We start from the raw sequence: 57,671 nt of genomic DNA, 5'->3' as shown, positions 1-57,671 counted from the left end.
TGGTATCTTTCCAACACCAAGCCATAATGATACCCATCAACAGTGGAATAATCACAAACTCAGAAAAGACAAGTACACCCACATCCTTGGGCAGCAATGAAGATTGCATACCAATAATTAGAAATGCAAAAATGTTGGCTATTAGAATGCCCTGAACTATTTTAGAACTTCGTACTTTATAAAACGTTTGTTTCAAACTCATCGTATTTGATTGTTAGGCTTCCCGACTCAGGCTGATCTGATTTTAGCAGCATATTCACACACTGCTTAAAGGCGTTTAAGTGAAAAGGCGATATCGGAGCTAATGCTTTTTTAATTGTTAATGACCAGTGGTGTCTCAATATTTATTTCGGTATTTTGTGCCTTTATCCAGGGACCGGCATAATAGTTCCATTCATCATTCGGACGACCATTTATGAATATGCCACCCACTTTTGGCTCGCTATCCGTTATGCTAAAACTTTGTATGGCTAAGATATTAAATAATTCGCTATTTAATAAATTTTGGAATGCTGCTAAATATAATGCTATTCAATTGAAGCTGATCAAAATGTTACAAATACGGAAATGCCTTTGCGTTGGATGTATCCTACTTCTGAATTCGATACAAATCGCGAAAAAGTTGATGAAGCAAGTCTACGACAATGGGGTGGAGTTGATAATGTGGATAAAATTATTTGGTTATTACAGAAATAAGTAAGAAACTCGCTTATAAGATAATGGTAGAAACCGCATTTCGATAAGAACGTTGTGGTAATGCTTGTTCATAGAAATAGACAACTCCAATGAAATTAAGAGAAATTATATTGCTTTTGGTGATAACCCTTTTAGGGCATATGCTCTTCGCTCAGGCAAAAAATGAGGTAAAGGTACTGCAAATCAATATCTGGCAGGAGGGGACTGTCGTGCCGAATGGGTTTCCTGCGATTGCAGACGAAATTATTGCCAAACATGCAGATGTCGTTCTCTTTAGTGAAGTCCGCAATTACAAGGGAACAGATTTTATTCAGCGTATACTAACGGAACTCAAAGCTAAGGGGGCTATATATTTTGGCCAGTCCAGTGACGCAAAACTGGATGTCGGTTTTATTTCCAAATATCCGATTGAATCACAGCATGCGCTTTATGAAAAAGACAGTACTATGGGCGGTGTTTTAAAAAGTAAGATCAAGATTGGAAAGCGTTCTTTTGTATGTTATTCTTTACACTTGGACTACACGAATTATGCCTGCTATTTGCCACGTGGTTATGATGGTGTGACCTGGAAGAAGTTAGATCGTCCTGTTTCAGACGTAAGTACCATTATTGAGGCTAATCGGAAAAGCAAACGTGATGAAGCTATCCAGGATATCCTGAGAGATGTAGAAAAAGAGGATCAATCACAATCGTTTATTATTGCAGGTGATTTTAATGAGCCTTCGCATTTGGATTGGACATTGGCAACAAAAGATCTTTTTGACCATCGTGGGGCAGTGGTTCCCTGGGACTGTTCGGTTTTATTAGAAAAAGCCGGATTTATAGATAGCTTCCGTCAATTATATCCCAATCCGGTCAGTCATCCTGGTTTTACTTACCCTGCTTTTAACAAGGATGTTTCCATTGAGAAATTGGCATGGGCACCCACAGCGGATGATCGGGATCGGATCGATTACGTTTATTACCGCAGTAAAAAGCCGTTGAAGCCAGTAAAAGCTAACATTGTCGGTCCTGTGGAAACCGTAAAGTATGGGCAGAAGCAGGAAAAAGATAGTGAAGATAACTTCCTGCTGCCCGAAGGCGTGTGGCCAACCGATCATAAAGCGATGTTGGTTATGTTTAAATTCTAGTACATTAATAGCCATATGAAATATACCGAAAAGACCGTAAGTGCCTACGAATGATAATTTATCTTCAGCGAATTATAATTGGTTCGATTTTTAATAGGTTGTACTGTTAAATTTGTGTTTAAAATGATAAGTTTATCATGAACAAATCAAGCTAATGAAAAAGATTAAAAGGTTCATTTTAGTGGTCGTCGCTCTATGTGTAGTAGCCCTGGTTGTTGTGGTGATAACCAATAGCAATGTAACGGCTAAAACAGATTCGGTGATTTTCACGGAACTTAAAGATGTGCCAAGAACCAAGGTCGCCATCATTTTTGGCGCTGGTATCAATGGTGATCAGCCAAGCAGGTATTTGAAAGATAGACTCGATGCCGGGATTTCGTTGTACAAAAACCACAAAGTGGATAAAATATTGTTGTCGGGAGACAACGGACGAGACGAGTACGATGAGCTTAGCGTAATGAAGTTGTACTGTCAGAAAAATGGCATCGATACCGCAAAAATTTATATTGACTATGCTGGGTTCGATAGCTACTCGACCATGTACCGGGCAAAATATATATTTAATGTTGATACGGCAATCTTGGTATCTCAGAAATATCATCTAAATAGATGTGTTTATCTGGGCGATAAATTGGGTATAAAATCATTCGGCTATAGTGCAGATCGAGGCGCTTACCCGGGGTATAAATATTATGCATTTAGAGAAAAACTATCGGTTGCGAAAGCCGTTTTGGATGTAATGAGAAATAGAAAACCAAAGTATTTAGGTAAGCAGGTTGATGTAAACGGAAAATCGAATTACACGAAAGAATAGGTTATTAGATTTTGTAGACCGATAGACCATTTATTATCGTATAATTGTTTGAAAAACCAGGTATTAATTTAATATTGGACAACAGACAAATGAAAGTTATTCTAAAAATACTTTTAGTTATATGTGGGATTGGGATCGCAATTTTCGTGGGTTTTATCGTTATGATTCAGGCTGCTTTTGGTGGTTTTGACAAAGATTATTCCGTAACGGAACTTAAAGAAAACTTTGAGGAAAAAAGAGCCGAGATTTATGAAGTCAAAAATTATATAAACAAAATAATTCCACCAGATAAATCTGTTGAAATAGAATTTAGCAAAAACAATACTTTAGGTATTTTCCATTTGAAAGTGGGTGGCAGGTTTGACAGTAACTGGGATGTGAAAATTAGTTCGAATACAACAGACTCTTTATTGCAAAAACTTGGTTGGACAAGAGGGACTTTAAAGACTCTCAAAGAGAAGTTAGATAATGCAAATTGTATCGGTATTACAAGCGGACAACCTTGTAACATAAGCTTTCAACGAAGCGGGATGGGGAGGTATTCCTTTAATTTGTTTGATAAACCAATTGCCGATAGCTTAAAAGCGCGTTACAATGACGGCTGCACTTACATTATGGTAAATGACAGGCTTGTGCTGGAATATGGTGGTGGTGCGATTGGAAGTCAATGCTTTTATAATTTAGAATAGGTAGAAAGCTTAGTCGCTAAAAAGAACAGGCCGTATGAAATTGACTATTAAACAATCTTATCATCAACCGAAGAGTTACTCTTTGGTACCTTAACCATTTATAATTCCTTCAATAAACAAAAATCGTCATTCAGAAGTTTAAAATCATTTTAAAACTTCTGAATTCTTTGACTGGTAAGATCGCGGGATAAGAGTGAGCGCTAGAATAAACGAAGTTTAATCTTCTGCAGCGCCAGTATTCTTCTTTCTTTTATTAGTAGCATCCGAGGATAAAATAGCTAAAGCTAATGTCTTCAGGAGTTTGCGGGAATCAAGTTGAATAAGTATTTTCGTATAAATTCCAACTTGATATGAAATTCCTTTTAACCTTTATTTTTTGTTCCTGGTTTTCTTTTTCACTATTTTCTCAGGTTGGGAAAGTAGGCAGGCAGAAAGATCAATTTGAAGCAATTGATTCTGTTCTCGGCCAAGTTTTAAAAGATCATCATGTGGCGGGTTTTGCCGTTGCTGTTGTGAAAGGCGATAAAATAATTTATAATAAGGGATTTGGTTATCGTGATTTCGCGAATAAAAAACCCGTCACACCCAATACGCTTTTTGCAATTGGTTCAAGCTCCAAAGCTTTTACTGCTTCATTGTTAGGTTTGTTGAGAGCAGATGGCAAACTAACATTTGAGGACAGAGCGGTATCTTTACTGCCAACGTTGCGGTTTTACAATGATGAGATGGATAATCAAATCGTTGTTAAAGACCTAATGGCGCATAGGACTGGCTTGTCCCGCTATGATTTATCTTGGTTTCTGTTCAATAGCAAAAATAGAGATAGTCTGATTTCGCGGGTCAGATTTATGAAACCCAGCTCAGGCCTGCGAATGAAATGGTTCTATAATAACTTCATGTACCTTGCTCAAGGAATGATTGTGGAGCGATTGAGTGGTAAGACATGGGAACAAAATATACAAGAAAAGTTTTTTACCCCCCTACAAATGACCCGTTCTAATACCGATCTCTTAGCATTTCAACGGGACAGCGATGCTTCTTTGCCCTATACACTTTCCAAAGATAACACGATAAAACCGATTGATTATTATAATATTAGTGGTATGGGGCCAGCAGGAAGCATAAATAGCAGTGCTAATGACATGTCTAATTGGGTCAAGGTTTGGCTCAACCGAGGTTATTTCAATGGGAAAGAAATACTTCCTGCAAATTATATAAATGAGGCTGCGAGCTCCCAAATGGTGATGGATGCAGCTTTACCAGACAAACATAAAGATGTCTTCCTTTCCAATTATGGTTTAGGCTGGATGATTGGCTCCTATAGAGGACATTATCAAGTAGAACATGGTGGAAATATTAACGGATTTTCTGCGAATGTGGCATTTTTTCCAACAGATACACTCGGAATTGTCGTATTAACCAATCAAAACGTATCTAAAGTTCCTACGGTGGTCAGAAATTCTATAGCGGATATACTTCTTGGTTTGAATCCAATCGACTGGAATGGTGAAAAAAAGGCTGAAATCGACTCACTGCGCCATATTAAAAAAGAAGAAGAAGAAAAGTTGCCCGTTACAGCGACGAAACCTTCCCATTCCTTAAAACAGTATACTGGTTCTTTTGAAAACCCTGCATATGGAATTATTGAGGTAGGGCTTAAGGATAACAAGTTATACAGTGAACTCGGTTATGAGAGGGTTGTTCTTATCCACCGACATTATGATGTTTTTGACCCACGTTCTGTCGATAAAAATGGGGTAGCAGATACTGAACCAAGTAATCTTCTCTTTAACTTCTTTAGCGATGTGGACGGTCAGATTCAAGGTATAGGAATTCTATTGGACGATAGTGAAAAACCGGTTATGTTTGATCGTAAGCCCAGTCCTGTTGCTACATCGCAGTAACCGACCAATCGTATGGACCAATAAGATGAAAAGGAAGGTGCCGATGACACGCTTAAGCCAGTTGCCAGAGAAAGGATGAGGTTTCAAACTGTAATTGAACATACGAAAGCAGAAGATTGGATAGATTTTAGAATTGGCAACTTTAATGAATCTTAAGTATTATAGATTTTGTTATTGTTAATTTATAGACGCATTATGAGATATTCATCTGCAAAAATAATACTAATTGTGGCTGTGCTTTTGATCGGGTGTGATTTCGGTAGGGAAAAACAGTATTTTCTGGAATTCAGAGAAGAACAGAAAATAGCATTTATGCCCAATGATATTTATCTCGGCGATCAAAAAATAGGGACGGTGGATCAGGTATTATTAAAATCAACTGTTCCAACTTTCAAGGTGACTTTATCTGATCCAATACCTATACACTCTACTGTTGAATTAACTGAAATTGACCTGCTTGGTACCCACCGATTATTTTTGAAGAAGAGTAATTCTGAAAAAACATATCATGAGGATGACACTGTTATAGGTCTTTTAAAATATATTAAACAACAAAACATGGATCCAAAACTACGGGATAGTATTTATAAGTCAATTCGCGAGGGGAATGGAATACTTCAATTTGATAGAGACTGAATCTAATATAAACTTAGAGAAGACTAAAGACAGAGATTTTGGATAAACCTCCACAAACTGTAATCCGGAAATTTGAAATAGCTCAAAGACATTAATTGATTACAATTGGCATTTTGAAATAAAATAGCTTTTTTAAAGCATATTAGTTTGAGAATATGAACATCCATTTTAGGTCACAGGATGTGATCTCGTTAACCCAAGTGAAAAAACCGATTTTATTATAAACCGAATGACTTCTTTACCAAAATTCTTATTAATTGTGATATTCTTCTTATGGAGCGGAGCCCTTTATGGGCAGACTACGGAAAATATCGTGCAGGGTAAGGTCGTCAATCCTGATCACGTACCTGTTTTCCTGGCTACAATAAGCTTATATAGTATTGATAGCAAACTGATAGCTAGTTCAATGACAGATAGCACGGGCTGTTTTCGGATTGCGCATAGACTAACGGGCAACTATTATTTGTTGATTAAGCACCTTGGTTATAAAGAGTTGAGGAGCAGTTCGTTTAATCCGTCCAATGGCAACGTTGGGACACTACATCTTCTCCGACAGGAGAATACACTGGAAGCGGCAGAAGTCGAAGGTAAAAAGAAGTTGTTTTCTGTAGATGGAGGTACAGTCGTCTATCATGTAGAGAATAGCATAGGCTCACAGGATATATCAGCTTTCGATGCTTTGAAGAGATCCCCTGGTGTGCAGATAGAAAACGATACAGACATTACACTCAATGGGAAAAGTGGTGTACAGATCCTCCTGGACGGAAAACAAACTTTTCTTTCAGGAAAAGAACTTAGTGATCTATTGAAATCGATGTCATCAAATAACCTCAAATCCATCGAAATTATCAATAATCCAAGTGCCAAATATGATGCCACTGGAGCTGCAGGTATAATCAATATCAAAACCAAAAAAAATCAGACAAAAGGATTAAATGGTAACATTTCCACGGCCTTTGCCTATGGTGTCAGTCCCAAACAATTGGAAAACCTTGCATTTAACTATCGGGTTAATAGGATTAATGTCTATGGAACTTACAATCATACATTGGGGTATTACAATTACCTCTATGGTACGGATCGCCAGCAAAATGGAAAGTCGTATGACAGCCATACGATCGACGTGGACAAACGTCAGAAAATGGCGGCTCAAGTCGGGGTCGACTATTTTATTGACGAAAAGAATACGGTCGGTTTTTTGGCAAATGGCAATTTTATCTTTGGAGGAGGTCTCACCAATACCGCTACAGCCATTACGACACCGCCTTCCACCACGGTTGAGGAAACGCTGGATGCCATTAACGATTATTACGGGCAGAATACGAAACGCTACAATTTTAACCTGAACTACAAATACGAAGATACAATAGGGCATAGTCTAAATATTGATGCCGATTACGGTCTCTTCGGTAAATGGAACAAAAACTTGCAGTCAAATATTTACCGTGACAATCAGTATGTCGTTACTGACGAAAATCTTTACCGTACTCTTAATGATATCGATATTGATCTAAAAGGATTAAAAATAGACTATGCGACGCGGTTATGGGGTGGGAAGTTGGAAACAGGTGCCAAATACTCCGCAGTAGGCTCAAAAAATAACGCAAACTTTTATCATGTTAAACAATCGGAAGATAGCCTAGACAATAGACGTTCAAATGATTTTCACTTCGATGAGCATATCAGCAGTGCGTATGTTGACTACAAACGGTCCATTGGTGCCTGGTCCCTACAGGGCGGGCTGCGACTAGAATATGCTAGCTCCAAAGGTACCCTACTTTATCAGGAGTATGGGGCAGATCTCAACGAACATATCAATAGAAAGTTTACTAACTTTTTCCCCTTTTTTTCTATTGCCACACAATTGACTGCTAAACAGACACTGTCTTTGTCTTATGCCAAACGTATAGAAAGACCAGCATATCAGGATCTCAATCCTTTTGTATATATGCTTGACGAGCTTTCATTCTGGAAAGGGAACCCCTTCCTGGTACCTTCATTGACCCAAAGATTTTCGTTACTTTATTCCGTGAAAAATTCGACAATAATAGGCATAAACTATGCCTATACAGACCAATTGAATGCAAAAGTAACAGATACACTGGAACAGGATAAAATCATGATGATCAGTAAAAATGTGGGGACACAGCAACATTGGTCCCTGTCCCTGACGCAGACTTATTCGCCTAGGTCCTGGTGGGACATGACTTTCAATGGCCTGTTGTATTATATCCATAATGACGTTTCCTTTGACCAGTACCAAAATCTCAACTTGAGGCAGACTGCGGGACGAGCCAGTCTCCTTCAGACCTTCAAACTCCCCTTTCAGATGAGGGCAGAAGTTTCGGTGGTCTACAATTCAAAACGACTCGGAGGGGCCAATACCATCAGTAGACCGGTTAGTCAAGCGGACATCGCGTTCCAAAAATCTGTATTAAAAGACAAAGCAACAATACGACTGGCTATCACCGACATCTATAAAGGTAACCAAGTTAAATACACGCAAAATTTACCAGGACTGCTTTCATCAAGTTATGGCTACTACGAATCAAGACAGGTACGTCTGAGTTTCAACTATAGGTTCAGCAGTGGAGCGACTAAGGATCAACGTAATCGCAAATCGGCTCTCGAAAGCGAAAGCGGCCGGATACAATAAGATATCGGTACCGTTTGTACATATTTATTTTCTAATATTGGCCCTGCAATACATTGACGAATCTTCTAAATTTGAAATCTATAAATTAATAAAGACACGACATGAAGTTTACTATTTTCTTTTTAACATTAACATTTCTTTGCTTTAACAGCGAAGCCCAAAAGCAACCTGAAGTCTTTAAGGTGATGGCATGGAATATATTGCACGGAGCAAATGATAGTGAGGATGGCAAAGCCCATGCGGTACAGATTATAAGAGAAATAAATCCGGACGTCATATTGATGGTGGAAACTTACGGTTCGGGTAAAGAAATAGCCGATTCCTTAGGATACAATTTTCATTTAATTGCTCCCGAAGGAACAGCCTTAAATGATAAGAGTGTTAATTTGTCCATCATATCTAGGTACCCTTTTGGTGAACGGATTGACACTGAATTTCCATTTTATCTAGGTGGAAGAGAAGTTATCATCCACAAGCAGAAAATCAGATTATTCTCGAATTGGTTTCATTATTTGCCATGGGAAAACGAGCCCGAAAAGTTGGGTAAAACAGCTGCCGAACTTCTTATTTGGGAAAGATCGGGAGCTAAATATGAAATGATACAAAAGGTATTGCCCTATCTAAAAAAATATGCTGCACAAGCGGATTCAATTCCAATGATTCTTGGTGGAGACCTCAATACGCCGTCTCATTTGGATTGGGGCAAGGATACAAAGAAAATACATAATAATCTGGTGGTTCCCTGGTATTCAACAAAAGTATTGGCCGATATCGGACTGGTGGATACTTATAGAACCTTGAACCCCAATCCCATCACACATCCAGGTATTACATGGCATACGAAAGGGGAAAATGATGACCATCGGATAGATTATATATTTTACAAAAGCCGGAAGTTAAAAGCGTTAAAATCTGAGTCTTATAAGGTATTCTTTAATGAGCCAATCAAACTGAACGGTAAAGAAATTTTATACCCTTCTGATCACGGTTTTGTAGTGACAACATTTAAAATAAGGTAAAACGATCTTAAATACATCGTACAAGTATTGCTGCGCTTATTTATTTTCATCATTTTTATATCGATTCCTAAATAATGTGATAGAAATATTTTCTTAACTGCTATAAATTTAAAATGTAAAAGGTTGAAAAAAACAGATTACGAACAGTTTGCTGGCAAAAAATGTCAGGAACTTATACAGATTCAGGAAAGATTTAGAACGCAGTTTGAGCTAGGCAACTATCAGCAATGGTATTATGACGCTGAACTTGCGCTTCTGAGGTTATACAATAACGATGAAGATCAGATTTATCTAAAATATATTCCGATAGGTACTTTTTCGTTTACATCAGAAACATGGATGTGGAGCTGGTTCAATGAGCATAGTGTCGAACCCAACAAGGGGAGTATACTTGCTGTTAAAGAATTTGGAATCAAAAACAATTATACCAAATTGACAGAAGGAACTTTCCCGGCAGATGAATTCGATTGTTGGGAGTTTGCGGCGATTTCTTTGGATATGTTGAACGGCATGGGGCTTTATAGGGTAAGCACAGAAAAGCTCCAAAGTTATTTCCTGATCACTGCTGTTCTGGATGAAAATTCTCGGGAAGTTGTCCATTTCAACCAGGCAAAAGTAACATGCAAAATCCATGGCTTGTCGAGACCAGCATTTATATGCCAGCATCTTGATCTGAAAAATCCTAAAGGTTTTGAAGAAAGTTTCGATACCTATAAAGGGATGGAACTTGATGAAGAAGATGATTTTGCGGCCTGGTGCGATGAATGTGAAAGGGTCAGAATGAAATATAATGGTTGGAACGAAGACTCAGAAGAATTTGCGAAGATCAAACTTGTTTGTGAAGATTGTTACTTTGAGCTGAAAGACTTTAATAAGGCCGAGTAATTATATCTCCAATTACAATAATCAACGGATAAAACTAAATTTAAATGGAATGAGCTCGACAGAATATCGAGCTCATTATTACAAATCTAATTAACTAAATTTGTCCAATCTTTTGGGGGCAGTCCAAATTTAGATAGCCCCTTGTATATTCAGCTTTTCGTTTGCTATCGCGCTAAATCGATTGAATTTGTCTGACCATTTGGTTGGTAAATCCCCATTCATTGTCATACCAAGCCATCACTTTCACCAAGTCGCCATCGACAACTCGAGTCATTTCTAGATCTACTGTTGCTGCAAATGGACTTTTGATAATATCGGTAGATACCAAGGGCTCGTCGGTTACCGTTAGCACCTTTTTATAGCTATCAGTTTTTGATTCTTCGATCAAGATTTGGTTGATCTCTTCGATTGTGGTGGACCTTTCTGCAATAAACGTAATATCGGAGATGGATCCTACTGGAACAGGAACTCTCACAGCTATACCGTCAAACTTTCCGGCGTATTGTGGAAGTGCTTTTGTCGTCGCTATTGCAGCACCCGTGGCCGCGGGGGCAAGGTTAATACCTGCAGCCCTTCCCATACGCGGCTCTTTTTTTGATGGAGCATCGACCAATGCCTGCGAAGCTGTATAACCGTGTGTGGTATTTAGTATTGCTTTTTTTATTCCCAGTCTCCTGCCCAATATTTCGATTACTGGACTTATATTGTTTGTCGTACAGCTTGCGCACGAAAAGACAGAAACCCTTCCATCTTCGGTATTTACCCCATGGACCACTGTCGGCGTATCTTTGGTAGGACCCGAGATGACGACAAATTTTGCTCCGGAGGTTAAATGTTTTTCAGCGTCCGCTTTGTTCGTGAAAATACCCGTACTCTCTATAACGATATCCGCTTGGATATCTTTCCAAGGTAACTTTTCAATCTCCCTGATACTTGTATATTTAACCACCTTTCCATCGACCACAATTGTATCTCCCTCGATACGCACATCTTTTTCATATTTCCCATAGTTACTATCGTATTTAAGCAGATATGCGGCGTTTTCAATACTCATTAGATCATTAATTCCAACGACCTCAAGATCGGCAGTTTCTGATATTATTTTTAAGGCAGCACGTCCGATGCGACCAAATCCATTAATTGCTATCTTTTTCATCCTATTCCTTTTAAATCTGTTTATATTATTTCTTTTTATATATAAACTAAAGTTCTTTTATTTTTCGGAAAAAAAGATTGACATGGATCAAGAATTTCGCTAAGCTAAAGTCACCCAATTAGTTTTCAAGGATTAGAAGTCGACTGTAGGTAACCATGAGCCTACCGATATCGAGCTATGGCGGAGTTCTGACAATAAAGCGCTGTTCAAAACAAGTACAGGCTTTATTATTTATTGGCCAAACTGAATTCTTCTTCTGTTACGGGATTTAGCCAAGTAACCTGAACATTTTCTTTAAAATTAGTGATGGCAACATGTACCATTTTCGTAGTAGCAGTTGCGCCGTGCCAGTGTTCTATATTCTCAGGAATATTGACAACATCACCTTTTTTGATTGCTTGTGCCGGTTTTCCTTTTTCCTGATAGAGTCCATTTCCTTCGATTACCAGTAAAACCTGACCTTTAGGATGTGTATGCCAGTTTGTTCTCGCACCAGGTGCAAAAGTTACGCTACCTGCCGAGAAATCATTGTTTTTATCCTTTGCTACCAAAGGGGTTAAAAATGCATCTCCAGTAAACCATTCCTTAGGCAATGGTTCCCCTTTGGGAAATATTTCTGCTGTGTTCATTGTATGATCTGTTTTAGTGTTGCAGGCGAATAAACTTATCGCCATAATTGGGATAACGAATAACCCGTTCATATAGTTTGCAATTTGGTCTTTATAAAGATGATCCGAATTCTTTATTATATGTTTTTAATAATTTTTGCCGGAATTCCACCAACAACTGTATTATCCGGTACGTCCTTGCTGACTACGGAACCAGCTGCTACCACCGCATTTTCTCCAATCGTAACGCCGGGCAGGATTGTTGCATTTGCCCCAATCCAAGCATTCTTTTTGATATGGATCGGAGCCACATTTAACGATTGTCTGTTTTCAGCCTCAATTGGATGGCCTTCTGTTAATAAACTCACTTTGGGAGCTATTAATACATCATCTTCTATAATTATACCACCTAAATCCAAAAAAATACAGTCGAAGTTGATGAAGACATTTTTTCCTATCGTTGTATTCTTGCCATAGTTGATATATAATGGTGTAAATACAGTTGTACTTTCATCTATAGCTGAACCGGTAATCTGACTTAATAGATTTCTTATCTCTTTGGGATCAGCTGAATTGTTCATAGGCACCAATAATGCTTTTGTAGCAAAAGAAGCTTGCTGTAAACGGTATCCCTGGGGATCATCGGAAGAAATATTTTTATTCTTTTTCAATCGTTCAAAAATATCTTCCTGATAAGTATTATCTGATGTTTTCATGGAATAGCTAGTTAAATTTTATATGTAATTTAATGGAATAAGTACGTTATTTTAAATTAGCAATAAAGAATGCTGTCAGTTTATCGAATGGAATTTTGTCGAATTGATCATATAAGTCAACATGAACTGCATTGGGGATAATCATTAGCTCCTTTGGTTCGGTAGCAGCTTTATAAGCGTCTTCACTGAAATATCTTGAATGAGCATTTTCACCTGCAATGATTAGCATGGGGCGAGGTGCAATTTCCTTGATATAAGAGAGAATCGGCATATTCATAAACGACAGGGGGGAAGTTCCCGTCCATGAAGCATTTGAATTGATAGAACGAGGATGAAATCCACGAGCTGTTTTATAATAATCAAAATATTCCCTGACAAACTGAGGCTCACTGCCAGTCAATTTTTCCGGTAAATTGTTTGTTGAAGATGCGTAAGATCTACTTTCGGCATCTTTCCAGCGCTGCAGGCCTAATTGTTCCAATGTTTGTGTACGTTGCGCAGCAGTTATCACATCGTTATAGCCTTTTGACATGACGCGCGTCATATCGTACATACTGGTCGTTGCTACTGCTTTTATACGTTTGTCTACTGCCGTTGCATTTAATGCAAAGCCAGCAAATCCACAGATGCCAATGATTCCGATTTTGCTCCTGTCAATATTTTTCTGCAACCCTAGAAAGTCTACAGCTGCGCTGAAATCTTCGGTGTTGATATCTGGCGATGCTACGTTACGAGGTGAACCGCTGCTTTCACCAGTGTAGGAAGGGTCGAACGCCAAGGCAATAAATCCTCTTTCCGCCATTTGGTTGGCATACAATCCAGAAGATTGCTCTTTCACTGCACCAAAAGGGCCACTGATGGCAAGTGCAGATAACACTTTGTTGTCTGTGTTTTTAGGGATGTATAAATCGCCAGAAAGTGTGATGCCATAACGGTTTTTAAAACTTACTTTTTTGCGGGTTACCTTATCGCTTAATTGAAAAGTATAATGATCTGACGAACTATTCATCGGTTTTAAATTTTGGTTTGATTGTACATGCTGCGCGGAAGTCCTATCAGAAAACAGGAAAGACAAGACCAATAATGTTACTGCTATTTTCATATCTGTATTACATTAATTATTACAGATACAAAGGTAGATCAGTATAAAGGGGAGGTGTTAACGATTATCAAACCAAAACTTAAGAATTTCAAATCTCAGATTCCCGGAGCGATTTCGGGTTTGTTCCTGTCAGTTTTTTAAAGAAGTTATTGAAATAAGTAGGATATTCAAATCCCAGTGCGCTGGCTACCTCTGAAATATTCCAGTCTGTATGTTGCAGTAGGGCTTTTGCTTCTGTCAAGATTCTTTCTGAAATCAGCGTCGTTGTAGATTTGCCCGTAATTTCTTTTACAGCACGATTCAGATAGTTGACATGGATGTTGAGGTTTTGCGCATAATCTTGCGCTGTTCTCATTTTGAGCGGACTTGTAGGTGTTTCGATTGGAAATTGACGTTCTAATAGTTCCAAAAACACCGATGCGATACGTGCTGTACCATTCTTGGTAGGGGTATACACTTCTGACGGTTGAAGTTTAAGGGCTTCGTGAATGATTAGGTTGATATAATTGCGTATGAGTTCATCTTTAAACGTATAATCACTTTTTTGCTCTTCGATCATCTTCTCGAAAAGTGTGTTAAGGAACAAGCGTTGATCCTCAGTGATTTTTAAGACCGGCGTACCTCCGATTTTAAAGAACGGCGATTGCTGCAAGCTTTCCGCGCGGTCGGCCTGTTTTAAAAAGTCTTCCGAAAACAAGCATGTATAACCAGCATAGGTCGTAGAAATGGTTTCCCAGGAATAGGGGATATGCGGGTTCCCAAAAAATAGTATCGTGCCTTCTTGTTCAAAGCTTTTATCTGCGTAATGAATCTTACTTTTACCAGTTGTAAGGCATATTTTAAAGAAATCTTTACGACTATAAACACGTGTAGCATTACTGTCATCCTCAATCTGAAATGCTTTAAAACCCTGCAATCTCAGTTCACTATTGAATTCAGAGACACTTCGGACTATTTTTGTTTCCATAGAACAAAGTTAAGAAATTCAAATATAACGTTGTATTTAGTGCAAAAACAACCTAAATAAACGGCTGTATTATCTCAACGGCTGTATTATCACAGTGCTAAACTCGACCTTTTTTTATTTTTATCAAACCAATCACTTCAAGCATTTGTCTATTTATTGACGATCGATTCAATTTAGGAAGTTTAGTTTCGGTTGATTTAATTTTATGGTCAGGTTTAATGCCTGGCCATTTTTAAGCTTAGGTTTAGGGACTGGGCTTTTAGAAAGTATACTCCGGTCCATAAAGGATTCGTTTATAATTTAGTTAAGGGGCTAGTCGAAAGATTAGTCCTTTTTTTAAAAATTAAGGAACAATTCTCACTGGATAACGTTCATTGAAGAGCTTCGAATGTTCTGATGTAAAGGAGAAAAATAGGCTTTCTATTCACGCTAGCTTGACGAAAAAGTAAATTTGACGAATTCAGAATAAATGCTTATCATGGCCTCTATGATAGTTTATCATCTAAAAGATATACAATATAAAGCTGAAAGGGCGATCACCCCTTTTCATATTTTTGATTTGGACAGGGAAGCTCTCGCAGCTTATAGAGAACCTCATACAAAAGACCATTTTTGCCTTTTGTTTGTTAAAAAAGGTCGGCTCAATCTGCAGGTGGAAGACCGCCGTTATACCGTCAATGCACCTCATATATGTGTCATCTTTCCCGGTCAGCTCTCCTCCAAAGAGTTGCTAAGCGACGACTTTGAAGGCAAATTGATCCTGTTTGACGAAGTACTATTCTGTTCGGATATCCTGAAAAATGAATTGAGTATTTACAACTACAATATCTCCGTAAAACTCAACCATATTGAATTGCCCGAGGCAGAAACCTCAGAAATAGAGATGCTGCTGGAGCAGGTCGAAAAATCATATCAGGATTTAACATCGATCAAGAAGGAGCAAGCGCGTTTCTACATCAAAATCATCTTACTCAAATTGGTGGAATTTGTCCATACCAAATGGGGAAACAGCCAGCTCAGTAATGAAAACGCAAAGATCTATGGTAAATTTCTGGAATTGTTGGAAAGGCATTATAAAACGGAGCGTACCGTGGGCTGGTATGCAGAAAAATTACAGCTGTCTCCAAAAAAGTTAAATGAAATTACCCGCAAGATTGCAGGACTGACCTCTATAGAAACCATTCATGCGCGGATTATGAATGAAATCAAACAACTGCTGCTGTTATCCAACTACTCACATAAGGAGATTGCCTTTGAACTCGGATTCAATTCACCTGCGGCACTGAACAAGTTTGTGCGCGCCAAACTGGATGAAACGCCAACCAATCTGCAGCAGCAATTGGCGCAAATGTATAAGACTTAAGTCTATTATGTGATTTGATATGGTTTTATCCTGTGGTTGTGTTGGATCAAATGTATATCATATCGTAAGTAAAGTATAACATTTGCCTTCCCGGACACAGTAACTTTGCATCAGAAATTTAATGTAAAATATATGAGCAAGTTATTTGTTGCCAGCGAAGTATTCCACGGGGCTGGTACATTGTCGGAATTGAAAAATCTAACTGGAAAAAAAGCCATCATCGTAACTGGTGGTCAATCCATGAAAAAAAGCGGAACTTTGGACCGTGCCATAAGTTATTTGACCGAAGCAGGATTGGAAACTGCTGTTTTTGACGGTGTCGAAGAAGATCCATCATCGGCGACAAGCCTTCGAGGTGCTGCAGTGATAACTGATTTTCAGCCTGATTGGATCATTGGTCTAGGAGGTTGCTCTGCAATTGATGCGGCAAAGATGATGTGGGTGTTTTATGAATATCCCGATGCAAATTTTGAAGCGATGACCCAACCTTTTAACGTGCCAACATTGCGTCAAAAGGCTAAATTCATTGCCATTCCATCAACAAGCGGTACAGGTACGGAAACCACAGGATTGGCTGTGATCACCGATCGGGAAAAAGGGGTGAAGTATCCAATCGTGTCGTATGAATTGACGCCGGATATCGCTATTGTCGATGGTGAAATTTGTGCCACGATGCCTGCACATATTACCTCCAATACTGGTCTAGATGCTCTTACACACTGTGTGGAAGCCTATGTGTCCAACATCGAAAATAACTATGCCGATGCCTTGGCTAAAGGGGGACTGGAAATTGTTTTCGAAAATCTGGAAGAGGCGGTCAATAACCCGACAAACATTAAAGCACGCCAAAATATGCACGATGCATCTTTTATGGGCGGACTGGCTTTCAACAATGCCTGGTTGGGTATTGTCCACTCTCTCTCGCATCAGGTAGGTGCACTCTACGGCGTCCCTCACGGAGCTTCCAATGCGATATTCTTGCCTAATGTGATCCGTTTTAATCAGACAGCTACAACAAGATATCCTGATTTGGCTAAACTTGTCGGTAGAGATTCGGCCGAAGGATTGGCACAGGAAATTGAAAAACTAAGAACTGCGGTCAACAATATTGGCTCCCTCAAGGCATTTGGTATTTCCAAGGAAGACTGGGAAAAAAATCTGGATTATATGGCTCAAAATGCTTTACAAGATCCATGTACTGGCTTTAACCCGCGTAAGCCTAGCCTACAGGACTTAAAAGATCTTTATAACGCTTGCTACGAAGGTGTGATTTACGAGAATTAATCGAACAGGCCACAGAAAGCGGTTGTAGCGAAGGTGCGCAATCGCTTTCTTCTGAATAAAAAGCACTGTTCCAGCTGCAACCGCAACTAATGTCTTATAAACCAAACTAAGTTTCATTCGTTTAAAATAAAAGATGCTTTATCGATAAAGATGCTATGGATTGAAGCTGATCGGTAAATTTCTGTCGTTTGCAACGTTAATTCAATTCATGAAGATTAGCTTCATTCTTTATAGCATGCAGCGGTAAATTCTATAGAGCTATACTAATAAGTTATTGTATTTTGAACCTTTTTACCGTGCTATTGTGTTATAGCGGAAAATGGGGTAAACTTAATTTAGTATTTTGGCAGATAATGAGATTATTGCACCAAGAGTAAGGGCGCGCGGAAAACGGTATTAAATAAAAAGTATAGCAGATAGATCAAATAACTTAAAAACTAATGATGCTTTTTGACAGATTCATCTATAAGTTTCATTAGCTGATTGACAGTTTTAGCTACTTCTTCTTTCCGCACAACTAATGTCTTTTTTTCTAGATCTGGAGGAAGGGAAATCTTGCCATTAAATTCAGGAAGAAACATATTGATCATTTCCTGATTCATTTTATTGAAATTAAAAAAAGTCCATTTTTTGGTTTCGTCTTCTTTTAGCGCTAATAAGTTAGCTGAAGTGATCGCCATTTTGTCTTTTTCGGGCATGGACATGACCAGTACTTGGGGAATAAAGCAATACGCTATTCCATCAATCTTCGAGATATCCATATCGACATAGTTAATCATGGAATCAATTTTAACCCCGTATTTTATAAGAGAAGAATAAAGTTCTTTGGTCACCTTTGTTGCTTGCTCAATGCCGCCCATGCTTTCAATTATACGTGGCGATGTTTGACTTAGAATACCTTCGATATCTCCGGAAATAGACGCTTTTGTCATGGTTGAAAGCGCTTCCCTAAGCTGCGGATCTCTTTGCGCAGAGCTTATATGGTGAAAAATAGTTAATAGTGTAATTAGCAAAAAAAATCTTTTTCGCTGGATGTTTTTAAACTTGTTGAACCAATTGTTGCTTTGCATAATGGAAAGAGGCTATTTCGTTTTAAATTCCGTAGGTCTCATATTGGTGAGCAGATAAAAGTTATTGCTAAAAGCCGCGATATTTGAATAGCCAATCTCGTAGGCAATCTCAGTCATATTGAAATCTGTATCGTTGATTAATTCCATTGCCTTAATAATTCGTAGCATTTTTAAGTACTGAACAAATGTAATGTGCAATTTATGCTGGAATAATCTGGTGAGACTGCGAACACTCATTCCAGATTGCTGAGCAATCATCGCTAAACTTAGATTTTCATTTAACCGATTTCTAAAACTGTCGATTATGGTATTGAGCCTTTGATCGTCTGTTGTAGGAAGTTGTATGGAGAATTTTTTGAGATTTTCTTTTGATAATACGCCTTTCAGCGTATTTAAAAATTCATACTCCCACGAACCTTTGTAATAATCACCTTGCCACTTCTCACTAAATGAGAGCATTTCTGCCAGGAGCTTACTCACTGGATAAATACCCAATTCCTCATAAAAATTACCAGCACTTTCTTCCGGAAAATAGATATTGATAATAAACAGGTCCTGCGTATTGAACATCAGGTTGTGCCGATAATTTTTTGGTATCCAAATATAATGATTTGAGGGAATATAGAAGTCCTTTTCGTCAGTCTGCAAGTAAGCAATCCCGCCATAAACTAATAACAACTGAGCTTTATTGTGCTGGTGAGCAGGCAAACGCTGCTCCGTTTGCTGTCGCATCACGAGGATTGAATCAGGGTTTTGATCAACAATATGTATTATTTGACTAAGAATTTCCATGTGGCCAAATTTAATAAATATTAGGCTAATTATATGAAATCATACTTCACCATGCTAGATAATTTTGCAGTGTAAATAATAGTAAAGTCATTATGAAACATAAAATCATAACATCTCACAAAGATTTTAAACTTGAAACACAAGCTCAAAAGTCTGATAATAAATCACATCATTCAGATGAAGAAATCGACAGTGCAAATATCTTCTGGTTTGCTTATGGGTATAACTATGCTTTTATGCCAATGGTAGATTTAACTTTTGCCTTCGATGAATTGAAAGAGATCGTAAAACCATGGCTAGTAAAAGGAAAGAAATATATAAAGAAAACCGATGAAACAATATAGAACAGTCCGGATTTTGGGCATATTGTTAGCCCTATTTGTACAATCACTCTATGCCCAGCATATTGAAAATGCGCGGGTATTAAGTTTGGAAGAAATTTGGAAAGTAGCCGAAACAAATAACCGTCAACTGAAACTATCCGACCTACATCTCCAGGAGAGCAATTTAGAAATATTGGAAGCGAAAGACCGTTTGTTGCCGGAGCTTTCGGTTGGTGGAGATGCAAAACTCAATTCCAAATTCCTGATCTATGACAATGGATTATTTTCTTCTCCACAGGATGTGCCTGTAAAAGGTTATGGTTACGGCGTGGGTTACAACCTGAACGTCAATCTTTACAATGGTGGTAAAGACAAAAGAAACATTGCCATGAAAAAGGAAGAAGCGGTACGCATACAATATGAAGTTGATCTGCAAAAGCACAGTGTAAAATACAATGTTGCAGCTGCTTACTTTTATCTATACAAGTTTCTGCATTTCCATGATTTTCTTGATGCAGAAATTGATGCAGAAAAAAAACAACTGGCACTCGTAGAAAGCCTGCATAAAAACGGCACTGTGCTAAAGAGCGATGTACTGAGAACCTCCGTAAAATTAGCGCAACTGGAGCTCAGCCTTTCTGATGTTACGAAGAAGATTGAAATCGCTAAACAACGGCTCAATATTCTGATGGGGCGTGAAAATGATGCTGAGCTGGCAATAAAATACCAAGATACAATCGAGTTAAGCGCTATCACTGAAGGTGACTATGAGGATTATGTAGACATCGCTTTTAACAAATCGCCGGAATACAAGATAGCCTATAGCGCTGTCAAATTGAGCGAAATGAACATCAAGCAGGTAAAAGCGATGCTGTTACCTAAAGTCTCCTTGTATTCGACTTACAATTACACCTATCCGCAGATTTCATTCTATCCGTATTCCAATGATTTATGGGGATTTGGTCAGACAGGGGTTAAAGTCCAGTTTTCTATCGATAATCTATACAAAAGCAAGCATTCCATCGCTCATGCCCAAGTGGTCAGTAATGAGGCAAGAGAAAAAGCGAACATTAAAAAAGATGAAATCTATCTTCAGGTAAAAGAAGCTTATTTGCAGCGGCAACAGGCTTTGGAGAGTATGGAAACAGCGGAGCAAAATATCATTAAAACCGCCGAAACTGTTCGTGTTATCAGAAGTAGCTACATAAACCAGGAATCACTTCTTACCGATCTTCTAGAAGCCGAAAATGCTTTACTGGAAGCTAAGTTTAATCTGACAACGGCACAAACAAACGTCAAACTTGCGCATATCAGGCTATTGGCAATTATCGGAATTCTTTAATACAAATATCATGAACAAAAATAAAACAGATAAAATTGTTGTAAGCTTAACCAAATGGTTTGGTATCACATTATTCGTAGGAATCATTATTTGGGTAGCAGCTTATTTTTTCGAGGGATATCGCTATGAACAGACCAACGACGCTCAGATTGATGCCTATCTTTCCCCGATAAACGCAAAAGTAGGGGGCTATATCCGTAAAATATATTATAAGGACAATCAGCAGATTAAAAAGGGCGATACACTTGTGGTGATTGAATTGGATGAGTACGGGCTGAAAAGAGATGCTGCGTCCGCAGAACTCATGAGCTCACAGGCAAAATTACCGATCTTGGCGGCAAGCGAAGGAACGCAGGTTAAAAGTATTGCAGTCATCAAAGCCCAATTGGGAGGTGCTAAAGCGCGATTGAATCAGCAGCAAAAAGAATTTGACCGGTATAAAAATCTACTGGCGGACGAATCGACCACACAACAAAAATTCGACAACATCAGTGCTACTTTATCCATCACCCAATCAGATTATGACCAGACAAAAGCTTCTTTACAGGTCGCCGAATCTAAACTAAACGATTTCAGGGTACAGCGCAATGCCATAGAGGCAGAGATAAAGATAAAAGAAGCACTTCTCGAAAGACAAGAATTGGACATTAGATATACCGTTATCACAGCACCTTTTGATGGACAAATTGGGAAGAAGACCATTCAGGCAGGACAACTGATACAGCCCGGACAGACTTTGGCATTCTTGGTGAACAGAGCCGAGGAAAAGTGGGTAATGGCAAATTTTAAGGAAACACAGATTGGGAAATTCAAAATCGGTCAAGCGGTATCTGTTGAAGTCGATGCTTTTCCAAATGAAAAATTCACCGGTACAATCGAATCCCTTTCGCCAACCACAGGCTCCCGTTATTCGTTGCTTCCGCCAGATAATGCTACCGGTAATTTTGTTAAAATCATCCAACGTATTCCTGTTCGGATTAAACTGACCGATATGTCCGAAAAATTAACTAAGCTTTCTGCCGGAATGAATGCGAATGTTTACGTTTTAAAAAACTAACGATGCAAGCACATAAAATACCAATTTTTAAATCCTGGGTATCAGAATGGATGGCAAGGTCCGTCATATTTGCTATTCTCATGAGCAGTCTGTTTAGTTTTGCCTTTTACGGAAGTCCGGTTGCTGCGATGGGCTTTTACGGAATACAAGCTACCGATGTACAATATGGTATGGTCGTTATTTATGGTTCTACCGTAGCCTTTCTGGCTCTGGATTTTAGAATCGTAAAATATTTTGCACCAAGGGAATATCTACTGCTGGCACTTGCGGTAAATGCACTATGTGCTGTGGTCTGTTTTTATTTCAGAGATTGGGCATTATTTGTTTTCTGTCAGTTTTTGCAGGGTATTACCTGTGCATTGATGTCGGGAATTGTGTTACAGCTTATTTTTCCACGGTTACAGTCTGTACGTGCCCGTGTGATTGCTTATAGTCTCCTTTATGGCAGTATACAAATAGCTGTACCATTTTACTCCATCTATATCAGTGTCGTCATTCATTTCTTTGATTTCAACTGGATATTCTACGGATTTATTATTGTAGTCATTATGCTGACAGGTGTTGTTTTACTTACCATGAACAGTAAGGCCCGGTTTACTAGAAAAATACCACTGTATCAGGTGGACTGGATAGGCTATTTATTTTATGTGTCTTTTATCTTGATAGTTGGATACATCCTTGTGTACGGACGACAATTGGGATGGTTTGATAGTTCATTAATCAGCACACTTTGTTTAGTTAATTTAATTATTCTTTCTCTTTTTATTAGCAGAGAATTGAAACTTAAGCGACCATTAATCAATTTACAGATCTTTAGAACAAAGAATTTCGTTATTGGGCTTTTGCTTCTTTTTACCTTTTATATCTTTAAAGGAAGTACTGGGCTTGCCTATGGTTATCTTGAAGCGATTTTAGGAAACCATCCACTGAGTACCATTCCGATATGGATTGCCGTAATTGTTGGAACTGTTTTGAGTATGTTTATCATTTCCCGATTTGTCTTGATGGGCTATAACCTGATCCGGATGATTATTGTTGGTTTTGGGTTGATGGCAGTATATTATGCCTATATGATACTATTTGTTTCTGTACAGGGCGAAACAGCAGACTTCCTTCTGCCCATGTTTATTTATGGTGTGGCAACAGGTGTATTGTTTGTCCCGATTGTTTCATTTGCGGCATCGTCAGCGCCTTCCAAAATCGCCGTCAATGCCTCTCTGATTGGTATATTTTCAAGGTTCATAGGCTTTACAGCTAGTCTGGCACTTAATAACGAGCTTCAATTATTTGCAAAATCATCCGTAAGGGAAAAGGTGCGGGAATCGCTCACCGAAACCAGCCCTCAATTGCCTGTTACCTTACTGGATATTCAAAACCAGTACATAAATGCAGGCAGTGATATGTATACGGCAAAAACAGTATCTTCCGGCTATTTTAATCAAATGATCGGTCAGCAAATATTGGCTCGCGCTATCAGGGACTATTATGATCTGATGTTGACAGGTTTGATTTTTGTCCTCATTATTCTGCTGCTCTTGCCTCAAATTCAACATGTTGTTTTGAGATTAAGAAAAGGAAATGTTCCCTATTAAAGATTTTGTTATTTCAGAAATTATCAAAGCAAAGTATTATGCAATTCCAAGGCCGGGATCGAACACTTGGCGCATGAGCCTATGGGCTACAAGATTACGCAACCGATTTCGTTTGAAGGAAATTTTCTGATCCCAAATTTTATAAATAATTTGTCGTAATGACGCTTTTTTAGCAGTTAAACTTGTTAATGCAATTATTATTAATTTTGTATGCTAGATTTTGTATAGGCCCCAAATTTTTTAAGATCGGCAATAGAGGACAAAATAAGATGATATGACGGATGTGCTTGAAAAATATCTATTCTCGATAGGGATGTTGTCTGCTGACGAAATAAATTTTTCTGTTCAGTTCTTCAAATCACTTGGTTTGAAGAAGGGTGATTTTTTTATTCATATGGACGAACCCTGTCGTCATATTGGATTCATATCCCGTGGTGCGGTAAAAGCATATGCTATTGACAAGGAGGGTAAAGAAAATATAACCTGCTTTAAATTTGAAAATGAATTTGTAACCTCATTCCCTGAGTTTGTCGCTCAGGAAAAATCCAGAAGGAGCATCAGGGCGGTGGAAAATAGTATAATCCATAGGATAAGCTATACTGATTATCAATACCTGCTTGGTCAAGTGACTTCTTGGCACAAGGTTATACAAGCTGTGATGGAACGGGAATATAGCCAAAAGGAACAATATCTCCTGAATTACAATAATAAGTCAGCTCTGGATAAATATCGCCATGTTCTTTCGAATGAACCCAAGCTCGTTCAGCGCATAGCGACACAGGACCTGGCATCCTATTTGGGCATTACACAGAGATCTCTTACACGGGCGAAGGGACAAATACACAGCCCCAAAGTATTATAGGACAAATGTCCTTATATATTTCTGTTCAGTGATATAGATTTGCACAAAAAAGCTATGTTACATCAAATTGCCCAAGAAGTGTTCCATGTTCCATTGATGCCACGAAACAGTATCAACTGCTATATCGTAGAGGGTGTATTGGTTGATTGTGGGATACGAAGTTCATACAATGTGCTGAAGGATGCCCTTCAGAAAATACCTGTCCACCAACATGTACTTACGCATGCGCATGCAGACCATCAGGGCTGTAGTGATCAGCTCTGTGATGAGTTTGGAATACCTTTACTTTGCCATGGAAATGAAGTGGCTAGGACAGAAACAGGTATGGTAACCAATGATTATCCAAATCCCAAACATTGGATTGCAAAACTTCAACAAAAATATTGGGCAGGACAGGGCCACAAAGTCGACGGTACACTCGTTGAAAATGATAGCATCGGAAACTTTCGGGTCATAGAAACTCCAGGCCATTCAAGCGGTCATATTTCTTTATTTCGTGAGCGAGATGGTGTATTGATAATCGGGGATGCCGCTACAAATATGAATCTGCTCACAACAGTGACTGGCCTAGGGCTCCCTCCAAAAATATTCACGTCGGATCAACAGCACAATATTAGATCGCTTCAGAAGTTGGCAGGACTGAATCCCTCCATCATATGTTTCGGTCATGGCCCGGTGATGCGAAATACGGACCGAAAGTTTGAGCAATTTGTAGCGGAATGCGTATCGTTGTTCAATTCGCGAACCACGGCCCCTGTATGAAAGTAAAAAACAAAATAAGAAGTTCCTTATTTCTTGCGATGCTCTAGTGAATTTTTCAAATTCAGGACTTTTATGAAAACTGGGAACATCTTATTGCCTAAGAAGTTTTAAGTAAGTTAATATTATTCCGCTGTGCTCGGCTTCGTGAAAGTTAGCCGCTTGAAGTGCTTGGATGTGATCATTAATCGAGAAGCCAATTGGTAAGCTGAATGGTTGGTATTCAACAAATATACCCGATGCTAAATCTTTACTAAGTTGGTTTACTGTATAAAGCAATAGATGTTTTATTTCATCAAGGTCTGGCGTATTTTTCCAAGTATGCGGTGCAGTTCCAATTTTGAACGTTTCCATAAAATCCTGTGATATATGCATTGGAAGTCCACTACGCATATACATATGTCGCTGTTGGGAAGTGATACAGTGACCAATTTGCCAAACGATATTATTGTTAAAGCTTTCTGGAATCTTAAATAATATGTTATTATCAACTGTTTCTATTAATTGTAATAATCTGGTTCTGCTGGCTTTTAAAATTTCGAATTCAAATAATTCATTCGTCATAGTATTGGTTAATATTTTAAATTAATTTAATAAACTCATTGTGAATTTCGTCCAATATACATATATTAACAAGTAAATATTCAAAGTCCAGTTAATAAATATTCTAAACCAAAATCTTGTAATTATGATCCATCTCAAGCTAAATATACACTATAAGATTTTGGTATTTATATTTTTTCTTTCTAGTTGTACACCTGTAAATAGACCAATTGCGAAATTAAATAAGTTTACTCAAGGGGGAATGAATCAATTGACAAATGATTCATTAGGACTAAAGATTGATTTCTATGGGAACGCAAACCTCGGATCTAAGTATATAGATTTAAAAGATGTCAGATCTGTTTTTCGAAAGAGAAAAATAAAGTTTCCATCAAAGAATATTGTTTTGTGGGGTACATATGATGTGACAAGAAACCCGATGTATTTTGTGGGTAGTTTGGAAACTTTTTTAGATGTCTCAAAGTTCACTGCAGATACTTCTATGTATCATTGTATTTATTATCGAAGTATTCAGAAAAATAGAGATAATATAATAAGTAGTGTAGCGATCCCATATAAAAAAGATTCATTTCTTTTGATTAGCGAGGTTAGGACGGAAATCACCGATATGCAAGAAAGTGCTAAGGATGTTTTAAACAGCATAAAAACTTCATACAATTCTTTGGCTTACGGAGCAAAATTTGTCGAGCAAAAACCAGATGAAGAACCCGATTATTTTAGTATAGCTGAATCAGCTTTTAAAGATAGGGGATATGTTAACTATGTATATCCAAGAGATACCTTAGAAAAGCTTGTTCTGCAAAACGAAAACAGCCAATTTGCGAACGAATTATTTAAATCATATAGTTCGTTTCTTGGTGAAAGTGTTCAATATGATAGCGCGACTAAACAAGAACAACAAGCAGTCGAAAAAACGGCTGTTACAATCGACGAGATAGTCGAAAAAATTAAGGCACATCGAGTGCTTATGTTTAACGAGAATCATTTACAACCACGCTGCCGTTTGTTAATCAATCTTTTGCTACCAAAACTTTCCAAAGAAGGTTTTAATGTCCTGGCTTTAGAAAGTCTATCCGAAGATGAAGACCGGATTAATAGATTGGGATTCCCAAATGTTGAGAGTGGATTTTACACTAGGGACCCTAATATGGCGAATCTCATTAGAACGGCAAGAATTTATGGCTTAAAAGTGATTGGCTATGAAGATTTTGGCAATGCAAGTCAAAGAGATCTCCAACAAGCTAAGAATCTTATTCAAAAAAGTGAAATCGCTACAAAAAATCAAGTTAAAGTTATTGTATTAGCCGGAGGAGGACATATTGAAGAGGGGGATACTGGAGAAAATAAAAGTATGGCTCAGTATTTTAAGAAACTGACTAAAATTGATCCCTATACGATTAATCAAGTTAAATTTTTAGCTATGCAAGAAATTAACGATTCAATATACGTTATGGATAACAAGGTGTTGAATGGTAATGACTTGTATTTATCAAATAATCTGAATAGCGATAAAATAGTGATTGGATCCAATGATTTAAATCGAAGATATCTTCTATTAAGTACTGATTCGACCAAATCAGGCAAATCTGCCATTTACATCTATCATGAAAAGGAATATCAATTGGATAAAACAGCGATCCCAGTTTACTTGTCACTTTCCCAAAAGGATTCGGTACAGATAGAGCTTCCAAAGGGAATATATAGATATCTCAAGAGAGATTACTATGGGGCTATAATTCATCAAGAAATTATTGAAGTGGAATGATAAACTGATATGAGTTTTGGTCAGAAGAACTGGAAGTGCTACGCAATCTATCTGCGTACTTTTATATTCCTATGTAAGGCTCGATTTTTTTTAAGAAAACTATCTGACTGATATAGAGTGATCTCCTGTTGTTTTTATGCTCTTTTTTTAATGCGCAAAAAGGCTTCAGTATCGCAATCGATCTTTGTGTTAATGAAAAATTAAAAAACACGAAGAAATGAAAGCACATATCATTAAAAAGCTAATGGAAATAGAAGCGAGTGAAGGGATACGTATACTTTTCGCCTGTGAATCAGGAAGTCGGGGTTGGGGTTTCCCATCAATCGACAGTGATTACGACGTACGTTTTTTTTATGTGCGAAAAGCGGAGGACTACTCCCGCTTGTTTCCGCTGGCGACCGAAATGCGATTTCCAATAATCGATGACCTCGATATGGTAGGTTGGGACCTCTTTAAAGTACTCACATTATTGTATAAGAGTAATGTGAGTCCATTTGAATGGATACAGTCGCCAGTCGTCTATTACGAGTTTAACGGATTCAAAACAAGTTTTAGGACAATGGTCGAAAATTATTTTGACGCACGTAGGCACGCCCATCATTATTTAGGGATTGTCCGTAGCAAAATTGAAGATCTCCAACGAGAAACGATGAAGCTCAAGAGCTTATTTTATATCCTAAGATCTTTACTTGCAGCAGACTGGAATATCACCTATTGCAGTTATGCGCCTATGACATTAGCAGAACTATCCGTATTATTGCCTGATGTTGTAAAAATCGAAGTGTTGGAATTGCAGCTGTTGAAGAGTCAAGAAGATGAGGGGTTTATATACAACTGTTCAGCGTCCATAAGGAATTATATTGAAACAAGGTTAATAGATTTAGAGCATCAAGTAAAACAGGTTCCCGTATCCGTATCGGATAAGGAAGGACTGGAGAATTACTTTAAAACCGTATTAAGATGACTATAGACGAACTTCGAGATAGCGGGCTGATCCTGTTTGAGGCCGTTGTCGGTAGCCGGGCATATGGATTGGCGACAGCATCTTCCGATACCGATATCAGGGGGGTGTTTTATCTGCCCCTGGAATATTACTTGGGCGGTCAATATATTGCGCAGGTTGCAAATGCAAGCAATGATGAAGTTTACTATGAGCTTGGGCGCTTTGTGGAGCTTCTTTCAAAGAGTAATCCTACTTTATTGGAGCTTTTGGCTAGTCCTACCGATTGCATACTATACAAAGATCCTCTGTTTGATCAATTTAAAATGCAGGATTTTATCACCCGAGAGGCCGCAATGACCTTTGCGCAATACGCCATGGTACAGGTGCGGAAGGCAAAAGGATTGAACAAGAAAATCAACAATCCGATGGATCGAGAACGTAAAAGTTTACTGGATTTCTGCTTTATCATAGCTGGTAATGGTAGTTTATCGTTAAGAGCCTGGTTAAGCAAGCAGTTGTGGAAACAGGAAAACTGTGGTTTAGCGAAGATCGAACATGCAAAGGGGATGTATGCCCTGTATTATGATGAGACGCAGACTTTGGGTTACAAAGGCATCGTTGCTACACCAGAGAGCACTGAGGTTTCCTGCAGTTCTATTCGTAAGGAAGAAACACTTTGTGCGTACCTCTTTGTTAATCACGAAGCTTACTCTTTGTATTGTAAGTCCTATAATGAATATTTTAGTTGGGTTTCAGAACGCAATGAAGCGCGCTTTCGAGGGACAATGAATCACGGGCAGGGCTATGATGCCAAAAATATGATGCATACCATACGTCTATTGCAACAGGCAAAAGAGATTTTGTATAAAAGTGAACTACAGGTACAACGTTTCAATAGGGAAGAGCTCCTGCGCATCAAAAATGGTGCTTATAGCTATGATGAACTTTTTGTCTGGTCGCAAAAGCTCTTTCAGGAAGTGCAGGAACTCTGCTTGCACAGTTTACTTTCGGTAGCGCCAGATCAGGATAAGCTAAGGCAGCAATTGGTTGACATGCGTAAGTACCTTTATCAGATCAAGCTTTAATTCCTAATGCAAGGATCTAATCTGTTATTCCAAATGATCTTACGAACTTTAAATTAGATCGAAGACCAAAACAGGTTAACTTTTAATTGGACATATTCAAGCGTAAAGCGGACATTTGTATCTTAACGATCTTCTAGCCAACTGAGGAACTGGGCGGTCTTTTCTTTGCCTATAAGCAGCTTATCGTCTGTGGGGACAGTCAATTTGACATATAATTTCCTGGCAAAATAATGTTCAACCTCTTTAACGGCCGAAAAACTGATTAAATACTGTCTGTTCAGCCGAAAAAAATCTTTGCCAGATAATTGGGAGGCCAGCTGATCCAGGGATTGACTGAGATCAAAATGCTCACCCTTAAAAGTCACCATGGTCGGAGAGGTGTAGTTAATATAGATAAAAGCAATATCTTCTGTCTTCACCGTCATGTACTTATTGTTTTTGAACACGAGAAAGCTCTTCTTTTTATTGTCTTCGCCACTGATCTTCTGGATCAGTTCAACAAGATTATTTTCGGTGGTTTTCTGAAAGAAATTCTTGAAATTATCTACCTTTTCAAAAGCGTTTTTTAGGTCTGTTTCTGAAAAGGGTTTAAGCAGATAATCAATTCCGTTCTCTTTTATAGCCTCCATTGCGTATTCACCAAATGCTGTGCAAAAGATAACAGGACATACAACCTTTACCGACTTAAATATATCAAAACTGATCCCGTCAGAAAGTTGTATATCCATAAAGATAAGATCCGGCGTGGCACTGTCAGAGAGGTAATCTATGGCTCCTTCAACGCTCTGGATCTTTGCCATAATCTTAGACTCTGGACGAAGTTTCGATATCAGGTTCTCGAGGGAACGGGCAGCTTTAATCTCGTCCTCAATTATTAGTATGTTCATATATAATGGGAAGTTTTATAGTAAATGTTTCAGTATCCATTAGGATACTGATCTCCTTTTCGGATAGATGAAGATAACGCTGGTTGATATTTTCAAGTCCTAAACCGGTAGAAGGTTCCGATATTTTCCTGGGCTGCATATTATTGCTGACAATAAGGTAATCACCTTCCTGCCCAATGGATATATGTAGGGGTTTCTCAAGTGAAACTATATTATGTTTAATGCAGTTCTCTACCAAGAGCTGCAATGTAAAAGGAGGAATAAAACTTCCATAAATTTCACGTCCTAGATTCATTGAAATAACTAAACCTTCCTCAAAACGTGCTTTTAATAGGTAAATATAGGAGTCCATGATCTGTAGCTCCTCTCCGAGTGGAAGTAGGTTCAGTTTGAGGCTGCCCAAAGTAAACCTGTAAAAATCAGCAAGCTTGATGATAAATTCCGCTGACTGAGTGTCATTGCTTTCCACCATGTATTTTAACGTGTTGAGACTGTTGAACAGAAAATGCGGATTTACCTGCTGTTTTAAAAGCTCATACTGTGCTGCGAGGTTTGCGGACATCGAACGCTCAAGTTCCCGTACCACCTGCTGGTTGAGATAAGTCTGGTATAGGAGATGTATAAACATATAGAAAGTCAGGTTGATGAGTACACCTCTGACCTCATACATCAGCATTTTAGGTCCAAAATTGAGATGTGAAAGGATGTAATACTGTATTGAGGAAAGTACGAACATCAATACCAAACCAACTCCTAAACCTCTGAAAAGTTGAGGTGATATCACATTTTTGCTGCCCGTTTTCTTTGTATAGGCTGGTATCGAATGGATATTGTAGTACCAGATCAAAAGGGCAAAACCCGTGGTTACACCAAAGTCGGCAATACCCTCAGAAAGAATAAAATTATGGTCCACAATCTTTGGGATAGATGTTAGTATACCCAATGATATTGAACTGATCCAGATTAGTTTATGGGATATATAAAAAGGTGTCTTCATACTTTGCTCACCGTTGTTAAGCTGATAATGTTTTATATAATTTGCTGGTATTTCTGGCTGTTTGAAATGCCAGCAAATTAGCGAAAAATGTTTTATATCTAAATACCTGATACTTGTAATTTAAGTATTTAGATCTTTTGCTGTATAAATAACATGATTTATCCTATTAAATGAAAAATAGGTCACTGAAAGTATAGTAATGGCAACGCATGTATCGATTACGGAAGAAGGTTCAAGAACAGCAATTTTTGAGAAGAACGCAAAAATAATATCAAAATACATACCTACGAAAACCCATTCCTTAAGCCTTTTAAATCTATTCGGGATCAGTAATATAGTAACACCTAAAATTTTGAATACGCCGAGAATGTATATAAAATGCGCTGGATAGCCTAATTTTTGTGTGATGTCCCATACTGCAGGGTTATGTGTCAGTTCAAAAAAGCCGCTGAGCCCAAACCATATTGATATCAGGATACTTCCGGTAAAATAAATCTTTTTGTATGTTGAATTTTTCATAATATTTTTTGTGATTAATTTCTTTATTATTTAGAGAGCGAGTCGGCCTCAATAATGGCATCTGCAAATTCTTTGGGTGCTTCCTGTGGCAGGTTGTGTCCGATCCCACCCGTCAGGTTATGGTGTTTGTACTTTCCTTTATATTTGGAAGCATAGTTTTCAGGGAGTGGAAACGCCGCACCGTTGGCATCACCTTCCAGGGTCACGGTCGGTACGGTGATATCCAGTGATTTGGCGAGCTTTGCTTCAAGTTCGTCGTACTGTTTCTCTCCGGGAGCAAGCCCCAGCCGCCAGCGGTAATTATGGATCACGATAGCAACATGGTCAGGATTTTCAAACGATCTGGCCGAGCGCTGATAGGTTTCTTCATCAAAAGACCATTTCGGGGAGGCTGTTTTCCAAATCAGTTTGTTAAAAGCCGCTGTATGTGCTTTGTAACCTTTGTAACCCCGCTCCGTTGAGAAATAGTACTGGTACCACCACAAGAATTCAGCAGCCGGTGGAAGTGGGATCTCATTTGTTTTGGGGCTCCCGATCAGATACCCGCTTACAGCCACCAGCGCAGAAACACGTTCCGGCCAGAGGGCAGCCATGATATCGGCAGTCCTGGCGCCCCAGTCAAAGCCCCCAACAACAGCTTTATCTATTTTCAGGGCATCCATGAAGGCGATGATATCGAGCGCCACAGCTGACTGCTGTCCGTTACGTACAGTCTTTGGCGAAATAAAGGTTGTTGTTCCGTAACCCCGGAGATAGGGCACAAGTACTCGGTATCCTTTTGCTGCAAGCAATTCAGCGGATTTTTCAAAACTATGAATATCGTATGGCCATCCATGGAGCAGGATAACGGGCTTCGCGGTTTTTGGACCGACCTCTGCGTAGCCTATATCAAGCAGTCCTGCCCTTATTTTTTTTGTATGCTGGAATGCGGAGTCTACGGTGTTGTCAGCCTGTACATGTTTATCCTGAGAAAGCTGTTGGGCGTGGACTAATGATACACCTGCTGTGGCAAGCAGGGATAACGAGAGGGTGAAAATCACCTTTTTGCCAAAATTTGCTATTGTATTCATTGGATCTGTTTTTTGTCGATTTTAAATTATTGAGTTGAAGCTATCATTGTGGAAAATTTACGGGATCAGTATCCATTATGTCGGCAATACGCTGCTCTCTGGATTCTCCGGAGGGTATTTCACCATATTCTGTGGTATAGTCCAGTTTGCCATCGCCGCCGGCTTTTACCGTCTCTACACGCAAGAGTTCACCGTTTACTTTACTCCCAAAATATTGCGGATCTTCCAGCATTTTATAGGTAACAAGCTTGAGTGAAACGCGGTCGTGACTATGTCGGGCTCCTTCCAGGAGGGACAGGGCTTCCTTATTCCCGTATAATGCCGACATCGTCTGCCTGTCCGTATTAAAAGATGATGAGATAAATTTCAGTTCGCCGGGTTCAAACATGAACCGTATTTTTCCATTCTCTTTATCTGATATGTTCTTGCTGCATGAGCCGAAGATTAAACTACTTAGAAATAGTACGGATAGGATCTTTTTCATTTTTGGACAGTTTTTAGATATTGCTGGATCATTCTTTTGGAGTTCACTTTCGGCGGAACATTGAACAGGTAACCCGTCGATTCTGCGAGCTGCCTATGACAGCTGATACAGGACTGTTGGGCAAACAGTGCGGTCTGTCCGGTGGGTTTTAAATCTTGACCATTGAATTTCGCAAAACCCCAGCCTTCGGTTTCCTTATATGTTTTTCCGTCTTTTACCATGTACTGCATGTTTACGAAATCTCCGGGCACGATATCTCCATTGGCTTTTCGGGTCTGTTTAAAAACCGCCTTGGCCACTGCACTGCCATTGGGCCAGGGGTGGAAGTTTTCCTCTTCGATAGCGCGGACTGCGATGTCATTTCCGTAAATCACGCGTAGTGTATTGTCGATAAGCGTGCTCATCCCGATCACTTTCCAGTTCTTAAAATCGGCATTGTACGGGATTCCGTTCGGTGATACCGGGGCAAGGGCAGCTGTTGTTTCTAGTACGTTCGCAATACCCTGATGTGCAGGTAGCAAACCATCTTTTGCGGATAGCGAAAGGGTATACTGTTTTATGGTCGCTACTTCAACAGCAGATAGTTTTGAGTCCGGATGTGTGAGCGCATAGGAAGGCAGGGGCATCTTACCCGCGTTTACCATATTGTAAATGGCATAAAATTTACCTTTCTGTTCCGCATCGGAGAGCTTATCCCACTCGGAAAAATTCATCACTTCCCGTGCACGGTCAATATCCCTGTTCACGATCCACGATACCGGGGCAATTTTATCAAAGAACGATAGTCGCTGCTCATTGGAATGGCAGTTGAAACAGGAACGTTCTAGGATAAGCTGAACCTGTTTGGGCACATTTCTGATATGTCCGGTTACGGCTTTTTGTTTAATGGTTCTATTGAAAAATTGAAGGGCGATAAGACCGACCACAATGCAGATGAATATGGTGGGTATCAGTTGGATTCGCTTTAGGAGTTTCATGATCTTTGCTCTTTTGTTATGTTAAAATTAAGGTAAAGTACTACCCTAGGGAAGCTCAAAACAGTTGGACCGGACATATTGCATGTTGAATTCTTCCTTTGGATCCCCGAAATGGACAACCCATTTCCTAAAGGTTTATGCTTGTGGCAGCTAGTATTTCTCCGGATTTCTTGTTCTGCTCGAAAGCGATGATTTCCCATGCATGACCGGTTTCCGGAAGTTTAAAAGAAAAACTGTCCTGGGCTTTAGTGCCCATGCTCTTCAGCTCGCGTACAACCTGCACATGGGAGAGGGCTTTTCCGGCGTTCTCTCCCGCAGATACCTGAGAGGAAGCGTGTTTCTGGACAAGAGCGACCAGGATGTCCGAGTTTTTGGAGCTAGAGGATGATACATAAGCGATCTGGATATTTTTGCCTTCGGCTTTCAATACTTTTAAAGCAAGAGTTTCAGTATGTTGTTCCAGCATCGCGGACTGGATGCCGCTGATGACTTTGCCTGTTTCCGATCCGACCATTTCCTGTTTGCCGTTGATGACCATTTGGGGGGTATATAAGGTACTTAGATTCATCCATGTGGCGTACTGTTTCTGTCTTTCGGTAAAACTGCTTTTGCTAAAGCGATCTTTCCATCCCTGATGATCCCAGTAATCGACATGAAAGGCCATGATATAAAGTTTTTTATTCAGGTTATCCTTCTCAAGTTTTGCAATAAGCTCATCTGCGGGAGGGCAACTCCAGCAACCTTCTGAAGTAAAGAGCTCGACCACGGCGAAGCTTTTGTCGGAGTTGCTGCTTTTGATCTTTTGCAGGTTTTTATCATCATTGATACCCTTGAAGGCCATGATCAGGGCAATGATCAAAGGCAGGCTCAAAACGTATAGTATTTCTTTTATTGATTTCATGATCTAAATTTTTAAGCTGTTTATAGTTTGTTGTTAGTTGAAGATTTTTAGGGAGAAGCCGAAATCCTGTGGCGGAACACATACCTGATCGCTGCACTGCATAAACTGAATGGTTCCCCGGATTGTTCCATTTTTGCCCTTTAATCTGATCTTCTGACCGAACTCGACCTCATTTTCAAAATAGGTAACTGGCATGCCCAGAAGTTTATCAGACTTCAACAGTGGGCTGGGCTGGCTCACATTTCCCACCAATTGGTAAGATCTGTCAGGCTCGAATTTAAAATTCATCTTGATAGGGCTCAGGGGGCTGTTGCCCAGTGCATACATATGCCATCCGGGGGCGATCCTGGCCTTCATCCGGATTTCTCCTTCTTCGGGGGATTTCCTTTTAAGCGTGCATTCCCATGTCACCTGACCGAATAAGGTCTGTCCTTTTGAATGTGAGCAGAACATCATTAGAACTGTCAGTACTAAAATTGTTAATCTGTTCATTTCTATGTTTTTAATTGTTAAACCTTAAATTCTTTGTACAAATAGACCGGAATTATGCTCCTGCTGCCACTGTAAACTGCTTGAAGTAGACGTTTTAAGCCCTTAAATGGACAGTTTAATGGACAGTTTAATGGACAGTTTGGATCATAAAGGAAAATCATCACAGTTGATCCCGCAGCGTTTTAAAAGCGTTCCTCATTTCCTGGGTGAAGAGCTCCGGCTGTTCCCATGCCGCAAAGTGCCCACCTTTTGGTGCGATATGATAATAGTATAAAGAAGGATAAGCCGCTCTCGACCAGCTTTCTGGTGCTTGATAGATTTCATGCGGAAATACTGAAATAGCTACAGGAATTTTTATGCGCTTTGTTTGCTGATGTTCGGAACTGAAATTGTTGTTATTATTTTCCCAGTAAAAGCGGGACGAGGATGCTCCGGTATTGGTTAGCCAATACAAAGTTATATCGTCAAGGATCGCATCGCGGCTAATTACCTTTTCTGGCTGGAGGTTACTTTCTGACCACTCAGCGATCTTTTCGTATAAAAACGCTGCTAGTGCAGTTGGAGAATCAGAAAGCAAATAGCCTGTAGTTTGTGGCCTAGTCACCATCATCCCGCCATACGCTGCGTTTCTGCCAAAGAAAGTGCGCATTGAATTATAAGCCTTTGTTTCTTCTGGAGAAAGGCTTGTCGGAGCGGGATCACCGGCGTTGATTGGTTTTACCAGGTCTGCAGGAATTGTGGCCGGCATGGTCAGGTGGATACCCAATAGCCCCGAAGGAGCCTGTCTGGCAAGCGCGTCGGAGATTACAGATCCATGGTCTCCACCTTGAGAAACATATTTTGTGTAGCCCATACGTTTTACCAAAATATCCCAGGCTTTGGCAACACGGTCAGGGTTCCAGCCAAGTTCTTTAGGGATTTCGGAAAATCCATATCCTGGAATTGCGGGAATGATAACATCAAAGGCATCTTCAGCTTTACCACCGTATTTGACGGGATCTGTAAGTGGGCCTATAGCATCGATAAATTCCAAGGGTGATCCTGGCCATCCATGTGTAAGGATAAGGGGTAAGGCACCTTTTTCCTTTGAACGCACGTGGATAAACTGTATGTCAAGTCCATCAATCTTGGTGACAAACTGTGGCAGCGCGTTCAGTTTGTTTTCAAGCTTACGCCAGTCATAGCCATTTCCCCAATAATTGATCAGTTCTTTTAACTGGGCTAGTTGTATGCCCTGTGATTCATCGTTTACCGTTTCGCTATCTGGAAACCGGGTCTCCGAAATACGTCTTTTCAGTTCATCAAGTTTAGCCTGTGGAATATTGATCTTGTAAGGTCTGATACCAGTTTCTGAGTTTACGCTTTCCGTTTTTGCTATGGTGCGCTGTGCATTTGTAATTGTAGGAATACATAGTGCGCATGTCGCTACCATAAGGATTGTTGTTATTTTTGTTTTCATTTCTTTTTTGTTTTAGATTTTACGATCTGATTTCTTTTGTTGCAACAAATGTATGTGGGGCGGCGTGGGTGTTAAACGGAGAATAGGTTCAAGTGGACATATTCACAGGTGAGCTGGGAGTTTTAAAGCTCGAACAGGAAGTTCCATTTTTATAAATCGGATTGAAAGTAAGATATCGGTAGATAAAAGAACCGGCTATGAAGGATTTTGATAGAAAGCATTGTCCTGTAATCAACGTAGAGGTACTTTTCTATGAACTATATGAGCCGCGGAATTGACTAATTCACTTACAAAATTGTCCGGTTCAACTGTTTTGGGTATGTAGTGCTTTGACGATCGTTTTAAGTTTGCTTCATAATCATTAAAACAATAATAAAATGAAGACAATCAGAAAATTTACTATCGCAGGCGCACTATGTTTAAGCCTTTTTTCCGCAGTATCGATTTCGTGTAGCGACGATAATGATTTACCAATAGGGCAGGAGACAACCATTGTAAATCACAAAAATGCGAAGACCAGCTTTATCAATGTGAAAGGAACAGATTTCGCTTACCGAAGTTGGGGTAAAGATGGAGGAATTCCGCTAGTATTACTACCTGGAACAGGTGGTTCTATGGATGATTGGGATCCTGTCGTGACCGACGGTCTCGCGAAAGAATACAAATTGATCATATTTGATAATAAAGGAGTGGCATCTTCGAAAGGAGCGACCCCCAATACTATTCAGGCAATGGCTAACGATGCCATTGATTTTATCAAAGCAATGAATTTAGGGAAGGTCAATATTATGGGATTTTCAATGGGCGGATTCGTGGCTCAAAGAATTGTTTTGACGGATCCCGAACTAATTAATAAAATAATTTTAGCTGATAGTGGGCCCAAGGGAGCTATTGGTCTTTCCAATCTTCCAAATATAATTGCTGGAAGTGCAGGACTTAGTCCCGAAGATTCCTACTTAAAATTCGGATTTACCGATTCACAGTCAAGTATTGCGTCTGGAAAATCATCTTATGCTAGAGTTCATCAACGGATAATTGATAGAGATCCAGTGCTTAGCGATGCTAGTTCGTCTGCTCAGTTTACAGCTGTACTAACCTGGGCACAGCCAGACCCCGGAGCACTGGATGAAATTAAGGCTATCAAAAAACCTGTTTTAATCGTACATGGTGATCAGGACCTTCCAATTTCCATTCAAAATGCCTACAATATGAAACAAAATTTAGAAAACGCTATGCTTTTAGAGTTTTCAGATTCGGGGCACGCCGCATTTTATCAAAATTATGAGACTTTTTTAACGAAGGCTATTGCATTTCTTGCTCCATAGGTTATCTGAAACAAAAAATGATAAATAGCTAACAGGTTTTTCGTTTGAAACGATTATTAAACAGTAAACTACAATGCTAACAACCAACAATTGCTTGGACTTTCTGCCAATATAATTTTGAACTTCTCACGAATTAATTTCATCGCTAATTAGTCCAATTTTGCTGTATAACTTTTAAATACAGAAAATATGAGCAAGAGAATTTTAATCACAGGAGCTGCAAGTGGATTTGGAAAAATTGCCGCTTTTGATTTAGCAAAAAAAGGACATAAGGTGATTGCAACAGCGCAAGTTTATCCGCAAATGAGCGACTTGATAAGAGAAGCCAAAGAGCAAGGCGTAGAATTGACTGTGGATAAATTGGATGTAACCAATGCTACAGATATCGCTTATATCACTAAAAAATACGATATCGATATTTTGATCAGTAATGCCGGAATTATGGAAGGTGGTCCGATTGCGGAGCAGCCTATAGATCTAATCCGTTCGATGTTTGATGTCAATGTTTTTGGTGGATTGCAACTGGCACAAGGTTTTATCAAAAAATTTATTGACGAAAAAAGACCTGGTAAAATTGTTTTCACAACTTCTATGGGAGAATTATGGACTGTTCCTTATGTGGCCGCTTATTGTGCATCCAAGCACGCAATGGGATCAATCGCTGAAGGGTTGAAAACAGAATTGGCACCATTCAATATCAAGATTGCAACCTGTAATCCGGGTATTTTTGGAACCGGTTTTAATGATCGAGGTGTTGATACAATTTCCCGTTGGTACAATCCCGATAACAATTTTACACCTCCATCTGCATTCGATGGTACTGCCGAAGCTTTGGCCAACCAGTTAGATCCTCAATCGATGGCGGAGTGCATCGTTGATGTGGCTCTGGATGAAAATTCGAACTTTAGAAATGTACATCCAAAAGAAACTGAAGATTTTGTAAAACAATTGCAGGCAGAAGCCTGGACGGCTAAAAGCTAAATAGAAATCCACAAAGCACGGATCATAAAATATTGAAAAATGAACATAACTTATAACGAAGCAACGAAAGCCTTAAATGCTTCCATAGAAAAAACGAAAGCTTTAAACATTCCCGTAAGCATTGCAGTGGTTGATGCTGGGGGACATCTGCTTGCTTTTGCAAGATTAGACAGTGTCTTTGGTGTAATAGAATTTGCCGTAAAAAAAGCCAGAACTGCCGTAATGTTCGGTGTAGATAGTGACATAATGGGCACAATCGTTTCCGGCGCAGATATTCACGGATATGGAATGCTGAATTCAAATGATGGACTATTGACCATAGCTGGAGGTGTTGTGATAAAGGATAAAAACGGGAATATCATTGGGGCTATAGCTTCTTCGGGGGGCTCTCCAGAACAGGATAAAGAAATCGCGGGTGCAGGAGCTGTCGGGTTGAATTAAAATTTAAGATATTTGTGGTATGGAAGCAAAGCGTGAAATTATTTTTGATAAGTTGGTCTATTCCTGTGTATTTGAAAAGCATAGAGGAAATGAAGAGTTTATTCCCGAGCATTTCTTAGGATTTCAATTATCGGGAGAAACACACGCTTTTCATGCTGATGGAAATAGCGTAATTCCTGAAAACGTCGTCGTATTGGTTCGTAAAAATCAATTAATAAGAACGATAAAATATCCTGCAAAATCGGGGAAATACCAATTTGTATCCATTACGTTGGACAAGGAAACATTGCAACAGTATGCTTTTGAAAATAAAATTGTGGTGGACAAAAAATACACCGGCAAACAGAAATTGTTTTTTGAACCGGATGATTTTCTGCAAAATTATTTCGTTTCATTGGCTCCGTATATCAATAAGAAAAAAGAAGCAACGCCACGATTGGCAGATTTAAAAATCAGGGAAGCCATCGAGTTATTATTACAGTGCAACCCTGATTTTAAACAAATTCTGTTCGATTTTTCCGAACCCTACAAAATAGATTTGGAAGAATTTATGAACCAGAATTTTATGTTCAATGTATCAGTAACATCTTTTGCAAAACTGACCGGAAGAAGTCTTTCCGGCTTTAAACGTGATTTTGCTAGAGCATTTGGTACAACGCCAAAAAAATGGTTATTGGCAAAGCGTTTGGACGAAGCCCATTATTTAATCAGGCACAAAAAACAAAAGCCATCCGATTTTTATCTGGATCTAGGGTTTGAGAACTTATCCCATTTTTATGCTTCGTTTAAAGAAAAATTTGGAACAACCACAACTGGGCTCTAATAGAACAATGGAATTTTTACGACAATTGAGCGTATTGCTCAAGCTATATCGCGACAACAACGACTCAGTCGTCCGGCACCGCGATCGAGGGAACGAATTGGACAACAGACCCGTGATCGGGTCGGTGAGTTTTTTATAAAAGATCAAACGAAAAGGAATCAACCATTGTTATAAGAATACTTTTCATAAATTAGGTTAATAACAGGTAGTAAAAACCTTGAGATCCCTCTCCTCAAGGTTTTTTTATTTTTTTAGGAACCGACCATTCCATTATGAGGATCATAACGATATAACGAAGACGACGATAAGGTTTGTTATGCATACTTATTGAAGGAGGAAGAATAGTTGGAGAGGGATCCTGCCAGGCTGGTATAGTATCTTCACTAAAGACGGCCCTTTGGCGCTGAAGATGGCGGATTGTCAGGATTAAACCGTAATTTCATCGATCAAATACATTGAACATGACATTTCTATACCAATATTTTCGTTTTTATGGGGTGCTAGTGGCATTCATATTTTCCTTCAATGTTTCTGCACAAAAGCAATCAGGGGTGGACAGCAATGCGTTGGCAATTCAGTTCATTGACGGGCAACTTCCTGAAGGCAACTATACGGCTGCGGTGTTGGGAATTCCCCGACCGAATGCATCGCAGCTTGCAATTGTTGGGAAGATGAAACAAGCCATGAAAGCCAATGAAGATTGGTTTTTCAAAACCATGAAGGAGTTAAAACCCGGAGAGCCTATACCATATCACAAAAATCTAGGTATTAGCGAAGAGGAGTATGCTGCTTTTATGGAGTTCTCCCAATCTATCAAAATAGACAAAATAGGGGCTATGGAGCTCAAGATCATCCGCAAGGACAATAGTATCCATTTCGAGCCTAAAGACTTCGGCGATTATTTAAAATATCTAGTTATCGATTTAAAAGACCAAAGGGTCAGAGTTGATAGTCTGGGCTTGGAATATAAAGGACAGATCACTTTGGATGCCAAACAGACAACATTGGTCGCAGGACCTTGGACAGGTTACTCTTGGCAACTCGAAGAATTTAAGAAAGATGGAAAATTAATTTCAGATCCGAATAAAGTCGTTCCTGCAGAAATGGGAGAACTGGATATAAAGTCTATAAAAGTGTCAGTAGGCCGACTCGATCATAGCAATCAATGTTTCCTTTATCTCAAGAGTAATATTGTCCATAAAGGCCATGTGCTTGCAAAACAGGATATAGCCCTTTTATTAACGAAAGAATAAGCTGAAATCCAAAAATATACCTAACTTTAAATTAGATCAAAGCCCAAAGCCGATTAACATTTGGCCCAAGCGGACATCTAGCCAAAAAGGCACCCTTATCGGTTAATAAGGGTGCCTTTTATTTGAAAAAAGCAGCATAAATGTTGTGACGGTACTCCGATTGAATTCAAAGAATATATCGAATGTTTAATGAAACGTAGTCTTCGATGGACCTAATTTGTGAATCGATTCATACGAATATGCTGGATAAAACCTCTTTAAAAAATCTCCAATAATTCCATGGTGACATTAAAATGAAAGATAATTTCACCATGGAGTAAGAGTTGTAAACTCTGATTTCCTAATATTAATTAAAGATTTTTGTTAGATCCACTAATTCAAACTTTTTATCAACCTCAAAAAATGTTCTAAATATTGAAGCATGTCCGGTTCCAACCAAAATAAAGATGGTTTTTGTACCGGGCTTAATTTGATTTTGAATATTGGCATACATAATTAAATTTCTTTTATACCAATCAGTAACGAGTCTAGCACCAAAATAATCTTTCCCGATCATAATTTTGTTTGCGAATGAAAAATAAAAGCCAATATTGTTGTCTAGTTTCGATTTTTCATTCATGCATAAAAAGATTTGACTCAAATTCTTTTCTTCCAGACACTTATCCGATATTGACAATTTTATTTCATCAAGTTCTTTTTTTAAGGTAGGGTTGGAATTAACCTCTTTCATCAAAATATCGAATCTCATTTCGATCAGTGTATCAATTGGATATAATTCCTGATGTTTCAATTTTTTTGCCAATCGAAATCCCAGTTGAACCGTTTCACCTTCCTTAAAAAATCTTCTCATCCGTTCGCTTTTTATTGTATCGGTGAACGCGTTATATTGATTCTTTAAATAAAACTTGTAATGTGCATCTAACTGTTTCTTTTCGTTAAAGTTGCTTTCAACAAATATTTGTTCAGGTTTATAATCAGATGAATAGATTTTTTCTACGACATTATCCAGGTCCTTTTGATTTTCTTGGGATAGGATATTTCTATCCTGTACTTTAATCATATCGTTTCCTGGATTATTGAAGTGATAGGTTCCGAGTAAAATAACCTTTATTTTCTCCTGAGCCGATAGCACTGAAAATTGAAAAAGTATCAGGAAAAGGACTGTGAAAATTTTAGTAAAATAAGAATTTTGCATATAATAGTGTTAAAAATAAATAATTCACGAAACTAATAAATAGGGATTACTTATCTGCTACGAATAATAAATGAACAGTCACGAATAATAAATCATTATAGGACCAACTATGGTTGTTTTTACTGTTGCAAGCCTATACTTCTCATTAACTTTTCATCCAACTCTGTGAATACTTTAGGAATAAATGCCTGTGGATCATAATATCGTTTAGTATTTGGCCAATATAACAAGATGAATACCACCTTTGAGTTGCCATCGCAATGCTTTTTATTCTGAATAAATAGATCGGTTGAACCGTTTATGGGGCATTTATTTTTTACATTTGTATTTAACAATAGTTTAAAATCTATGCAAAAACACAGGGCATCCATTCCTGTCAGGAGCTGGGACAGCAATTTTAATGGAATCGCTGTTGTTCGTATAGCATCAGAAATTCCCGGGAGTAAAGAGTTTAATCATGCACATCGACACGACTATCACCTTTTCGTATTGCAGGAAAGTGGTATCTCGTATACCGAAATAGACTTTAAAAAATATTTGATAGATAAGCCAACTATACTATATCAATCGCCAAATCAGGTTCACAGAGCTTTGAAAGTCGAAAATATAAGTGGATTTATTTTAACAATATCCAATGAAAACTTAAATGCGGATTACCTAAAATTATTGCAGCGCAATACGCCTATCGAGCCATTATCGTTATGCTCACGCACAGATTTAGCGATTATCCAAGCGTGTTTTCTTTTATGTAGAAACCTGTATGACAGAAAAGAAGACAAGTTATATCATTTGCAGCTGAAAGACAGTTGCAATACATTGGTCGCCCTATTTATGTCGCAGTTCCTCAAGCAGTCAAAACCAGCAGAAAAATTGTCGCGTTTTGAAATAATTCAGAAGGCATTTTCAGAATTGCTCGAGCAAAATTTTGTGCACATGAAACGCCCCGCGGACTATGCCGCAGCATTAAACATCTCCGTTGCTTATCTAAATGAATGTGTAAAGAACGTAACGGGTTTTTCTGTTTCACATCATATACAACAACGTATTATTTTAGAGGCAAAGCGGCTGCTATATCATTCTGATAAATCGGTAAAAGAGGTTGCAGCCGAATTAGGTTACGATGACTATCCCTATTTTTCACGACTATTTGTAAAAGTTGCAGGAATTACCGCTTTGACATTTCGTAGCAAAAACCACGATTAATCCAATACCTACTCTTTTCCGTTCTATTTTATACGATTGATTCTGCTGTACTTTGCTTTGAACAAAATATAATACTATGCCAAGTGCACCAAAATGGTTATTTGATACCTTAGATTTCTTAACGCCCAAGCTACCTTTGACCGAGGTTGTCGAAGCAGTCTCTTTATCAAAATCTGTCAAGAAGATTTGTTTTAAAGGGGATTTAAAAAATGTACAATTCGCGGTAGGTTTGTTCATCGACTTTAGAATTAATGCTACAGAGGCGCGGAGATATACCGTTTCTTATGCAGATACTGAAAAGGGCTTGTTTGAATTCATCGTTTATTTGAATGGTAAAGGTTGCGGAAGTCATTATATGTCGGATTTAAAAGTGGGCGACAACATCGTGATGTATAAGCCGAGAGGAGAAAGCAGGTATTATGATAAAACGACTCAAAGGTTTGTAATTTTTGGCGATGAAACCTCGTTAGCACTTGCTTGTTCTTTTCTTCCAATGTTAAAGAAAAACAACCATCAGTTTGTGTTCCTTTTTGAATTGGATGAAGAGAACAAAAACGTTCCAAAATTATTGGGTTTGGAAAATTGCCTGATATTTCCCAAAAACTTTTCGTTCAGCATGGAGGAATGGGTCAGCAAGCTACCAATGATCAATACCCCGGATTGGCAAGAAGCTAATTTCGTGTTGACAGGTAACGCAAAATCGGCTCAGCTGCTTAGAAAAATCATTAAAGAAAAAACCAATGGCAATGTTTTTTTACACGGCTACTGGTTAGCGGGTAAAAAAGGATTATAGATCGATGCGGTTAAACTGTGCGTATTTATTTGTATTTTTAGTCCTGTAGATGGCATAGGTGATTGAACGATATTTTGTAATCCGTAATGCCAAGTGTGTAGCTGAATAAGGTAGATACCACCCATAACTGATTGTTAAGGTTTTTATATTCTTACTTTGTTTTTTATGCCATTTGGATTAACATGAATCTTGAATTATTTATCGATCAATTTCAGTTGATGCTGGAATTCACTTAATGAGATTTTCCCAGATGCAAAGTTGACATCTAAAATAAACTTCTTTTCGTTGGGGGACAGTTCACGTCCATAAATCTTCCCTAATAATCCATCTTCATCAGGTAAAGCTTCGGTCACATCTGCTGCATTTAAAAATGCCTGATAGTATCGTAGTCCGAATTTTCTAAGCGACGACGCGTTGAAATGAATTTGGTCTTCGTTTGCAGTTAACCCTTTTGCCGAGACGAAGTTACAATTGTTGTGCGATGCTGCGTATTTTTGTAAGGCGCTATTGACCAAATGGTAATCATTGAAATGCGCCCCAAATAGACCATAAGGCAAAAAATCGCCTATCGCGCCGATAATCAGGGGAACTTCAGGAGCCCCTAATTGCTTCCGTAGCTCATTGACTATACTATCAAACTTTTCACCGTATTTTGCGGCCAGTTCGATGGAAGAATCATTTTCTCCCTGATGCCACAATATTCCTGTCAACTGGCTGCTACGTTGAGCAAGTTTAGCCTGAAAAATAGCGTGGTCAAAGAGTGCGCCACCAACCTGCCAGTCATTTAAGCTGGTACCGCCATCAGCACAAGGGATAAGGCCGATCTCCTCGCCAATGTGATCCGCATGCCAGGAGGCAGCAAATGATGATGCAAGCCCCACACCAGCCATAGGCCTGTCATTGTGTATGGGTTCGGCCATTATCTGCCAGCGTCCATTGCGAAGCATCTTTATTGATTCGTTGATGATAGGCGGCACTGAATCCGGAATTCCGCGGCCGGCCATATTTGATTGCCCTATTAGCAAAAAAGATTGTATCATAGTTGATTATATATTTAAGACTCCACGATTCCTATACTGCGGCTAAATGATAGCCAGGCAAATTTTTTAAGATCATTCGGAGCGACGTCACCAGAATTTAAAGCCTTCACACTTGCTCTTGCCACACTGGCAAAGAGATGTCTGATCCAGGCTGAGGACAAACGATTGTCTATAATGTGTTTCGCCTGCAGCTGGGGAACTATAGCAAACCACTTTTCTTTTGCTTGTTCATAGGCAATAACTTTTTCTTTGTCCATCGCTGCGACATCAACCTGCCTCTCCTCAAGGGCGTGTAGGAAAATATATTTTACACCGCTGTCGATAGCTGCGTATAGCATTGCTTCCAATTGTTTGACCGGATCAGTATCGCTGTTAAATGCAGAAACCATAGCGATATACCAGGTTTCAAGCATATCGACATAGCAGGCAGTTATAAGTGCATCTCTATCCTTAAAATACCGATACAAAGTTCGCTTACTGATTTGTGCAACCTCGGCTACTCGCTCTAAAGGAGCGTGAAAGTCTTCATTTAAAACTTTTACTGCACTATAAATTAGCTTTTCTCTATTCATTTGGCACAAATGTATGACAAATGTCTTATATATGTGTGAGTTTATAGGTGAAATTATAATTAATTGGTCCAATTGTCATTAAGTATCGTTAAAATTCCAAAGGGAACTATCACTTTTTAACAACCCTTTGTCAACTTTTGAACAATATTTCAAAGGAAATGAACAGATGTAATTCCAGCTAATCTTACGACCTTTCGCTTAGATCGAAGCCAAAGCCGGTTAACATTTAGCTCAAGCGGACATCTAGCTAAAATTGTCTCCCTTATTGATTAATAATAGAAGATTTTTATTAGTAGCATAAATCATTTTTTCTCCCTTAAATCGAGCTTTAAAAACTAGGACATAGATAATCAAAACAATGATCCAATATCTAATTTTTAAGCATTATCAATGCACAAGCATAAGCCTTTCGCAGCAGGTATGGCCCTCTTTGAGACCGAGAGTCGCAAGCCTATTCTTCCGCCTTTGGAAGTCAAAGGTCCTAGAATACGGTTGCTCTTCCATTGAGGTGATTCGCTGTGGCAAGATGCCGCTAAAACCCGATCCGAGGAGTGGGTAGGATGGGAATGATCTTCTTCATCGGGAACCTTGTTTTAATTCATATACAGAATAGTATTATAATGCTAAAAATATTAGTATTATAATATTTATTTACATATATTTGCATTGTTAACCAATTTAAAAACAATGTATTATGAGTGAGTTGAAACAATCGAAATATATCGATATTACAACAGATTATGGTTTTAAAAAAGCTTTCGGATCAGATACCAATAAAGATCTTCTGATCGCTTTCTTAAACGAACTCTTTAGAGGGCGCAAGGTTATTGCTGACCTGTATTATAACAAAAATGAGCATGTCGGGGATACAGAGGATATCGGTACCGTTATTTTTGATCTGACCTGTACGGCAGACAATGGCGAACGTTTTATTATTGAAGTGCAGCGCACGGCGCAGGATAATTTGAAAAAGCGCATGCTTTATTACAGCAGTAAATTGATAGCGGATCAGGCACCCAAAGGCAACCGAAGGGCTTGGAATTATGCAATTAGTGAAGTTTATATCATTGTACTGATGGATGGATTTGCAATGCCTGATGCGGGGGATGAGCAGTATTTTCTGCACGATATTTGTTTATGTTATCGAGATCATGGTAAAATATTTTATGACGATCTAGGCTTTATATATGTGGAATTGGTTAACTTTGTAAAAGCTGATGCAGAGTTAGTTAATGATTTAGATCGTTGGCTTTATGTACTCAAAAATATGTCTTCGCTAAATGGACTTTCCACTTATTTGCGTAAGCCTATTTTTGAGAAGTTATTTCAGTTAGCAGAGTATAGCAAACTAAAACCGGAGGAACGAGAGATGTACAACGTAAGTTTAAGGAATAAATGGGATGCCGAGAGTATCCGAAGTAGTCAGGAGGAGCTATTGAAACGAGCGCGCGAAAAAGCAATGGCTGAGGGAAGAGCCGAAGGAGAGGCTAAAGGAAAAGCAGAAGGAAAAGCAGAGGGAGAAGTTATAGGAAAAGCCGAAGGAAAGGCGGAAGTAATAAAAAATCTTTTGTCTTCGAATAAGTTTTCGATATCGGAGATAGCCGAATTAGCGGACGTCACTGTAGAGTTTGTAAAGCAGATCGAGGAAGAGAAAGCTAAAGGAAAATAGAGTATATAACCATATAAGGTTTTACGGCCACTTGGATACTGTCTAAGCGGCCTTTTTCTTTTTATAGGTTAAGTTGGTTTCTTAACCAATACCATTTTGAATAAGCTCTCATTTAAATAGAAATAAATACAAGGCCGAAGAGACGAACTCAACCTTTTTATAAAAAGATCAAACGAAAGCGAACTAACCATTGTTATACCAATACTTTCATAAATTAGGTTAATAACAGGTAGTAAAAACCTTGAGATCCCCCTCCTCAAGGTTTTTTTATTTTTTGAAACCGACTATCTCTTTATTGGGATCATAACTATATATCAGGGCTGGATTATTCCGGCCTTTTTTGTGCCGACACGATCAGCATCATAGGCCTTCTGAGTTCGTCTGCCATTCCGGCGACACTGTTAATCATTTCCATGTTTGGCTGTGGTTCAGTAACTAAATCGATGGCAAAGTTATTGGCAAGCAGGATTGTAAGATAAGTGGTAAGTGTCCTATGGTATTTTATTACATTGTTTTGTAAGAAATGTGTTTCCCTCTTTCCTTCTTCAAAGTAATGGTCCACGGGCCAGTATAACTTGTTTCCGGATGCATCGTAAACCCAGTCTTGGTCGGGTCTTGCAGTGAATATCGGATGCTCAACAGAAAACACAAAACTGCCGCCCGGTTTTAGCCAACGGTTTATATGCATGCAGAGCGGATCAAAGTCTTTGATGTAATGGAATGTAAGGGAACTGATGACGCAGTCGAACTCCTGCTCCTCAAACGTGATATCCTCCAATGCGCTTCTGATATAAGTGATGCCAGGCAGGTCATTGATTTCTTTCGCCTTATTGAGCATCCTTTCGGAAAGGTCGACACCTGTTACTGTTTTGGCCCCGTTTTCAATAGCATAACGACAATGCCAGCCAAAACCGCAGCCCAGGTCCAATACATTTTTGCCATCAAAGCTCGGAAGGATATTTTTTAACGCATGCCATTCTCCGGCACCTTCAAGACCTTTAATAGATCTGTCCATATTTTTATATTGATCGAAGAATGTTTGGTCGTCATATTTGTTCTGCTTCATAATCTGACAATAAATTTTAATAGGTTAAGATACATCCTTTTATCAGGGGACAGTATCACAGACCCCTGTATTAAACCATTTACCATTTCCTATTTTTGCTTTTCTTTCATAGGATCTAACCCGGTAGTATGCTGAACCTGGTAATTTTCCATCCATGATTCAATATGAAGCAGCAATTGCTCTAGACTTTTACCCGTTTCAGATAACCCATAATATACTTCCGGAGGAAAGGTGTTCACTTGTTTTCGAACCACAATTCCATCGTTTTCCATTTCTTTTAGTTGTTCTAATAATACTTTTTTGGAAACCTTGGGCATTTTACGCCACAATTCAATGAAGCGTTCATCACCCGTATAAAAAAAATGATGGAGGATCAAGGGCTTCCACTTCCCGGAAAATATTCTGAAAAAAAGATTTACGGAACAGTTTTCAAATTCCTTATAATTCATTAGGTAACAATTTTGTAACCGGGAAACCTCTGGGTAAATATCTTTCGTTAGCCGAAGGTTGTACCGAAATTTACCAGCTAAGTTAGGAATTTAAATACGTTATCACTATGACAATACATCAAATACGTAATGCCACTATTATTATCGAATCGGAAGACAACTTTATATTGGTTGATCCTTTATTGGGAAAGTCAAAGACATTTGTTCCGCTAACCCTTTTCCGTTTCAAACCCCGTCGCAACCCTTTGGTTGATTTACCCATTGAAAGCGAAAAACTGTTGCAGAAAATCGATTATTGCTTGATTACACACCTGCATCCCGACCATATCGATGCGGTAGGAATCGAGTTTTTGCGTAGCCGTAAAATTCCCGTCCTGTGCGGTGAAAAACACGCCCGCCAATTAAAAAAATGGGGGTTAAATGTCCTGCAAGCGATTGATTATTGGGAGACAATCTCGTTTCTGAAAGGCAAACTTACTGCGACACCTGCAGTTCATGGCTATGGCTGGGTAAGAAAACCAATGGGGCATGTGTATGGATTCGTATGGCAGTCATCCGATGAAGAATCGGTATATATAAGTGCAGATACCATTTATACCGATGACGTAAAAAAGGTGTTGGCTACCTACAAGCCCGACGTATCTGTGCTAGCTTGCGGTTCGGCACAATTCGATTTCGGCAGACCACTATTGATGACAATGGACGATATTGTAAAGTTTATCCGTGATGCGCCAGGCAAAGTATTGGCAAATCACATGGAAGCCATCAATCATTGTCCTACCACGCGCCTTGAGTTAAAGCAAAGATTGGAGAAGGAGGGATTGCTGCAAAAGACATTTATTCCGGCCGATGGAGAGCGTATTGAAGTTGTAAAACCATAGCATGAATCCAAGATATAATTTTAAGCATAGTTTTTCCATGGAACACAATTGCTTGGTTTAGTGTTTAAAATAGGATAAGATCTTTATCAGGGCTGGATCCATCCAGCCTTTTTTCTGATATAAATGTTATCTTAGCGCTATGCTGAACAATCTCTTTGAACAAGTCACCGTTATGAAGCTTTCGATAGGGGAGGGATTGACTCCACTGTGGAGTGATACGGCACAGACTTCGTTGTTTTAAATTAGCTATTTTATGGGAAGTTTAACAAAATATGTATCAAACGATCGTCCAGAATTCGCCGTACTTATCGAAGATGACGATAAGGTTTGTTATGCATACTTATTGAATGAGGAAAGAATAGTTGGAGATATTTGGTTATACAATAGCGTTCCTACTCCGAGAGAATCTGAATGGCATAAAAGGGAGAATCTACCGTTTTTAAATCCTGCTGAGTTTGTCAAAGAAAACCTTGAAGCATTTGATGCGATTTCACCTGTCGAGGTAACCTGGGATTTGGGGGAAGAAACGGTGGTCAATATATTTCTAGCGTCCAGATTGATCGCAAAGCTAACCGTAGGGTCTTTTCCGGGTTGGTCTAGTCTGGTCACTAAAGATGGGCCTTTGGCGCAGAAGATGTAGAGCTTTTAAAATATGATTGTCAGTAAAGATTCCTACGTGTTTTTATTTCTTCGATCCTTTTATAATAAAGTTTTCTTTGTTTTTGTTTACGAAATGGGTCAACAGACAAATAAATAAACAACAATATAATAATTCCAGAAAAAAAAGCAGCGACATACATTAACCAAGTAAAAAACTTTTTCATTTTTTTCGGACCTGTCCCACTAAATGTGTAAATAAAAACTACGGATTCCAGTTATGTTCCTTATAACGGGACTCGTTTTTCAAGTAAAGTTAGGAATTGATTTAGGACCTAGCGTGTCAATTCTTTTACTTATTTTTAGCGTATGAATGATAATCAAGCATCGGGCTTGTTTCTAGCCATTTTTAGCATTATTGTTGGACTTATTGTGAAAAGGTTCGGACAGCCATCATATTGGTATACCCGACCAATTGCTCTGGGAATATTCGTTATCATGCTTGTTCTTTTTGATGTTTTTATTAATAGATCATGAGTTTTATCTACCCTTCTTTATCTGGTATTTTTTCCTTCTTTTTTCAATCAATTCTTTCGCGATAAACAACTGTGATAAGATCCATAGTTATTGAGATTTTATTATCGTTAACTCGCCATCATCAAATCCCACTGCTATTTCCTTTGCTTGTGCAAAAATTGAAGTTTTGAAATCTTCGGATTTTACATATGACTGAACTGGACATCCAGCATAAAAGAAAAATAAGCATCCCACTTTGTGCCCCAAACCGGATTAGAGATCAGCATGGGACTATGAATCGGGGTCTAATGATAGAATGTAGGGTATTTAGATGATAAGTTTGTAACTTATCATGCCAATTGTTCCATTGCAGCTTTGACAATAGGATATAGGATTGAAATCAAATCAGTCGGTGGATTCAGTATTTTTCTTCGAAATTCAGGGGAATTTTTTTAACAAGGAAATAGAAATGGAGGATTACTTAATAATGTTCAACAATACGATTGAGTTCTTGAAAAAGAATAATTTGAAGTATGAATATATGAAATTTTCATCTGGTTCAATAATGCTTGATGTTTGGTTTAATAAAAAATTCTACGTTTTTCAATTTGAACCTAATCAAATAGGATTCTCAGAAGTTGATGAAAATGTGGGCTTTGATACGATACCTGATAAAATAATTTTGAATTCGGATATGTTAAGACTTGTATTGACTAGTATTGTTTAAGGCACTGTCCTTTTATATTGGAAGCTCGTAACCAAATAACTAATGAAATTTTCCAGTTGATGATTACTAATGTCACAATTGAAAGAAAATTTTAGATAATTTTTTTGCTGGCATGCATTTCAGTAAATTTGATGCATAACATAAACTTTAAGTAAGAATGGAAAAGTATAATTACGGGGTCATTGGTCTGGGTGTAATGGGAAGAAATCTGCTTTACAATATTGCCGATAATGGTTTTTCTGTCGTAGGATTCGATTTAGATGAAGAAAAGGTAATCGAACTTCGTAAAGGAGTTGCTTCAGGTACAAAGGTTGTTGGAACTGTTTCTCTAGAGGAATTTGTGTTGAGTTTAGACAGTCCGCGAAAAGTTATTTTGATGGTTCCTGCAGGTAAACCGGTTGATGCTGTTCTTGAAAGCATAACACCGCTTCTGAGTCCAAAAGATATTGTCGTTGATGCGGGAAATTCTTATTTCAAAGATACCGAGAGACGTATAGCTGATTTAGCTTCTAAAAACCTTCATTTTATGGGAATGGGAGTTTCTGGAGGAGAGCAGGGGGCAAGAAGAGGACCGAGTATTATGCCGGGTGGAGATTTGGAAGTTTTCAATTTGGTGAAGCCTATGCTGGAAGTTATTTCAGCAAAAGTAAAAGGGGAGCCCTGCACCGCTTATATGGGAAAAGGAGCTGCAGGGAATTACGTTAAAATGGTTCACAACGGTATAGAATATGCTATCATGCAATTAATCAGTGAAGCATACGATTTACTGAGAAAAGGAGCTAATCTTAACAATAACCAATTGTATGAAGTTTTCAAAAGATGGAATGAAGGCGAGATGAATTCTTTCCTTATTGAAATAACAAGAGATATTTTCCAGCAAAAAGATGATGTAACAGACGGTTTTCTTGTCGACAAGATTTTAGATAAAGCAGGAGCAAAAGGAACCGGAAAATGGACCTCCCAGGAGGCTATGGAAGTTGGGGTGTCTATTCCAACCATCGATATTGCGGTAACATCAAGAATTTTATCCGCTTACAAAGATGAGCGCGTGAAAGCTTCGCAATTATATGCTAAAGAAGAAGTACAAACTCCTGAAAATACAGAATTGTTCATCAAAGAGGTGGGGGATGCTTTGTATTTATCTACTTTAATCAGTTATGCGCAAGGATTGGCATTATTGGTAAAAGCTTCTGAAGAATATCAGTTTGAAATTCCGTTAAAAGATGTTGTTAAAATCTGGAGGGGTGGATGTATCATCCGTTCGGTTTTATTGGAGAAATTTTATCTGGCTTATTCAAAATACGAGAATTTATCTAATATTTTATTGGATCAGGAAATTTCAGAAATTGTAAAAGATAAAATTTCTTCATTAAGAAAAACAGCTGCTTTTGCTGTATCAAACGGAATTCCAAGCTTAGGAATTCAGTCGGCTCTAGGGTATTTCGAAGCTTATACCACAGCATCTTTACCTGTAAACCTGCTTCAGGCTCAGCGTGATTATTTTGGTGCACACACTTACCAAAGAACTGACAGAGAAGGAGTCTTTCATACCTCATGGCAAAACCCAAATAACTGAATCTAACAATGAGTGACAATACAATCCTGCATCCAACAACGATCGTTATTTTTGGTGCAACAGGGGATTTGGCAAAAAGAAAACTTTTTCCTGCCTTCTACAATTTATATATCGATGGCAGAATGCCAAAAGGGTTTAATATTTTAGCTTTAGGAAGAGCCGAAAATACGGATGAAAAATTCAGGGCTTATATTAAAGAAAATCTGGAGAGTTTTTCCCGGAAAACTGTAATCAAGGAAGATTGGGCTGGTTTTCAGGCTCACATCAGCTATTTTCAGCATCAGCTTGATGAAGAAAGCTCTTATCGGAATTTATATCAGAAACTGGAAAATTTTGACAAGGTGTACGGAATGAGAGGAAACAGACTTTTCTATTTGTCGATTGCACCAAACTTTGTATCGGTAATTTCAAATCATCTCAAAAATACGTCAATAGCATCTGATCCTGCAACAGATCGAATTATTATCGAAAAACCTTTTGGTCACAATAAAGAATCTGCCATTGAGCTAAATAATCTTCTTTCACAAACTTTCCAGGAAGAACAGATTTATCGCATTGATCATTATTTAGGTAAAGAAACCGTTCAGAATATTTTGGCGTTCAGGTTCGGAAATTCAATTTTTGAACCTCTTTGGAATCACAGACATATAGAATCGGTACAGATTACGGTTGCCGAAGAAGTAGGTGTGGAAACAAGAGCCAGTTTTTATGAGCAGACAGGAGCTTTGCGCGATATGATTCAGAACCATCTTTTGCAAATTCTTTGTATGGTTGCTATGGAACCTCCGGCTTCACTTGAATCGGGTGAGATCAGGGATCGTAAAGTTGATGTTTTAAAATCCATCCGTAGGATTTCTCCCGAAAAAGTAGATCATTATGCGGTAAGAGGACAGTACGGACGAGGCAAAGTAAACGGGCTAAAAGTAAATGGCTATCGCCAGGAAGATGGAATTGCTCATGATTCCAATACGGAAACATTTGTCGCTATTAAGTTTTATCTGGATAATGAAAGATGGGAGGATGTTCCCTTTTATGTTCGTACCGGTAAGAAGATGAAAGAAAAGCATTCTTATATAACGATTCAGTTTAAGCCACTTCCAAATTCTACTTTTTCAGAAAGCACCTCGCTTCTGTCGGCAAACCGATTGGTTATTAATATCCAGCCACAAATGGACATCAGATTGCAGTTTATGTCTAAAAAACCAGGCTTGTCTTTAGAGCTTAAACCTGTAGAAATGATTTTCGATAATTTTGCCTGTCAGACCGATACGCCCGAAGCTTATGAAACTCTTTTATTGGAAGCACTTGTGGGAGACCTTACACTGTTTATGCGCTCTGATCAGGTAGAAGAAGCTTGGGATGTGATAAAAACGATTCAGGAAACCTGGGAAAAAACCAAAGACCCATCTTTCCCAAATTATGCTTCGGGAAACTGGGGCCCTGATGACAGTGATGCACTGGTCGAGCGGCAGGGACATCAGTGGGTTTAAAATCTAATGAAAAGAGAATGAATATTACGATATTTAATAATCTGGATGCTTTATATAAAGAAGCAGCAGATACATTTGTTGAGCTTTCGAAAAAAGCAATCCAGAAGCATGATAAATTTGTGGTCGCGTTGAGTGGTGGCTCTTCACCGAAAGCTATTTTTAGTTTATTAGCTACTCCTGAATATGCAGATAAAATAATTTGGAACAAAATCCATTTTTTTTGGGTAGATGAAAGATGGGTTTCTCTTGAAGATGAGAAAAGTAATTTTAAGATGACTTTGGAAGTACTTTTGAATAAGGTTCCGGTAAATGAAAATCAGATTTTTCCCATGTATAAAGAGGGAATTGAGCCTGAAAATTACGCTAAAGCATACGAAGCCCAAATCAGAAATGTTTTGGGAGCTGACGGTATTTTTGATTTCATCCTTTTAGGAATGGGTGATGATGGCCACACAGCTTCTCTATTTCCAGGAGAAAAGATCTTACAAGAAAAAGAAAAATGGGTTGATGCCTACTATTTAAAGCCTCAGGCAATGTTCAGAATTACTTTGACTGAACCTATTATCAATAAAGCTGAAAATATTCTGATTGTTACCTTTGGTAAATCCAAGAGAAACGCTTTGAATGAAGTTCTTAATGGTGTATATAATCCTGAACTATATCCACTACAGTTAATTGAAAAGAAAGCAGGAGTCCAGATTTTTACCGATAAAGAAGCTGGAATTTAATATCATTTAACTAGAGGGGACTCTAGCCAAAAAGGCTCCCTTAACGATTGACAAGGGTGCTTAAGTACTCTTGTCAATACAGTTATAGCCCCTTATGGAAATATTGGATCTTTTTTATCCTATGTCTCGGGCGATCCGTCGTGCCAAGACGCCTTTAATGTGGTACCCAAGGAATGAGTAGGGAAACTTAAATATAGTCAATTGGTCTATTCGATTTGAAAATAACAGTTAACAAAGCGACTGTTGCAGCATTCATTTTTGATAATGCAATTTTAACCTCAGGATCTTTCTGCGCTTAACTATATGTGAAATTGACGAGGGTGGCAATTACTGTTAATAAAAAGGCTCTCATGGCGTTCTGTTATACTAAAAATTTCCTGGCAGTTTAACCAACGGCTTCCATTCATGAATGGAATAGTACTAGATTATACTGCGCTTGTAGAAAGATACGTCTTTTTTCCTTTGTCGTGCCCGTTTGATTTATAATCTTTTCGGCAAGAGGGAGTTTACTTTCGATGTAGAACTCATTTCGGTTATATCCGTTTATCTGAAATTTTTAGACATATTATTGTTTGTTGAGGTGATTAGCTTATCCTCTATAAAATCTCTGCTTCACCAATAAGTTTAGGTCCTTCATGTAGCCACCATTTACGACCTTTTGTCAAATATTGCTCCAGCTCTTTTACAAGGAGAAAGCGAATAGTCGCAATTCTTTCTTGTCCAGGCATTAGATCTTCGCCCTCAAAATTTATATTACCTATATAAGTCCGCTGTAATTTAC

Annotated in this window: 58 protein-coding genes (1 of these 58 running past the window's edge); 34 read left to right on the top strand and 24 right to left on the bottom strand. The window is 38.6% G+C overall.

Features of this window, described 5'->3' with window-relative positions; translation table 11 throughout:
- Window positions 1-202, bottom strand: the start of a protein-coding gene (locus GVK91_RS10145) for a hypothetical protein (protein WP_159728473.1). 725 nt of this gene lie to the left of the window's left edge; the window shows 202 of its 927 coding nt (coding positions 1-202); its start codon is at window positions 200-202; its stop codon lies beyond the left edge, outside the window.
- Window positions 203-785: 583 nt separating this feature from the next.
- On the opposite strand from GVK91_RS10145, the gene GVK91_RS10140 reads away from it, so the two are divergent.
- From GVK91_RS10140 to GVK91_RS27745, 9 genes are all read left to right on the top strand, one after another.
- Window positions 786-1,826, top strand: coding sequence for an endonuclease/exonuclease/phosphatase family protein (locus tag GVK91_RS10140; protein ID WP_159728471.1), 1,041 nt, complete (start codon window positions 786-788; stop codon window positions 1,824-1,826).
- 154 nt (window positions 1,827-1,980) lie between these two features.
- On the top strand, window positions 1,981-2,640 hold the full coding sequence (locus GVK91_RS10135) for a vancomycin high temperature exclusion protein (protein ID WP_200845587.1): 660 nt from the start codon (window positions 1,981-1,983) through the stop codon (window positions 2,638-2,640).
- 89 nt (window positions 2,641-2,729) lie between these two features.
- Window positions 2,730-3,329 (top strand): hypothetical protein, encoded by a 600-nt coding sequence (locus GVK91_RS10130; RefSeq protein ID WP_159728469.1) that lies wholly within the window; start codon window positions 2,730-2,732, stop codon window positions 3,327-3,329.
- Window positions 3,330-3,679: 350 nt separating this feature from the next.
- Window positions 3,680-5,233 (top strand): serine hydrolase, encoded by a 1,554-nt coding sequence (locus tag GVK91_RS10125; protein WP_159728467.1) that lies wholly within the window; start codon window positions 3,680-3,682, stop codon window positions 5,231-5,233.
- A gap of 195 nt (window positions 5,234-5,428) precedes the next feature.
- The gene (locus tag GVK91_RS10120) at window positions 5,429-5,869 is read left to right on the top strand and encodes a hypothetical protein (RefSeq protein WP_159728465.1); all 441 of its coding nucleotides are present in this window, start codon (window positions 5,429-5,431) and stop codon (window positions 5,867-5,869) included.
- A 229-nt stretch (window positions 5,870-6,098) separates the two neighbouring features.
- Window positions 6,099-8,525, top strand: coding sequence for a TonB-dependent receptor (locus GVK91_RS10115; RefSeq protein WP_159728463.1), 2,427 nt, complete (start codon window positions 6,099-6,101; stop codon window positions 8,523-8,525).
- A 101-nt stretch (window positions 8,526-8,626) separates the two neighbouring features.
- A complete protein-coding gene (locus tag GVK91_RS10110; protein ID WP_153845503.1) occupies window positions 8,627-9,544 on the top strand; it encodes an endonuclease/exonuclease/phosphatase family protein in 918 nt (305 codons plus the stop codon).
- A 123-nt stretch (window positions 9,545-9,667) separates the two neighbouring features.
- On the top strand, window positions 9,668-10,429 hold the full coding sequence (locus GVK91_RS10105) for a DUF6882 domain-containing protein (protein ID WP_153845504.1): 762 nt from the start codon (window positions 9,668-9,670) through the stop codon (window positions 10,427-10,429).
- Window positions 10,416-10,523 carry an IS3 family transposase gene (locus GVK91_RS27745; RefSeq protein WP_159729091.1) on the top strand — a complete coding sequence of 36 codons (108 nt, stop codon included), beginning with the start codon at window positions 10,416-10,418 and terminating at the stop codon, window positions 10,521-10,523. Before GVK91_RS10105 ends, GVK91_RS27745 begins: the two co-directional genes overlap by 14 nt.
- 78 nt (window positions 10,524-10,601) lie before the next feature.
- Here GVK91_RS27745 and GVK91_RS10095 read toward each other — a convergent pair whose 3' ends face one another.
- From GVK91_RS10095 to GVK91_RS10075, 5 genes are all read right to left on the bottom strand, one after another.
- Window positions 10,602-11,585 (bottom strand): type I glyceraldehyde-3-phosphate dehydrogenase, encoded by a 984-nt coding sequence (locus GVK91_RS10095; protein ID WP_159728461.1) that lies wholly within the window; start codon window positions 11,583-11,585, stop codon window positions 10,602-10,604.
- Between the two features lie 227 nt (window positions 11,586-11,812).
- Window positions 11,813-12,214 carry a cupin domain-containing protein gene (locus GVK91_RS10090; protein ID WP_159728459.1) on the bottom strand — a complete coding sequence of 134 codons (402 nt, stop codon included), beginning with the start codon at window positions 12,212-12,214 and terminating at the stop codon, window positions 11,813-11,815.
- Window positions 12,215-12,330: 116 nt separating this feature from the next.
- A complete protein-coding gene (locus GVK91_RS10085; protein WP_159728457.1) occupies window positions 12,331-12,909 on the bottom strand; it encodes a sugar O-acetyltransferase in 579 nt (192 codons plus the stop codon).
- 46 nt (window positions 12,910-12,955) lie between these two features.
- Window positions 12,956-14,011: an alpha/beta hydrolase gene (locus GVK91_RS10080; protein WP_159728455.1), complete on the bottom strand. Its 1,056-nt coding sequence runs from the start codon at window positions 14,009-14,011 to the stop codon at window positions 12,956-12,958.
- A gap of 88 nt (window positions 14,012-14,099) precedes the next feature.
- Window positions 14,100-14,978, bottom strand: coding sequence for an AraC family transcriptional regulator (locus tag GVK91_RS10075; protein ID WP_120334551.1), 879 nt, complete (start codon window positions 14,976-14,978; stop codon window positions 14,100-14,102).
- A 487-nt stretch (window positions 14,979-15,465) separates the two neighbouring features.
- Between GVK91_RS10075 and GVK91_RS10070 the strand changes: the two genes are divergently transcribed.
- Together GVK91_RS10070 and GVK91_RS10065 are read left to right on the top strand one after the other, a co-directional pair.
- On the top strand, window positions 15,466-16,341 hold the full coding sequence (locus GVK91_RS10070) for an AraC family transcriptional regulator (protein WP_159728453.1): 876 nt from the start codon (window positions 15,466-15,468) through the stop codon (window positions 16,339-16,341).
- Between the two features lie 132 nt (window positions 16,342-16,473).
- Window positions 16,474-17,625: an iron-containing alcohol dehydrogenase gene (locus GVK91_RS10065; RefSeq protein WP_159728451.1), complete on the top strand. Its 1,152-nt coding sequence runs from the start codon at window positions 16,474-16,476 to the stop codon at window positions 17,623-17,625.
- Between the two features lie 437 nt (window positions 17,626-18,062).
- On the opposite strand, the gene GVK91_RS10060 is transcribed toward GVK91_RS10065, so the two are convergent.
- Both GVK91_RS10060 and GVK91_RS10055 read right to left on the bottom strand, forming a co-directional pair.
- Window positions 18,063-18,638: a hypothetical protein gene (locus GVK91_RS10060; RefSeq protein WP_159728449.1), complete on the bottom strand. Its 576-nt coding sequence runs from the start codon at window positions 18,636-18,638 to the stop codon at window positions 18,063-18,065.
- Between the two features lie 69 nt (window positions 18,639-18,707).
- Window positions 18,708-19,487 carry a response regulator transcription factor gene (locus tag GVK91_RS10055; RefSeq protein ID WP_075992143.1) on the bottom strand — a complete coding sequence of 260 codons (780 nt, stop codon included), beginning with the start codon at window positions 19,485-19,487 and terminating at the stop codon, window positions 18,708-18,710.
- Between the two features lie 92 nt (window positions 19,488-19,579).
- On the opposite strand from GVK91_RS10055, the gene GVK91_RS10050 reads away from it, so the two are divergent.
- The 6 genes from GVK91_RS10050 to GVK91_RS10025 all read left to right on the top strand — a co-directional run bounded on the left by GVK91_RS10050 (window position 19,580) and on the right by GVK91_RS10025 (window position 25,425).
- Complete coding sequence (locus GVK91_RS10050) at window positions 19,580-19,831, top strand: hypothetical protein (protein ID WP_159728447.1); 252 nt, start codon at window positions 19,580-19,582, stop codon at window positions 19,829-19,831.
- Window positions 19,818-21,152, top strand: a complete 1,335-nt coding sequence (locus GVK91_RS10045) for a TolC family protein (protein ID WP_159728445.1) — start codon at window positions 19,818-19,820, stop codon at window positions 21,150-21,152. The genes GVK91_RS10050 and GVK91_RS10045 overlap by 14 nt, the downstream gene beginning before the upstream one ends.
- A gap of 10 nt (window positions 21,153-21,162) precedes the next feature.
- Window positions 21,163-22,209 (top strand): HlyD family secretion protein, encoded by a 1,047-nt coding sequence (locus GVK91_RS10040; RefSeq protein ID WP_159728443.1) that lies wholly within the window; start codon window positions 21,163-21,165, stop codon window positions 22,207-22,209.
- 2 nt (window positions 22,210-22,211) lie between these two features.
- The gene (locus GVK91_RS10035; RefSeq protein WP_159728441.1) at window positions 22,212-23,801 is read left to right on the top strand and encodes an MFS transporter; all 1,590 of its coding nucleotides are present in this window, start codon (window positions 22,212-22,214) and stop codon (window positions 23,799-23,801) included.
- Between the two features lie 274 nt (window positions 23,802-24,075).
- On the top strand, window positions 24,076-24,663 hold the full coding sequence (locus tag GVK91_RS10030) for a Crp/Fnr family transcriptional regulator (RefSeq protein WP_159728439.1): 588 nt from the start codon (window positions 24,076-24,078) through the stop codon (window positions 24,661-24,663).
- Between the two features lie 54 nt (window positions 24,664-24,717).
- Window positions 24,718-25,425, top strand: coding sequence for an MBL fold metallo-hydrolase (locus GVK91_RS10025; protein WP_159728437.1), 708 nt, complete (start codon window positions 24,718-24,720; stop codon window positions 25,423-25,425).
- 90 nt (window positions 25,426-25,515) lie between these two features.
- Here the strand turns inward: GVK91_RS10025 and GVK91_RS10020 are convergent, their stop codons facing one another.
- Window positions 25,516-25,986, bottom strand: coding sequence for a DinB family protein (locus GVK91_RS10020; RefSeq protein ID WP_159728435.1), 471 nt, complete (start codon window positions 25,984-25,986; stop codon window positions 25,516-25,518).
- A 124-nt stretch (window positions 25,987-26,110) separates the two neighbouring features.
- Between GVK91_RS10020 and GVK91_RS10015 the strand changes: the two genes are divergently transcribed.
- The 3 genes from GVK91_RS10015 (at window position 26,111) to GVK91_RS10005 (ending at window position 29,779) form a co-directional block, all read left to right on the top strand.
- Entirely contained in the window at window positions 26,111-27,751 is a 1,641-nt protein-coding gene (locus tag GVK91_RS10015) for a hypothetical protein (protein WP_159728433.1), read from the top strand.
- A gap of 217 nt (window positions 27,752-27,968) precedes the next feature.
- A complete protein-coding gene (locus GVK91_RS10010) occupies window positions 27,969-28,715 on the top strand; it encodes a nucleotidyltransferase domain-containing protein (RefSeq protein ID WP_159728431.1) in 747 nt (248 codons plus the stop codon).
- Window positions 28,712-29,779, top strand: coding sequence for a nucleotidyltransferase domain-containing protein (locus GVK91_RS10005; protein WP_159728429.1), 1,068 nt, complete (start codon window positions 28,712-28,714; stop codon window positions 29,777-29,779). The genes GVK91_RS10010 and GVK91_RS10005 overlap by 4 nt, the downstream gene beginning before the upstream one ends.
- Window positions 29,780-29,901: 122 nt before the next feature.
- On the opposite strand, the gene GVK91_RS10000 is transcribed toward GVK91_RS10005, so the two are convergent.
- From GVK91_RS10000 to GVK91_RS09960, 9 genes are all read right to left on the bottom strand, one after another.
- Complete coding sequence (locus GVK91_RS10000) at window positions 29,902-30,666, bottom strand: LytTR family DNA-binding domain-containing protein (protein WP_159728427.1); 765 nt, start codon at window positions 30,664-30,666, stop codon at window positions 29,902-29,904.
- Window positions 30,647-31,663 (bottom strand): sensor histidine kinase, encoded by a 1,017-nt coding sequence (locus GVK91_RS09995; protein WP_159728425.1) that lies wholly within the window; start codon window positions 31,661-31,663, stop codon window positions 30,647-30,649. The genes GVK91_RS10000 and GVK91_RS09995 overlap by 20 nt, the downstream gene beginning before the upstream one ends.
- Window positions 31,664-31,783: 120 nt before the next feature.
- Window positions 31,784-32,182, bottom strand: a complete 399-nt coding sequence (locus GVK91_RS09990; RefSeq protein WP_159728423.1) for a DoxX family protein — start codon at window positions 32,180-32,182, stop codon at window positions 31,784-31,786.
- 26 nt (window positions 32,183-32,208) lie between these two features.
- Window positions 32,209-33,252, bottom strand: coding sequence for an alpha/beta hydrolase (locus tag GVK91_RS09985; protein ID WP_159728421.1), 1,044 nt, complete (start codon window positions 33,250-33,252; stop codon window positions 32,209-32,211).
- A 43-nt stretch (window positions 33,253-33,295) separates the two neighbouring features.
- Window positions 33,296-33,736 (bottom strand): hypothetical protein, encoded by a 441-nt coding sequence (locus GVK91_RS09980; RefSeq protein ID WP_159728419.1) that lies wholly within the window; start codon window positions 33,734-33,736, stop codon window positions 33,296-33,298.
- Complete coding sequence (locus GVK91_RS09975) at window positions 33,733-34,713, bottom strand: heme-binding domain-containing protein (protein WP_159728417.1); 981 nt, start codon at window positions 34,711-34,713, stop codon at window positions 33,733-33,735. Before GVK91_RS09975 ends, GVK91_RS09980 begins: the two co-directional genes overlap by 4 nt.
- 127 nt (window positions 34,714-34,840) lie before the next feature.
- Complete coding sequence (locus GVK91_RS09970) at window positions 34,841-35,614, bottom strand: thioredoxin family protein (protein ID WP_159728415.1); 774 nt, start codon at window positions 35,612-35,614, stop codon at window positions 34,841-34,843.
- Window positions 35,615-35,647: 33 nt separating this feature from the next.
- Window positions 35,648-36,106, bottom strand: coding sequence for a protein-disulfide reductase DsbD N-terminal domain-containing protein (locus tag GVK91_RS09965; protein WP_159728413.1), 459 nt, complete (start codon window positions 36,104-36,106; stop codon window positions 35,648-35,650).
- 160 nt (window positions 36,107-36,266) lie between these two features.
- The gene (locus GVK91_RS09960) at window positions 36,267-37,565 is read right to left on the bottom strand and encodes an epoxide hydrolase family protein (RefSeq protein WP_159728411.1); all 1,299 of its coding nucleotides are present in this window, start codon (window positions 37,563-37,565) and stop codon (window positions 36,267-36,269) included.
- A gap of 377 nt (window positions 37,566-37,942) precedes the next feature.
- Between GVK91_RS09960 and GVK91_RS09955 the strand changes: the two genes are divergently transcribed.
- From GVK91_RS09955 to GVK91_RS09935, 6 genes are all read left to right on the top strand, one after another.
- On the top strand, window positions 37,943-38,890 hold the full coding sequence (locus GVK91_RS09955; RefSeq protein WP_159728408.1) for an alpha/beta fold hydrolase: 948 nt from the start codon (window positions 37,943-37,945) through the stop codon (window positions 38,888-38,890).
- Window positions 38,891-39,079: 189 nt separating this feature from the next.
- Window positions 39,080-39,871, top strand: a complete 792-nt coding sequence (locus GVK91_RS09950; protein ID WP_159728406.1) for an SDR family oxidoreductase — start codon at window positions 39,080-39,082, stop codon at window positions 39,869-39,871.
- Window positions 39,872-39,910: 39 nt separating this feature from the next.
- The gene (locus GVK91_RS09945) at window positions 39,911-40,312 is read left to right on the top strand and encodes a heme-binding protein (RefSeq protein WP_159728404.1); all 402 of its coding nucleotides are present in this window, start codon (window positions 39,911-39,913) and stop codon (window positions 40,310-40,312) included.
- A 19-nt stretch (window positions 40,313-40,331) separates the two neighbouring features.
- Window positions 40,332-41,135: an AraC family transcriptional regulator gene (locus GVK91_RS09940; protein ID WP_159728402.1), complete on the top strand. Its 804-nt coding sequence runs from the start codon at window positions 40,332-40,334 to the stop codon at window positions 41,133-41,135.
- Window positions 41,136-41,142: 7 nt separating this feature from the next.
- On the top strand, window positions 41,143-41,274 hold the full coding sequence (locus GVK91_RS27620) for a hypothetical protein (protein WP_262886200.1): 132 nt from the start codon (window positions 41,143-41,145) through the stop codon (window positions 41,272-41,274).
- Window positions 41,275-41,596: 322 nt separating this feature from the next.
- Window positions 41,597-42,388 carry a hypothetical protein gene (locus tag GVK91_RS09935; protein WP_159728400.1) on the top strand — a complete coding sequence of 264 codons (792 nt, stop codon included), beginning with the start codon at window positions 41,597-41,599 and terminating at the stop codon, window positions 42,386-42,388.
- Between the two features lie 346 nt (window positions 42,389-42,734).
- Here the strand turns inward: GVK91_RS09935 and GVK91_RS09930 are convergent, their stop codons facing one another.
- A complete protein-coding gene (locus tag GVK91_RS09930) occupies window positions 42,735-43,583 on the bottom strand; it encodes a DUF5694 domain-containing protein (protein ID WP_159728398.1) in 849 nt (282 codons plus the stop codon).
- A gap of 348 nt (window positions 43,584-43,931) precedes the next feature.
- On the opposite strand from GVK91_RS09930, the gene GVK91_RS09925 reads away from it, so the two are divergent.
- Both GVK91_RS09925 and GVK91_RS09920 read left to right on the top strand, forming a co-directional pair.
- Window positions 43,932-44,786, top strand: a complete 855-nt coding sequence (locus GVK91_RS09925) for a helix-turn-helix transcriptional regulator (RefSeq protein WP_159728396.1) — start codon at window positions 43,932-43,934, stop codon at window positions 44,784-44,786.
- Window positions 44,787-44,862: 76 nt separating this feature from the next.
- Entirely contained in the window at window positions 44,863-45,579 is a 717-nt protein-coding gene (locus GVK91_RS09920; RefSeq protein WP_159728394.1) for an FAD-binding oxidoreductase, read from the top strand.
- 194 nt (window positions 45,580-45,773) lie between these two features.
- Here the strand turns inward: GVK91_RS09920 and GVK91_RS09915 are convergent, their stop codons facing one another.
- Window positions 45,774-46,619 carry a sialate O-acetylesterase gene (locus tag GVK91_RS09915; protein WP_159728392.1) on the bottom strand — a complete coding sequence of 282 codons (846 nt, stop codon included), beginning with the start codon at window positions 46,617-46,619 and terminating at the stop codon, window positions 45,774-45,776.
- Between the two features lie 14 nt (window positions 46,620-46,633).
- A complete protein-coding gene (locus tag GVK91_RS09910) occupies window positions 46,634-47,191 on the bottom strand; it encodes a TetR/AcrR family transcriptional regulator (RefSeq protein ID WP_159728390.1) in 558 nt (185 codons plus the stop codon).
- A gap of 694 nt (window positions 47,192-47,885) precedes the next feature.
- On the opposite strand from GVK91_RS09910, the gene GVK91_RS09905 reads away from it, so the two are divergent.
- On the top strand, window positions 47,886-48,860 hold the full coding sequence (locus GVK91_RS09905) for an Rpn family recombination-promoting nuclease/putative transposase (protein ID WP_159728388.1): 975 nt from the start codon (window positions 47,886-47,888) through the stop codon (window positions 48,858-48,860).
- Window positions 48,861-49,185: 325 nt separating this feature from the next.
- Here GVK91_RS09905 and GVK91_RS09900 read toward each other — a convergent pair whose 3' ends face one another.
- Both GVK91_RS09900 and GVK91_RS09895 read right to left on the bottom strand, forming a co-directional pair.
- Complete coding sequence (locus GVK91_RS09900; RefSeq protein ID WP_159728386.1) at window positions 49,186-49,926, bottom strand: bifunctional 2-polyprenyl-6-hydroxyphenol methylase/3-demethylubiquinol 3-O-methyltransferase UbiG; 741 nt, start codon at window positions 49,924-49,926, stop codon at window positions 49,186-49,188.
- 89 nt (window positions 49,927-50,015) lie between these two features.
- Window positions 50,016-50,375, bottom strand: coding sequence for a helix-turn-helix domain-containing protein (locus tag GVK91_RS09895; RefSeq protein WP_159728384.1), 360 nt, complete (start codon window positions 50,373-50,375; stop codon window positions 50,016-50,018).
- A 107-nt stretch (window positions 50,376-50,482) separates the two neighbouring features.
- Here GVK91_RS09895 and GVK91_RS09890 point away from each other — a divergent pair, with 107 nt between their 5' ends.
- The 5 genes from GVK91_RS09890 (at window position 50,483) to pgl (ending at window position 56,890) form a co-directional block, all read left to right on the top strand.
- Window positions 50,483-51,256, top strand: coding sequence for an MBL fold metallo-hydrolase (locus tag GVK91_RS09890; RefSeq protein WP_159728382.1), 774 nt, complete (start codon window positions 50,483-50,485; stop codon window positions 51,254-51,256).
- Between the two features lie 253 nt (window positions 51,257-51,509).
- Window positions 51,510-51,896, top strand: coding sequence for a hypothetical protein (locus tag GVK91_RS09885; protein ID WP_159728380.1), 387 nt, complete (start codon window positions 51,510-51,512; stop codon window positions 51,894-51,896).
- A 1,357-nt stretch (window positions 51,897-53,253) separates the two neighbouring features.
- Complete coding sequence (gene gndA, locus GVK91_RS09880) at window positions 53,254-54,672, top strand: NADP-dependent phosphogluconate dehydrogenase (RefSeq protein ID WP_153845547.1); 1,419 nt, start codon at window positions 53,254-53,256, stop codon at window positions 54,670-54,672.
- Between the two features lie 8 nt (window positions 54,673-54,680).
- Window positions 54,681-56,162, top strand: a complete 1,482-nt coding sequence (zwf, locus tag GVK91_RS09875; protein WP_153845548.1) for a glucose-6-phosphate dehydrogenase — start codon at window positions 54,681-54,683, stop codon at window positions 56,160-56,162.
- 17 nt (window positions 56,163-56,179) lie between these two features.
- A complete protein-coding gene (gene pgl, locus GVK91_RS09870) occupies window positions 56,180-56,890 on the top strand; it encodes a 6-phosphogluconolactonase (RefSeq protein ID WP_153845549.1) in 711 nt (236 codons plus the stop codon).
- Between the two features lie 596 nt (window positions 56,891-57,486).
- Here the strand turns inward: pgl and GVK91_RS09865 are convergent.
- Window positions 57,487-57,671, bottom strand: a 185-nt coding sequence (locus GVK91_RS09865; RefSeq protein ID WP_200845586.1) for a hypothetical protein, incomplete at its 5' end; no start/stop codon positions are given.

It is taken from the genome of Sphingobacterium sp. 18053 (assembly GCF_902706145.1).
In the GTDB taxonomy this organism is placed as follows: Bacteria; Bacteroidota; Bacteroidia; order Sphingobacteriales; family Sphingobacteriaceae; genus Sphingobacterium; species Sphingobacterium paramultivorum.
This window is presented reverse-complemented; position numbering and strand designations above follow the sequence as displayed.

Bases quoted from the DNA above. Each gene is read 5' to 3' on its own strand.
- GVK91_RS10140 (WP_159728471.1), top strand. From the start codon at position 786: ATGAAATTAAGAGAAATTATATTGCTTTTGGTGATAACCCTTTTAGGG.
- GVK91_RS10135 (WP_200845587.1), top strand. From the start codon at position 1,981: ATGAAAAAGATTAAAAGGTTCATTTTAGTGGTCGTCGCTCTATGTGTA.
- GVK91_RS10130 (WP_159728469.1), top strand. From the start codon at position 2,730: ATGAAAGTTATTCTAAAAATACTTTTAGTTATATGTGGGATTGGGATC.
- GVK91_RS10125 (WP_159728467.1), top strand. From the start codon at position 3,680: ATGAAATTCCTTTTAACCTTTATTTTTTGTTCCTGGTTTTCTTTTTCA.
- GVK91_RS10120 (WP_159728465.1), top strand. From the start codon at position 5,429: ATGAGATATTCATCTGCAAAAATAATACTAATTGTGGCTGTGCTTTTG.
- GVK91_RS10115 (WP_159728463.1), top strand. From the start codon at position 6,099: ATGACTTCTTTACCAAAATTCTTATTAATTGTGATATTCTTCTTATGG.
- GVK91_RS10110 (WP_153845503.1), top strand. From the start codon at position 8,627: ATGAAGTTTACTATTTTCTTTTTAACATTAACATTTCTTTGCTTTAAC.
- GVK91_RS10095 (WP_159728461.1), bottom strand. From the start codon at position 11,585: ATGAAAAAGATAGCAATTAATGGATTTGGTCGCATCGGACGTGCTGCC.
- GVK91_RS10090 (WP_159728459.1), bottom strand. From the start codon at position 12,214: ATGAACACAGCAGAAATATTTCCCAAAGGGGAACCATTGCCTAAGGAA.
- GVK91_RS10085 (WP_159728457.1), bottom strand. From the start codon at position 12,909: ATGAAAACATCAGATAATACTTATCAGGAAGATATTTTTGAACGATTG.
- GVK91_RS10080 (WP_159728455.1), bottom strand. From the start codon at position 14,011: ATGAAAATAGCAGTAACATTATTGGTCTTGTCTTTCCTGTTTTCTGAT.
- GVK91_RS10075 (WP_120334551.1), bottom strand. From the start codon at position 14,978: ATGGAAACAAAAATAGTCCGAAGTGTCTCTGAATTCAATAGTGAACTG.
- GVK91_RS10070 (WP_159728453.1), top strand. From the start codon at position 15,466: ATGATAGTTTATCATCTAAAAGATATACAATATAAAGCTGAAAGGGCG.
- GVK91_RS10065 (WP_159728451.1), top strand. From the start codon at position 16,474: ATGAGCAAGTTATTTGTTGCCAGCGAAGTATTCCACGGGGCTGGTACA.
- GVK91_RS10055 (WP_075992143.1), bottom strand. From the start codon at position 19,487: ATGGAAATTCTTAGTCAAATAATACATATTGTTGATCAAAACCCTGAT.
- GVK91_RS10050 (WP_159728447.1), top strand. From the start codon at position 19,580: ATGAAACATAAAATCATAACATCTCACAAAGATTTTAAACTTGAAACA.
- GVK91_RS10045 (WP_159728445.1), top strand. From the start codon at position 19,818: ATGAAACAATATAGAACAGTCCGGATTTTGGGCATATTGTTAGCCCTA.
- GVK91_RS10040 (WP_159728443.1), top strand. From the start codon at position 21,163: ATGAACAAAAATAAAACAGATAAAATTGTTGTAAGCTTAACCAAATGG.
- GVK91_RS10035 (WP_159728441.1), top strand. From the start codon at position 22,212: ATGCAAGCACATAAAATACCAATTTTTAAATCCTGGGTATCAGAATGG.
- GVK91_RS10030 (WP_159728439.1), top strand. From the start codon at position 24,076: ATGACGGATGTGCTTGAAAAATATCTATTCTCGATAGGGATGTTGTCT.
- GVK91_RS10025 (WP_159728437.1), top strand. From the start codon at position 24,718: ATGTTACATCAAATTGCCCAAGAAGTGTTCCATGTTCCATTGATGCCA.
- GVK91_RS10020 (WP_159728435.1), bottom strand. From the start codon at position 25,986: ATGACGAATGAATTATTTGAATTCGAAATTTTAAAAGCCAGCAGAACC.
- GVK91_RS10015 (WP_159728433.1), top strand. From the start codon at position 26,111: ATGATCCATCTCAAGCTAAATATACACTATAAGATTTTGGTATTTATA.
- GVK91_RS10010 (WP_159728431.1), top strand. From the start codon at position 27,969: ATGAAAGCACATATCATTAAAAAGCTAATGGAAATAGAAGCGAGTGAA.
- GVK91_RS10005 (WP_159728429.1), top strand. From the start codon at position 28,712: ATGACTATAGACGAACTTCGAGATAGCGGGCTGATCCTGTTTGAGGCC.
- GVK91_RS10000 (WP_159728427.1), bottom strand. From the start codon at position 30,666: ATGAACATACTAATAATTGAGGACGAGATTAAAGCTGCCCGTTCCCTC.
- GVK91_RS09995 (WP_159728425.1), bottom strand. From the start codon at position 31,663: ATGAAGACACCTTTTTATATATCCCATAAACTAATCTGGATCAGTTCA.
- GVK91_RS09990 (WP_159728423.1), bottom strand. From the start codon at position 32,182: ATGAAAAATTCAACATACAAAAAGATTTATTTTACCGGAAGTATCCTG.
- GVK91_RS09985 (WP_159728421.1), bottom strand. From the start codon at position 33,252: ATGAATACAATAGCAAATTTTGGCAAAAAGGTGATTTTCACCCTCTCG.
- GVK91_RS09980 (WP_159728419.1), bottom strand. From the start codon at position 33,736: ATGAAAAAGATCCTATCCGTACTATTTCTAAGTAGTTTAATCTTCGGC.
- GVK91_RS09975 (WP_159728417.1), bottom strand. From the start codon at position 34,713: ATGAAACTCCTAAAGCGAATCCAACTGATACCCACCATATTCATCTGC.
- GVK91_RS09970 (WP_159728415.1), bottom strand. From the start codon at position 35,614: ATGAAATCAATAAAAGAAATACTATACGTTTTGAGCCTGCCTTTGATC.
- GVK91_RS09965 (WP_159728413.1), bottom strand. From the start codon at position 36,106: ATGAACAGATTAACAATTTTAGTACTGACAGTTCTAATGATGTTCTGC.
- GVK91_RS09960 (WP_159728411.1), bottom strand. From the start codon at position 37,565: ATGAAAACAAAAATAACAACAATCCTTATGGTAGCGACATGCGCACTA.
- GVK91_RS09955 (WP_159728408.1), top strand. From the start codon at position 37,943: ATGAAGACAATCAGAAAATTTACTATCGCAGGCGCACTATGTTTAAGC.
- GVK91_RS09950 (WP_159728406.1), top strand. From the start codon at position 39,080: ATGAGCAAGAGAATTTTAATCACAGGAGCTGCAAGTGGATTTGGAAAA.
- GVK91_RS09945 (WP_159728404.1), top strand. From the start codon at position 39,911: ATGAACATAACTTATAACGAAGCAACGAAAGCCTTAAATGCTTCCATA.
- GVK91_RS09940 (WP_159728402.1), top strand. From the start codon at position 40,332: ATGGAAGCAAAGCGTGAAATTATTTTTGATAAGTTGGTCTATTCCTGT.
- GVK91_RS27620 (WP_262886200.1), top strand. From the start codon at position 41,143: ATGGAATTTTTACGACAATTGAGCGTATTGCTCAAGCTATATCGCGAC.
- GVK91_RS09935 (WP_159728400.1), top strand. From the start codon at position 41,597: ATGACATTTCTATACCAATATTTTCGTTTTTATGGGGTGCTAGTGGCA.
- GVK91_RS09930 (WP_159728398.1), bottom strand. From the start codon at position 43,583: ATGCAAAATTCTTATTTTACTAAAATTTTCACAGTCCTTTTCCTGATA.
- GVK91_RS09925 (WP_159728396.1), top strand. From the start codon at position 43,932: ATGCAAAAACACAGGGCATCCATTCCTGTCAGGAGCTGGGACAGCAAT.
- GVK91_RS09920 (WP_159728394.1), top strand. From the start codon at position 44,863: ATGCCAAGTGCACCAAAATGGTTATTTGATACCTTAGATTTCTTAACG.
- GVK91_RS09915 (WP_159728392.1), bottom strand. From the start codon at position 46,619: ATGATACAATCTTTTTTGCTAATAGGGCAATCAAATATGGCCGGCCGC.
- GVK91_RS09910 (WP_159728390.1), bottom strand. From the start codon at position 47,191: ATGAATAGAGAAAAGCTAATTTATAGTGCAGTAAAAGTTTTAAATGAA.
- GVK91_RS09905 (WP_159728388.1), top strand. From the start codon at position 47,886: ATGAGTGAGTTGAAACAATCGAAATATATCGATATTACAACAGATTAT.
- GVK91_RS09900 (WP_159728386.1), bottom strand. From the start codon at position 49,926: ATGAAGCAGAACAAATATGACGACCAAACATTCTTCGATCAATATAAA.
- GVK91_RS09895 (WP_159728384.1), bottom strand. From the start codon at position 50,375: ATGAATTATAAGGAATTTGAAAACTGTTCCGTAAATCTTTTTTTCAGA.
- GVK91_RS09890 (WP_159728382.1), top strand. From the start codon at position 50,483: ATGACAATACATCAAATACGTAATGCCACTATTATTATCGAATCGGAA.
- GVK91_RS09885 (WP_159728380.1), top strand. From the start codon at position 51,510: ATGGGAAGTTTAACAAAATATGTATCAAACGATCGTCCAGAATTCGCC.
- gndA (WP_153845547.1), top strand. From the start codon at position 53,254: ATGGAAAAGTATAATTACGGGGTCATTGGTCTGGGTGTAATGGGAAGA.
- zwf (WP_153845548.1), top strand. From the start codon at position 54,681: ATGAGTGACAATACAATCCTGCATCCAACAACGATCGTTATTTTTGGT.
- pgl (WP_153845549.1), top strand. From the start codon at position 56,180: ATGAATATTACGATATTTAATAATCTGGATGCTTTATATAAAGAAGCA.